Annotated in this window: 54 protein-coding genes and 1 pseudogene (1 of these 55 cut by a window edge); 27 read left to right on the forward strand and 28 right to left on the reverse strand. The window is 58.1% G+C overall.

Features of this window, described 5'->3' with window-relative positions; translation table 11 throughout:
- Positions 1 to 68 precede the first annotated feature (68 nt).
- From ACA059_RS30770 to dadA, 4 genes are all read right to left on the reverse strand, one after another.
- Positions 69 to 617 (reverse strand): cupin domain-containing protein, encoded by a 549-nt coding sequence (locus tag ACA059_RS30770; RefSeq protein WP_064680419.1) that lies wholly within the window; start codon positions 615 to 617, stop codon positions 69 to 71.
- 127 nt (positions 618 to 744) lie between these two features.
- Positions 745 to 1,818, reverse strand: a complete 1,074-nt coding sequence (gene alr / locus ACA059_RS30775; RefSeq protein WP_497632094.1) for an alanine racemase — start codon at positions 1,816 to 1,818, stop codon at positions 745 to 747.
- 96 nt (positions 1,819 to 1,914) lie between these two features.
- Positions 1,915 to 2,268, reverse strand: a complete 354-nt coding sequence (locus ACA059_RS30780; protein WP_497632095.1) for a RidA family protein — start codon at positions 2,266 to 2,268, stop codon at positions 1,915 to 1,917.
- Complete coding sequence (gene dadA, locus ACA059_RS30785) at positions 2,240 to 3,544, reverse strand: D-amino acid dehydrogenase (protein WP_497632096.1); 1,305 nt, start codon at positions 3,542 to 3,544, stop codon at positions 2,240 to 2,242. The genes ACA059_RS30780 and dadA overlap by 29 nt, the downstream gene beginning before the upstream one ends.
- Before the next feature lie 157 nt (positions 3,545 to 3,701).
- Between dadA and ACA059_RS30790 the strand changes: the two genes are divergently transcribed.
- On the forward strand, positions 3,702 to 4,190 hold the full coding sequence (locus ACA059_RS30790; RefSeq protein ID WP_003206849.1) for an Lrp/AsnC ligand binding domain-containing protein: 489 nt from the start codon (positions 3,702 to 3,704) through the stop codon (positions 4,188 to 4,190).
- Positions 4,191 to 4,283: 93 nt separating this feature from the next.
- Here ACA059_RS30790 and ACA059_RS30795 read toward each other — a convergent pair whose 3' ends face one another.
- Positions 4,284 to 4,637, reverse strand: a complete 354-nt coding sequence (locus ACA059_RS30795; RefSeq protein WP_007947437.1) for a YkgJ family cysteine cluster protein — start codon at positions 4,635 to 4,637, stop codon at positions 4,284 to 4,286.
- 147 nt (positions 4,638 to 4,784) lie between these two features.
- On the opposite strand from ACA059_RS30795, the gene ACA059_RS30800 reads away from it, so the two are divergent.
- The gene (locus ACA059_RS30800) at positions 4,785 to 6,098 is read left to right on the forward strand and encodes an NAD(P)/FAD-dependent oxidoreductase (protein WP_497632097.1); all 1,314 of its coding nucleotides are present in this window, start codon (positions 4,785 to 4,787) and stop codon (positions 6,096 to 6,098) included.
- Between the two features lie 159 nt (positions 6,099 to 6,257).
- Here ACA059_RS30800 and ACA059_RS30805 read toward each other — a convergent pair whose 3' ends face one another.
- Positions 6,258 to 6,503, reverse strand: a complete 246-nt coding sequence (locus tag ACA059_RS30805) for a DUF1127 domain-containing protein (RefSeq protein WP_008150185.1) — start codon at positions 6,501 to 6,503, stop codon at positions 6,258 to 6,260.
- 179 nt (positions 6,504 to 6,682) lie between these two features.
- Between ACA059_RS30805 and ACA059_RS30810 the strand changes: the two genes are divergently transcribed.
- Together ACA059_RS30810 and ACA059_RS30815 are read left to right on the forward strand one after the other, a co-directional pair.
- Positions 6,683 to 8,116 (forward strand): aminotransferase-like domain-containing protein, encoded by a 1,434-nt coding sequence (locus ACA059_RS30810; protein ID WP_497632098.1) that lies wholly within the window; start codon positions 6,683 to 6,685, stop codon positions 8,114 to 8,116.
- A 60-nt stretch (positions 8,117 to 8,176) separates the two neighbouring features.
- Complete coding sequence (locus ACA059_RS30815) at positions 8,177 to 9,745, forward strand: phospholipase D family protein (protein WP_497632099.1); 1,569 nt, start codon at positions 8,177 to 8,179, stop codon at positions 9,743 to 9,745.
- Positions 9,746 to 9,857: 112 nt separating this feature from the next.
- Here the strand turns inward: ACA059_RS30815 and ACA059_RS30820 are convergent, their stop codons facing one another.
- A complete protein-coding gene (locus ACA059_RS30820) occupies positions 9,858 to 11,003 on the reverse strand; it encodes an MFS transporter (protein WP_497632100.1) in 1,146 nt (381 codons plus the stop codon).
- Between the two features lie 262 nt (positions 11,004 to 11,265).
- The gene (locus ACA059_RS30825) at positions 11,266 to 12,759 is read right to left on the reverse strand and encodes an aldehyde dehydrogenase (protein WP_497632101.1); all 1,494 of its coding nucleotides are present in this window, start codon (positions 12,757 to 12,759) and stop codon (positions 11,266 to 11,268) included.
- A gap of 237 nt (positions 12,760 to 12,996) precedes the next feature.
- On the opposite strand from ACA059_RS30825, the gene ACA059_RS30830 reads away from it, so the two are divergent.
- Positions 12,997 to 13,359, forward strand: a complete 363-nt coding sequence (locus ACA059_RS30830) for a cupin domain-containing protein (protein ID WP_497632102.1) — start codon at positions 12,997 to 12,999, stop codon at positions 13,357 to 13,359.
- A 191-nt stretch (positions 13,360 to 13,550) separates the two neighbouring features.
- Here the strand turns inward: ACA059_RS30830 and rpmG are convergent, their stop codons facing one another.
- Together rpmG and rpmB are read right to left on the reverse strand one after the other, a co-directional pair.
- Entirely contained in the window at positions 13,551 to 13,706 is a 156-nt protein-coding gene (gene rpmG / locus ACA059_RS30835) for a 50S ribosomal protein L33 (protein WP_007894709.1), read from the reverse strand.
- Positions 13,707 to 13,717: 11 nt separating this feature from the next.
- Positions 13,718 to 13,951, reverse strand: coding sequence for a 50S ribosomal protein L28 (rpmB, locus tag ACA059_RS30840; RefSeq protein ID WP_007894701.1), 234 nt, complete (start codon positions 13,949 to 13,951; stop codon positions 13,718 to 13,720).
- Between the two features lie 445 nt (positions 13,952 to 14,396).
- Here rpmB and ACA059_RS30845 point away from each other — a divergent pair, with 445 nt between their 5' ends.
- Positions 14,397 to 15,983: an ABC transporter substrate-binding protein gene (locus ACA059_RS30845; protein ID WP_497632103.1), complete on the forward strand. Its 1,587-nt coding sequence runs from the start codon at positions 14,397 to 14,399 to the stop codon at positions 15,981 to 15,983.
- Between the two features lie 137 nt (positions 15,984 to 16,120).
- Here ACA059_RS30845 and radC read toward each other — a convergent pair whose 3' ends face one another.
- Entirely contained in the window at positions 16,121 to 16,795 is a 675-nt protein-coding gene (radC, locus tag ACA059_RS30850) for a RadC family protein (RefSeq protein WP_347802599.1), read from the reverse strand.
- Positions 16,796 to 16,931: 136 nt separating this feature from the next.
- On the opposite strand from radC, the gene coaBC reads away from it, so the two are divergent.
- The 7 genes and pseudogenes from coaBC (at position 16,932) to ACA059_RS30885 (ending at position 22,536) form a co-directional block, all read left to right on the forward strand.
- Positions 16,932 to 18,140, forward strand: a complete 1,209-nt coding sequence (gene coaBC, locus ACA059_RS30855) for a bifunctional phosphopantothenoylcysteine decarboxylase/phosphopantothenate--cysteine ligase CoaBC (RefSeq protein ID WP_497634751.1) — start codon at positions 16,932 to 16,934, stop codon at positions 18,138 to 18,140.
- Positions 18,141 to 18,145: 5 nt separating this feature from the next.
- The gene (dut, locus tag ACA059_RS30860; RefSeq protein ID WP_150657681.1) at positions 18,146 to 18,601 is read left to right on the forward strand and encodes a dUTP diphosphatase; all 456 of its coding nucleotides are present in this window, start codon (positions 18,146 to 18,148) and stop codon (positions 18,599 to 18,601) included.
- Positions 18,602 to 18,841: 240 nt separating this feature from the next.
- Positions 18,842 to 20,245: pseudogene (locus ACA059_RS30865) on the forward strand (phosphomannomutase/phosphoglucomutase); the annotation flags it as partial.
- Between the two features lie 25 nt (positions 20,246 to 20,270).
- Positions 20,271 to 21,176, forward strand: coding sequence for an acetylglutamate kinase (gene argB, locus ACA059_RS30870; RefSeq protein WP_008007602.1), 906 nt, complete (start codon positions 20,271 to 20,273; stop codon positions 21,174 to 21,176).
- 190 nt (positions 21,177 to 21,366) lie between these two features.
- Positions 21,367 to 21,576: a hypothetical protein gene (locus ACA059_RS30875; protein WP_497632104.1), complete on the forward strand. Its 210-nt coding sequence runs from the start codon at positions 21,367 to 21,369 to the stop codon at positions 21,574 to 21,576.
- A 17-nt stretch (positions 21,577 to 21,593) separates the two neighbouring features.
- Complete coding sequence (locus ACA059_RS30880) at positions 21,594 to 22,166, forward strand: hypothetical protein (RefSeq protein ID WP_497632106.1); 573 nt, start codon at positions 21,594 to 21,596, stop codon at positions 22,164 to 22,166.
- Positions 22,153 to 22,536 carry a hypothetical protein gene (locus ACA059_RS30885; RefSeq protein ID WP_497632107.1) on the forward strand — a complete coding sequence of 128 codons (384 nt, stop codon included), beginning with the start codon at positions 22,153 to 22,155 and terminating at the stop codon, positions 22,534 to 22,536. The genes ACA059_RS30880 and ACA059_RS30885 overlap by 14 nt, the downstream gene beginning before the upstream one ends.
- 61 nt (positions 22,537 to 22,597) lie before the next feature.
- On the opposite strand, the gene pyrE is transcribed toward ACA059_RS30885, so the two are convergent.
- Entirely contained in the window at positions 22,598 to 23,242 is a 645-nt protein-coding gene (gene pyrE, locus ACA059_RS30890; protein WP_123367160.1) for an orotate phosphoribosyltransferase, read from the reverse strand.
- 82 nt (positions 23,243 to 23,324) lie between these two features.
- Here pyrE and crc point away from each other — a divergent pair, with 82 nt between their 5' ends.
- Positions 23,325 to 24,104 (forward strand): catabolite repression control protein Crc, encoded by a 780-nt coding sequence (crc, locus tag ACA059_RS30895; RefSeq protein WP_007934608.1) that lies wholly within the window; start codon positions 23,325 to 23,327, stop codon positions 24,102 to 24,104.
- An 80-nt stretch (positions 24,105 to 24,184) separates the two neighbouring features.
- On the opposite strand, the gene gltS is transcribed toward crc, so the two are convergent.
- From gltS to rph, 3 genes are all read right to left on the reverse strand, one after another.
- The gene (gltS, locus tag ACA059_RS30900; protein ID WP_497632108.1) at positions 24,185 to 25,390 is read right to left on the reverse strand and encodes a sodium/glutamate symporter; all 1,206 of its coding nucleotides are present in this window, start codon (positions 25,388 to 25,390) and stop codon (positions 24,185 to 24,187) included.
- A gap of 378 nt (positions 25,391 to 25,768) precedes the next feature.
- Positions 25,769 to 26,137 carry a DUF4870 domain-containing protein gene (locus ACA059_RS30905; RefSeq protein WP_497632109.1) on the reverse strand — a complete coding sequence of 123 codons (369 nt, stop codon included), beginning with the start codon at positions 26,135 to 26,137 and terminating at the stop codon, positions 25,769 to 25,771.
- Positions 26,138 to 26,165: 28 nt separating this feature from the next.
- Entirely contained in the window at positions 26,166 to 26,888 is a 723-nt protein-coding gene (gene rph, locus ACA059_RS30910) for a ribonuclease PH (RefSeq protein WP_010465211.1), read from the reverse strand.
- A gap of 270 nt (positions 26,889 to 27,158) precedes the next feature.
- Here rph and ACA059_RS30915 point away from each other — a divergent pair, with 270 nt between their 5' ends.
- The 6 genes from ACA059_RS30915 (at position 27,159) to ACA059_RS30940 (ending at position 32,453) form a co-directional block, all read left to right on the forward strand.
- On the forward strand, positions 27,159 to 28,022 hold the full coding sequence (locus ACA059_RS30915) for a YicC/YloC family endoribonuclease (RefSeq protein WP_497632110.1): 864 nt from the start codon (positions 27,159 to 27,161) through the stop codon (positions 28,020 to 28,022).
- A 12-nt stretch (positions 28,023 to 28,034) separates the two neighbouring features.
- Positions 28,035 to 28,655: a guanylate kinase gene (gene gmk, locus ACA059_RS30920; protein ID WP_050681654.1), complete on the forward strand. Its 621-nt coding sequence runs from the start codon at positions 28,035 to 28,037 to the stop codon at positions 28,653 to 28,655.
- A 167-nt stretch (positions 28,656 to 28,822) separates the two neighbouring features.
- Positions 28,823 to 29,086, forward strand: a complete 264-nt coding sequence (gene rpoZ / locus ACA059_RS30925) for a DNA-directed RNA polymerase subunit omega (protein WP_007894670.1) — start codon at positions 28,823 to 28,825, stop codon at positions 29,084 to 29,086.
- Positions 29,087 to 29,142: 56 nt separating this feature from the next.
- Positions 29,143 to 31,248, forward strand: a complete 2,106-nt coding sequence (spoT, locus tag ACA059_RS30930; RefSeq protein WP_033059343.1) for a bifunctional GTP diphosphokinase/guanosine-3',5'-bis pyrophosphate 3'-pyrophosphohydrolase — start codon at positions 29,143 to 29,145, stop codon at positions 31,246 to 31,248.
- Between the two features lie 24 nt (positions 31,249 to 31,272).
- The gene (locus tag ACA059_RS30935; RefSeq protein WP_314641480.1) at positions 31,273 to 31,653 is read left to right on the forward strand and encodes a Rid family detoxifying hydrolase; all 381 of its coding nucleotides are present in this window, start codon (positions 31,273 to 31,275) and stop codon (positions 31,651 to 31,653) included.
- Positions 31,654 to 31,712: 59 nt separating this feature from the next.
- A complete protein-coding gene (locus ACA059_RS30940) occupies positions 31,713 to 32,453 on the forward strand; it encodes a hypothetical protein (protein WP_497632112.1) in 741 nt (246 codons plus the stop codon).
- Between the two features lie 139 nt (positions 32,454 to 32,592).
- On the opposite strand, the gene ACA059_RS30945 is transcribed toward ACA059_RS30940, so the two are convergent.
- Positions 32,593 to 33,450 carry an SDR family oxidoreductase gene (locus ACA059_RS30945; RefSeq protein ID WP_497632113.1) on the reverse strand — a complete coding sequence of 286 codons (858 nt, stop codon included), beginning with the start codon at positions 33,448 to 33,450 and terminating at the stop codon, positions 32,593 to 32,595.
- Between the two features lie 188 nt (positions 33,451 to 33,638).
- Here ACA059_RS30945 and exbB point away from each other — a divergent pair, with 188 nt between their 5' ends.
- From exbB to ACA059_RS30975, 6 genes are all read left to right on the forward strand, one after another.
- Entirely contained in the window at positions 33,639 to 34,613 is a 975-nt protein-coding gene (exbB, locus tag ACA059_RS30950) for a tonB-system energizer ExbB (protein ID WP_497632114.1), read from the forward strand.
- A 6-nt stretch (positions 34,614 to 34,619) separates the two neighbouring features.
- On the forward strand, positions 34,620 to 35,048 hold the full coding sequence (gene exbD / locus ACA059_RS30955) for a TonB system transport protein ExbD (protein WP_008150131.1): 429 nt from the start codon (positions 34,620 to 34,622) through the stop codon (positions 35,046 to 35,048).
- The gene (locus ACA059_RS30960) at positions 35,045 to 35,794 is read left to right on the forward strand and encodes a TonB family protein (protein ID WP_095126904.1); all 750 of its coding nucleotides are present in this window, start codon (positions 35,045 to 35,047) and stop codon (positions 35,792 to 35,794) included. Before exbD ends, ACA059_RS30960 begins: the two co-directional genes overlap by 4 nt.
- Before the next feature lie 265 nt (positions 35,795 to 36,059).
- Entirely contained in the window at positions 36,060 to 36,989 is a 930-nt protein-coding gene (locus ACA059_RS30965) for a hydrogen peroxide-inducible genes activator (protein ID WP_008150125.1), read from the forward strand.
- Between the two features lie 9 nt (positions 36,990 to 36,998).
- Entirely contained in the window at positions 36,999 to 39,074 is a 2,076-nt protein-coding gene (gene recG, locus ACA059_RS30970; protein WP_497632115.1) for an ATP-dependent DNA helicase RecG, read from the forward strand.
- 78 nt (positions 39,075 to 39,152) lie between these two features.
- A complete protein-coding gene (locus tag ACA059_RS30975) occupies positions 39,153 to 40,553 on the forward strand; it encodes an aminoacyl-tRNA deacylase and HDOD domain-containing protein (protein WP_497632116.1) in 1,401 nt (466 codons plus the stop codon).
- Positions 40,554 to 40,806: 253 nt separating this feature from the next.
- Here the strand turns inward: ACA059_RS30975 and ACA059_RS30980 are convergent, their stop codons facing one another.
- Positions 40,807 to 41,190: a hypothetical protein gene (locus ACA059_RS30980; protein WP_038980709.1), complete on the reverse strand. Its 384-nt coding sequence runs from the start codon at positions 41,188 to 41,190 to the stop codon at positions 40,807 to 40,809.
- A gap of 599 nt (positions 41,191 to 41,789) precedes the next feature.
- On the opposite strand from ACA059_RS30980, the gene ACA059_RS30985 reads away from it, so the two are divergent.
- Positions 41,790 to 42,173, forward strand: a complete 384-nt coding sequence (locus ACA059_RS30985; protein ID WP_282479488.1) for a DUF6124 family protein — start codon at positions 41,790 to 41,792, stop codon at positions 42,171 to 42,173.
- Positions 42,174 to 42,232: 59 nt separating this feature from the next.
- On the opposite strand, the gene ACA059_RS30990 is transcribed toward ACA059_RS30985, so the two are convergent.
- The 11 genes from ACA059_RS30990 to icmH all read right to left on the reverse strand — a co-directional run.
- A complete protein-coding gene (locus tag ACA059_RS30990) occupies positions 42,233 to 43,594 on the reverse strand; it encodes a lysozyme inhibitor LprI family protein (protein WP_497632117.1) in 1,362 nt (453 codons plus the stop codon).
- A gap of 43 nt (positions 43,595 to 43,637) precedes the next feature.
- Positions 43,638 to 44,177: a hypothetical protein gene (locus ACA059_RS30995; RefSeq protein WP_497632118.1), complete on the reverse strand. Its 540-nt coding sequence runs from the start codon at positions 44,175 to 44,177 to the stop codon at positions 43,638 to 43,640.
- 72 nt (positions 44,178 to 44,249) lie between these two features.
- Positions 44,250 to 44,711: an XAC2610-related protein gene (locus tag ACA059_RS31000; RefSeq protein ID WP_497632119.1), complete on the reverse strand. Its 462-nt coding sequence runs from the start codon at positions 44,709 to 44,711 to the stop codon at positions 44,250 to 44,252.
- Positions 44,712 to 44,804: 93 nt separating this feature from the next.
- Positions 44,805 to 45,311 carry a hypothetical protein gene (locus tag ACA059_RS31005; protein WP_497632120.1) on the reverse strand — a complete coding sequence of 169 codons (507 nt, stop codon included), beginning with the start codon at positions 45,309 to 45,311 and terminating at the stop codon, positions 44,805 to 44,807.
- Positions 45,312 to 45,436: 125 nt separating this feature from the next.
- Positions 45,437 to 46,282 (reverse strand): tetratricopeptide repeat protein, encoded by an 846-nt coding sequence (locus ACA059_RS31010; protein ID WP_497632121.1) that lies wholly within the window; start codon positions 46,280 to 46,282, stop codon positions 45,437 to 45,439.
- A complete protein-coding gene (locus ACA059_RS31015; RefSeq protein ID WP_497632122.1) occupies positions 46,266 to 48,935 on the reverse strand; it encodes a VgrG-related protein in 2,670 nt (889 codons plus the stop codon). The genes ACA059_RS31010 and ACA059_RS31015 overlap by 17 nt, the downstream gene beginning before the upstream one ends.
- Positions 48,936 to 48,987: 52 nt before the next feature.
- Entirely contained in the window at positions 48,988 to 51,030 is a 2,043-nt protein-coding gene (locus tag ACA059_RS31020) for a type VI secretion system Vgr family protein (protein ID WP_497632123.1), read from the reverse strand.
- Between the two features lie 28 nt (positions 51,031 to 51,058).
- A complete protein-coding gene (locus ACA059_RS31025; protein ID WP_497632124.1) occupies positions 51,059 to 52,075 on the reverse strand; it encodes a serine/threonine-protein kinase in 1,017 nt (338 codons plus the stop codon).
- Positions 52,072 to 52,800: a PP2C family protein-serine/threonine phosphatase gene (locus tag ACA059_RS31030; protein ID WP_008150095.1), complete on the reverse strand. Its 729-nt coding sequence runs from the start codon at positions 52,798 to 52,800 to the stop codon at positions 52,072 to 52,074. Before ACA059_RS31030 ends, ACA059_RS31025 begins: the two co-directional genes overlap by 4 nt.
- Complete coding sequence (tssM, locus tag ACA059_RS31035) at positions 52,800 to 56,339, reverse strand: type VI secretion system membrane subunit TssM (RefSeq protein ID WP_497632125.1); 3,540 nt, start codon at positions 56,337 to 56,339, stop codon at positions 52,800 to 52,802. The genes ACA059_RS31030 and tssM overlap by 1 nt, the downstream gene beginning before the upstream one ends.
- A gap of 13 nt (positions 56,340 to 56,352) precedes the next feature.
- On the reverse strand, positions 56,353 to 56,593 hold the 3' end of the coding sequence (gene icmH, locus ACA059_RS31040) for a type IVB secretion system protein IcmH/DotU (RefSeq protein WP_497632127.1). The gene runs 635 nt beyond the window's last position; 241 of the gene's 876 nt are visible here — the last part of the coding sequence; the start codon falls outside the window, past its right edge — the gene reads right to left on this strand; it ends in the stop codon at positions 56,353 to 56,355.

Genomic DNA, 56,593 nt, shown 5'->3' on the forward strand with positions numbered 1-56,593 from the left:
AAGGGGTCTTATGCGTGGCGGAAAAACAACTCGGGCACCTCCGCAATGCTCGCGGGACGCCTCTTTTCTTAGAAATTCGCTGGAGTAGCTGCGCTGATTAGTCGCGCTGGCGCATCGAACGGATTACGGAAGCGGTGCGGTTTAGTACTTTCAAAGTAGTAGCTGTCGCCGGCTTCGAGCACAAAAGTTTCAAGCCCCACCACCAGTTCAAGTCGACCTTCGAGCAAAATCCCGGTTTCCTCGCCCTCATGGGTGAGCATCTCCTCACCGGTGTCGGCGCCTGGCGGGTAGATTTCGTTGAGGAACGCGATGGCCCGGCTCGGATGAGCCCTGCCGACCAGCTTCATGGTCACTGCACCATCGGAAATATCGATCAGCTCGTTGGCTTTGTAGACGATCTGAGTCGGTTTTTCCTGCAGGATCTCTTCGGAAAAGAACTCGACCATGGACATGGGAATCCCGCCCAGTACCTTCCTCAGCGAACTGATCGAGGGGCTGACGCTGTTTTTCTCGATCATCGAAATGGTGCTGTTGGTGACGCCCGCGCGTTTGGCGAGTTCACGCTGGGAAAGTCCTTTGAGCTTACGGATGGATTGCAGTCGTTCACCGACGTCCAATGCTGGAGCCTCCAGGGATTCAGGTTGTTGGAATATTGAGCGTTATCATGGCGACAGCGTTCAGTATTTACAACACTTGGACCTGAATCCTGTTCGGTGAAGCGACTTTCGGTCGGAGCGCGTTGACCTAAGCCCCGGAATAGAGCATTGGCACCCGGCGCAGGTTGCAGAAGATCTGGTAAGGAATCGTGCCCGCGGCCGTGGCCACGTCACTGGCGAGGATATTTTTGCCCCACAACTCGACGGTCGAACCGAGGCCGGCTTGCGGCACATCGGTCAGGTCGATGCAGAGCATGTCCATCGAAACCCGGCCAATCAACTGGCTGCGCTGCCCGGCAACCATCACGGGCGTACCGGTCGGTGCCTGACGTGGGTAGCCGTCGGCGTAACCCATGGCCACCACGCCCACGCGCATCGGTTTCTGGGTGATGAATTTGGCGCCGTAACCGATCGGCTCGCCGGCCGGCAGTTCACGCACGCAAATCACTTTCGATTCGAGGTTCATCACCGGTTGCAGGCGGGACGCCACGGCATTGGCTTCTTCAAAGGGTGTTGCGCCGTAGAGCATGATGCCCGGGCGAACCCAATCACTCGGAATCTGCGGCCAACCGAGTACTGCCGGCGAATTGCGCAGACTAACCTCGGCCGACAAACCCTGACGCGCCGCTTCGAACACCGCAACCTGTTCGGCACTGGCCTGACTGTGCAGCTCATCGGCCCGGGCGAAGTGGCTCATCAGTACAATCTTCGCGACCTTGCCGCTGGCCAGCAGCCGTTGATAGCCCGCCTGATAATCCTTTGGATGCAAGCCCACCCGATGCATGCCCGAATCGAGTTTGAGCCAGACCGTGATCGGCTTGCTCAGTGCAGCGTTCTCGATGGCTTCGAGCTGCCACAGCGAATGCACCACGCACCAGAAATCATGCTCGACGATCAGCGACAGCTCATCGGCCTCGAAAAAACCTTCCAGCAGCAACACCGGCGCACGAATGCCCGCGGCTCGCAGCTCCAACGCTTCTTCGATACAGGCCACGGCAAACCCGTCTGCTTCGGCTTCCAGCGCCTGGGCGCAACGGACCGCGCCATGACCGTAGGCATCGGCCTTGATCACCGCGAGGGCCTTGGCCCCCGTGACTTCACGGGCGATTCGGTAGTTGTGACGCAGGGCTTGAAGGTCGATCAGGGCACGGGCTGGACGCATGGCGGCAGACTTCTAGGCGGTCATGGGAAGAAAAACCGGCGCTGGCTGACGGCGTGAACCGCCAGTAGCACCGGGAGAGGGATCTTTCTGACGGGTTTATGGCAGAGCGGCGATAACCGACAGCTCAACCAGGATTTCCGGTTCGCACAACTTCGATTCAACGGTGGCACGGGCCGGTGCGACGCCTTTTGGCAGCCACTTGTCCCAGACCGCGTTCATGCCTTCAAAGTGTGCATCAATGTCTTTCAAGTAAATCGTCACCGACAGCAAACGGCTCTTGTCGGTCCCGGCCAGATCCAGCAAACGCTCGATGTTGGCAAGCGTTTCACGGGTCTGCTGTTCAATCCCGGCGTTCATATCGTCGCCGACCTGCCCTGCCAGATACACGGTACCGCTGTGGACTACGATCTGGCTCATGCGCTCATTGGTGAGCTGGCGCTGGATTGACATGTTTTGCAGACTCCTGAATTTTTTTTCCATAACGGGAAATATCGAGGCCTTCGGCGCTGATTTGCGGCGTTTTCTTCGCCATCAGATCGGCCAGCAAGCGACCGGAACCGCACGCCATGGTCCAACCAAGCGTACCGTGACCCGTGTTCAAAAACAGATTGCTGAACGGTGTAGCACCCACGATCGGCGTTCCGTCCGGGGTGGTCGGACGCAGACCGGTCCAGAAACTCGCCTGGGCCAGATCGCCACCCTGAGGATAGAGGTCGTTGACGATCATCTCCAGGGTTTCACGCCGACGCGGGTTCAGCGACAGGTCAAAACCGGCTATTTCAGCCATGCCACCGACGCGGATGCGGTTGTCGAAACGGGTAATCGCGACCTTGTAGGTCTCGTCGAGAATAGTCGAAGTCGGGGCCATCGCCGGGTTAGTGATCGGCACGGTCAGGGAGTAACCCTTGAGCGGATACACCGGCGCCTTGATGCCCAGCGGCTTGAGCAGTTGCGGTGAGTAGCTGCCCAGGGCCAGCACGTAGCGGTCAGCGGTTTCCAGCTTGCCGTCGATCCATACGCCGTTGATGCGATCACCGGCGTAGTCGAGGCGCTGAATGTCCTGGTCGAAGCGGAATTCCACACCCAGTTTGGTCGCCATTTCGACCAGGCGGGTGGTGAACATCTGGCAGTCGCCGGTCTGGTCGTTCGGCAGGCGCAGGGCACCGGCGAGGATATCGGTGACGCTGGCCAACGCTGGCTCAACGCGGGCAATGCCGGCGCGGTCGAGCAGTTCGAACGGCACGCCGGACTCTTTCAGCACGGCGATGTCTTTCCAGGCGCCGTCGAGTTGAGCCTGGGTGCGGAACAGTTGGGTAGTACCGAGGCTACGGCCTTCGTAGGCAATGCCGGTTTCGGCGCGCAATTCGTCGAGGCAGTCACGGCTGTACTCGGACAGACGGACCATGCGCTCCTTGTTCACCGCATAACGGCTGGCGGTGCAGTTGCGCAGCATCTGCGCCATCCACAGGTATTGACCGATGTCTGCGGTGGCCTTGATCGCCAGCGGTGCGTGGCGCTGCAACAGCCACTTGATGGCCTTGAGCGGCACGCCCGGTGCGGCCCACGGCGAGGCATAACCCGGCGAAACCTGCCCGGCGTTGGCGAAACTGGTCTCCATGGCAGCAGCCGGCTGCCGGTCGACGACCACCACTTCAAACCCGGCACGCGCCAGGTAGTAAGCACTGGTGGTACCGATGACGCCGCTACCCAAGACCATAACGCGCATTTTCATATCCCTCATCGCGGCTTGCCGCTGACGTTCGTAGTTGTCGAGCATTGATGTGCGCAGTGTAAAAAAGATTAGGCAGTGCTTTTCACTATATAAGTGCCTATATTTGGCGAGAATTCTCGGCAAAAACGCTTTTCACGGAGGCGCATCCCCTATGCGTACCAACACTCAGACCAAACGTGAGCTGGACAAGATCGACCGCAACATCCTGCGGATCCTGCAAGCAGACGGACGCATCTCCTTCACCGAGCTGGGGGAAAAGGTCGGGCTCTCGACCACGCCGTGTACCGAGCGGGTCCGGCGGCTGGAGCGCGAAGGGATCATCATGGGCTACAACGCCCGGCTCAATCCGCAGCACCTCAAGGGTAGTCTTCTGGTGTTCGTCGAGATCAGTCTCGACTACAAATCCGGCGATACTTTCGAAGAGTTCCGACGCGCGGTCCTGAAACTCCCCCACGTGCTGGAGTGCCATTTGGTGTCAGGGGATTTCGATTATCTGGTGAAGGCGCGGATTTCCGAGATGGCCTCGTACCGCAAACTGCTGGGCGACATCCTGCTCAAGCTGCCGCATGTGCGCGAATCCAAGAGCTACATCGTGATGGAAGAGGTGAAAGAGAGCTTGAACCTGCCGATTCCGGATTGAAGATCAAAAGATCGCAGCCTGCGGCAGCTCCTACAGAGGAACGCGTACACCCGTAGGAGCTGCCGAAGGCTGCGATCTTTTATCTGGCAACGCCTAAACCAAGACCTGTCGAGTTGAAGCCATGTACTCATGAATCTGCTTTTCAACCCGCGGATGAATCAGCTCCACCGGTCCCCGCCCATTCGGGCACGGCAAGGTCTTTGTGGTGCCGAACAACCGGCAAATCAGCGGCCGCTCGTCATACACGGTGCAGCCGTTCGGTCCGAGGTGCACACAGTTGAGCTCATCCATCGCAGCATCCTGCTCGGCGCGGGTCTTGCGCGGCAGGCGGGACATTTCTTCCGGTGAGGTGGTCACCGGCCCACAGCAGTCATGGCAGCCGGGCACGCACTCGAACGAGGGAATCTGCTGCCGTAGCGTGCGAATTTTCTGACTGTTGCAGCTCATCGAAGCGGTAACCAAAAGCGGAATAGAGCGGGATTCTGACGTAAAAGCCCCGATCCAGACAGCACCAACCGACCAGTGTTGCCCCTGTCCGAAGGTCCGGCTTATGCTCCGTCAAATTTTCTAAACACAAGAATCAGGAACACGCACATGAATGCCCGTGCTCAGCAACCTGCCCCGAACCACCAGCACCCTGCTTCTTACTATGCCGCCAGCAGCCTGCCGCAGCCCGATCATCCGGTGCTTACAGGAGACCTGGTGGCTGACGTGTGCGTGGTCGGTGGCGGGTTCTCCGGGTTGAACACGGCGCTCGAACTGGCCGAACGCGGCTTGAGTGTGATCCTGCTCGAAGCCCACAAAATCGGTTGGGGCGCCAGCGGTCGCAATGGCGGACAGTTGATTCGTGGCGTCGGCCATGGCCTCGATCAGTTCGCTAACGTGATCGGTGCGGACGGCGTGCGTCAGATGAAACTCATGGGCCTGGAAGCGGTGGAAATCGTCCGACAGCGCGTCGAGCGTTTTCAGATCCCTTGCGACCTCACGTGGGGCTATTGCGATCTGGCCAACAAACCCCGAGACCTCGAAGGTTTTGCCGAGGACGCCGAAGAGCTGCGCAGTCTCGGTTACCGTTACGAAACCCGTCTGCTGCAAGCCAGTGAAATGCATTCCGTAGTGGGTTCCGACCGTTACGTCGGCGGTTTGATCGACATGGGCTCGGGGCATCTGCATCCGCTGAACCTGGCACTGGGCGAAGCGGCGGCCGCCCAGCAGTTGGGGGCGAAGCTGTTCGAACAATCGGCGGTCACCCGCATTGATTATGGCCCCGAGGTCAAGGTCCATACCGCCCAGGGCTCGGTCCGCGCCAAGACGCTGGTGCTGGGCTGCAACGCCTACCTCAATGAACTCAATCCCGAACTCAGCGGCAAGGTGCTGCCCGCCGGCAGCTACATCATCGCCACCGAACCGTTGAGTGAAGCGCTGGCACACTCGCTACTGCCGCAGAATATGGCGGTCTGCGATCAACGGGTGGCACTGGATTACTATCGGCTCTCAGCGGACCGCCGCTTGCTGTTTGGCGGCGCCTGCCATTATTCAGGTCGCGACCCGCATGACATCGCGGCCTATATGCGGCCGAAGATGCTGGAGGTTTTTCCGCAACTGGCCGGAGTGAAGATCGACTATCAATGGGGCGGGATGATCGGCATCGGCGCCAACCGTCTGCCGCAGATCGGGCGACTCAAGGATCAGCCGAATGTGTATTACGCCCAGGCTTACTCCGGTCATGGCGTGAATGCCACGCACCTCGCGGGGAAGTTGTTGGCTGAAGCTATCAGTGGCCAGCAGAGTGGAGGGTTCGATCTGTTTGCCAAGGTGCCGCATATCACGTTCCCTGGCGGCAAGCACTTGCGCTCGCCGTTGTTGGCGCTGGGGATGTTGTGGCATCGGATGAAAGAGTTGGTTTGAAAGTTCAGTGGCGTTCTTTCGGACGCCTTCGCGAGCAAGCCCGCTCCTACATTTGATCGTTGCCGAACACAAAATCTGTGTGCACTGAGAATCTAATGTGGGAGCGGCGGTGCGACGATTCGACTTGCTCGCGAATCGGTTCAAAGAAAACCGCAAGACTCAGATCCGCCAAAAGGGCTTGAGCCCCTCCTCCCGCGCCTGCTCCCGACTCAACCCGACATCCTTAAGCTGCTCGGGCGTGAGCTCCAGCAACGCCTTGCGCGTGTGCAGACGATGCCAGAACAGACCCCAGCGACTCAGGCCGGACGGTGCGTTGCGCATGACCGCCTCGCGTGCGCCGTTGTTTTGCCCTGCCGCCAGTTCCTGACTGTGTAACGTCAGCCGCACATCGCTCAAGCCGTTCATGTTGATTGCTCCTGTTTACTTGGGTAGCCAGAGCTTTCATGATGCGTCGACGGCAAAAAGCATTACAGATTCAACGAGACTGTATTAACTCCATACAGATTTTGCATTTCAGCGTCTGAATCCCCTATTTTCAACACATCTGTACTGGTTAACCGAACCACCCACACCGAGACTGCGCCATGACCCTTTACGTCAACCTCGCCGAACTACTCGGCACGCGGATCGAACAGGGCTTCTATCGCCCCGGTGACCGGCTGCCGTCGGTGCGGGCGTTGAGTGTTGAACACGGCGTCAGCCTGAGCACGGTGCAGCAGGCGTATCGCGTGCTGGAAGACAGCGGCCTGGCGACCCCCAAACCCAAGTCGGGCTATTTCGTACCGGTGGGTCGCGAACTGCCGGAGCTTCCAGCCATTGGCCGCCCGGCGCAGCGGCCGGTGGATATTTCCCAGTGGGATCAGGTGCTGGAACTCATACGCGCCGTCCCGCGCAAAGATGTGGTGCAACTGGGTCGCGGCATGCCGGACATCACCACGCCGACCATGAAACCGCTGCTGCGCAACCTGGCGCGAATCAGCCGGCGGCAGGACATGCCCGGTCTGTATTACGACAACATCTACGGCACCCTCGAACTGCGCGAACAGATTGCCCGCCTGCTGCTCGATTCCGGCTGCCAGTTGAGCGCCAACGACCTGGTGATCACCACCGGTTGTCACGAAGCGCTGTCCACCAGCATTCGCGCTATCTGCGAGCCGGGCGACATTGTGGCCGTGGACTCGCCGAGCTTTCACGGCGCCATGCAGACCCTCAAGGGCCTGGGCATGAAAGCCCTGGAAATCCCCACCGACCCGCTCACCGGGATCAGTCTCGATGCCCTCGAACTGGCCTTGGAACAATGGCCGATCAAGGCCATACAGTTGACCCCCAACTGCAACAACCCGCTGGGCTACATCATGCCGGAGTCACGTAAACGCGCGTTGTTGACCCTCGCACAGCGCTTTGACGTGGCGATCATTGAGGACGATGTGTATGGCGAACTGGCCTACACCTACCCGCGCCCGCGCACGATCAAATCCTTCGACGAAGACGGCCGCGTCCTGCTTTGCAGTTCCTTTTCCAAGACCCTGGCGCCGGGGCTGCGGATCGGTTGGGTGGCGCCGGGACGGTATTTGGAACGAGTGCTGCACATGAAATACATCAGCACCGGTTCTACGGCGCCGCAACCGCAGATCGCGATTGCCGAATTTCTCAAAGCCGGGCACTTCGAACCGCATTTGCGGCGGATGCGCACCCAATACCAGCGCAATCGGGATGTGATGATCGATTGGGTCAGCCGCTATTTTCCGGCCGGTACCCGCGCCAGTCGTCCTCAGGGCAGCTTCATGCTCTGGGTCGAACTACCGGAGGGTTTCGACACCCTGAAACTGAATCGCGCACTGCACGACCAAGGCGTACAGATTGCCGTCGGCAGCATCTTTTCCGCCTCGGGCAAATACCGCAATTGCCTGCGGATGAACTACGCTGCCAAGCCAACGCCGCAGATCGAGGATGCTGTACGCAAGGTCGGCGCCGCGGCAATAAAACTGCTCGCGGAAACCGACTGCATCGCCGACTGACCTTTCTCGGGAATCCAGCGTCCATATGCCGACACCTGCCGCCAATCGGAACGATCCCACGTGAGAGTCAGACAGCCCCTGCTCGCTCTTCTGTTACTCGCCTCGTTCCTCGGCGGCTGTGCGACGTTCAACGTTCCGCGCGAACCGAGCCAGGCGCTGCCCGCCAGTGACTCGGCGTTCGGTCGCTCGATTCAGGCTCAGGCTGCCCCCCACGAAGGGAAATCCGGCTTCCGCCTGCTGTCCGACAGCACCGAAGCCTTCACAGCCCGCGCCGAGCTGATCCGCAACGCCCAAAGCAGCCTGGATTTGCAGTACTACATCGTTCACGACGGCATCAGCACACGGATGCTGGTGGACGAACTGCTCAAGGCCGCCGACCGCGGTGTGCGCGTGCGCATTCTGCTCGACGACACCACCAGCGATGGCCTGGACCGGATTATTGCCACGCTGGCGGCGCATCCGCAGATCCAGATCCGTGTGTTCAACCCATTGCACCTGGGCCGCAGCACCGGCGTGACACGAACAGCGGGACGATTGCTCAACCTGTCGCAGCAACACCGGCGCATGCACAACAAGCTGTGGCTGGCTGACAACAGCATGGCCATCGTCGGTGGACGCAATCTGGGGGATGAGTACTTCGATGCCGAACCCAACCTGAATTTCACTGACATCGACATGCTCGGTGTCGGCCCGGTCGCCGAACAGCTGGGGCACAGTTTCGACCAATACTGGAACAGTGCCCTGAGTAAGCCGATCGACGAGTTCCTCTCGAGCAAACCGACAGCCAGGGACCTGGAAAACACCCGGACCCGACTGGAAGAATCGCTTGAGGAAACGCGCAAACAGAATCACGCGCTCTACCAGCAGTTGATGACCTACACCACCCACCCGCGCCTGGCAATCTGGCGTCGGGAGTTGATCTGGGCCTGGAACCAGGCACTGTGGGACGCGCCGAGCAAGGTGCTGGCCGACGGCGAGCCCGACCCGCAGTTGCTGCTGACCACGCAGTTGGCGCCCGAGCTCAATGGCGTCAGCAAAGAGCTGATCATGGTTTCGGCCTACTTCGTACCCGGCCAGCCGGGGCTGGTGTACCTGACCGAACGCGCCGATGCCGGAGTATCGGTGAAGATGCTGACCAACTCGCTGGAAGCCACTGACGTCCCGGCGGTGCATGGCGGTTACGCGCCGTATCGCAAGGCACTGCTGGAGCATGGCGTGCAGCTGTTCGAATTGCGTCGCCAGCCCGGCGAAGGTGGCGGTAGCGGCCCGCATGTCTTTTACAGCAAGTCTTACCGCGGCTCCGATTCCAGCCTGCACAGCAAGGCAATCATTTTCGACCAGCAGAAGTCTTTCATCGGCTCGTTCAATTTCGACCCACGCTCAGTGCTGTGGAACACCGAAGTCGGGGTGCTGGTGGACAGCCCGGAACTCGCCGCGCGCGTGCGTGAACTGGCGTTTCAAGGCATGGCGCCGGCCCTGAGTTATCAGGCCAAGCTGGAAAATGGCCAGATTGTCTGGGTCACCGAAGATGACGGCAAACTGCACACCCTGACCAAGGAACCCGGGAGCTGGTGGCGACGCTTCAATGCCTGGTTCAGCACCACGGTCGGCCTGGAGCGGATGTTGTAACGCCAGACGAAACGCGATCCCTGTGGGAGCGAGCTTGCTCGCGATTGCGTCATCACATTCAACATCCCTGTGACTGATCAACCGCATCGCGAGCAAGCTCGCTCCCACAGGTTTAAGCCGGCTCCGCCACCGTGCCGAACGCGCCCTGGCGCATTAGCAGAATCACCAACCCCAGCGCACCGGCCGCCATCAGCAGCGGCAACGCATGCCCGCTGATCCACTGACTGCCGGCACCGGCCGCCAGCGGTCCGACCAGGCAACCGATACCCCACAGCTGCGCGATATGCGCATTGGCGCGCACCAGCGCATCGTCGCGATAGCGCTCGCCGATCAGGATCAGTGACAAGGTGAACAAGCCACCGGCACTGGCACCGAACAACACCCACAACGGCCAAATCAGCAACGTGTCGATCAGGAACGGGATGGCCAGGCTCGATATCAGCAGGACCACCGCACACCCGGTGAACAACGTACGTCGCGACAAGCGATCAGCCAGTGCGCCAATCGGCAATTGCAGCAAGGCATCACCCACCACCACCGTGCTGACCATCGCCAACGCAATTTCCGTCGTAAAGCCCTGACGCAGGCAATACACCGGCAACAAGGTCAGGATCATCGCTTCGAACGCTGCGAACAACGACACCGCCCAGGCAATCGCCGGCAGGCCACGGCAGAAACCCAGCAAGTCGCTGAAGGTCACGCTGCAGGCTTCACTGGTCGGCGCGCCGCTGCGGCCCAGCAACAGGAACGGTGCCGCCATCAGCAAACCGACGCCGACCCAGAATCCGTAATCGTGTTCGGTGCCCACGACGCCAAGCAGCAACGGCCCGGCCAGCTGACTCAGTGCGTAGCTGCTGCCATACAGCGCCACCAATCGCCCGCGCCATTGTTCGACCACCAGCTGGTTGATCCAGCTTTCGCCGAGAATGAAGACGAGGGTCAGGATCACCCCGATCATCAGCCGCAATACCAACCAAATCGGATAGCTCGGCAACAGCGCCAGCAAACCGATGGACAAAGCCCCGGCCCACAGGCACAAACGCATCAGATTGGCCGTGCCCAGACGCGCGGCCAGATGGCTGGAGATCTTTGCCCCCAGCAATACGCCAATCGCGGGCATCGCGGCCATCACGCCGATGGCGAACGAGCCGTAACCCCAGCCTTCCAGGCGAAACGACACCAACGGCATGCTGACGCCCAGGGCCAGGCCGACACTCAAGACAGACGCCAACACGGCGAAATAAGTCGCCCAACGCATTTCCCACGCTCCTGTGGATTGTTATTTTTTAACCGCCGCACAAAGCAATGTGGGAGCGAGCCTTGTGGTGAGGGGATTTATCCCCGCTGGGCCGCGCAGCGGCCCCAAAACCTGCAATAACGGAGTATCAGATACACCGCGTGCATGGGTTCTGCGACTGCTTCGCAGCCGAACGGGGATAAATCCCCTCACCACAAAGGCTTGCTCCCACAGGGATTTCTGTACATTCGGGAGCCTGATTTGGCAGGCTCCCTTTAACGACTTACAACTTGATCCAGGTCGCCTTCAGCTCGGTGTACTTGTCGAACGCATGCAGCGACTTGTCGCGACCGTTGCCGGACTGCTTGAAGCCACCGAACGGGGCCGTCATGTCGCCGCCGTCATACTGGTTGACCCACACGCTACCAGCGCGCAGTGCCTTGGCAGTCAGGTGGGCCTTGGAAATATCCTTCGTCCACACCGCTGCGGCCAAGCCGTAAGGGGTGTCGTTGGCAATCGCAATGGCTTCTTCGGCGGTATCGAAAGTGATCACCGACAGCACTGGGCCGAAGATTTCTTCCTGAGCGATTTTCATCGCGTTGCTGACGCCGTCGAAAATCGTCGGCTCAACGTAGGTGCCACCGGTTTCCTGAAGAATGCGTTTGCCGCCCGCCACCAGTTTGGCGCCGTCGGTGTGGCCGGATTCAATGTAGGAAAGCACGGTGTTCATCTGCTGGGTATCCACCAGCGCGCCGACGTTGGTTGCCGGGTCCAGCGGGTTGCCCGGCTTCCAGGTTTTCAGCGCCTCGATCACCAGCGGCAGGAATTTATCCTTGATCGAACGCTCCACCAGCAGGCGCGAGCCGGCGGTGCAGACTTCGCCCTGGTTGAAGGCGATGGCGCCGGCAGCCGATTCAGCGGCAGCTTGCAGGTCCGGTGCATCGGCGAACACGATGTTCGGGCTCTTGCCGCCGGCTTCGAGCCAGACGCGTTTCATGTTCGATTCGCCGGAGTAGATCAGCAATTGCTTGGCGATCTTGGTCGAACCAGTGAACACCAGGGTGTCCACATCATTGTGCAGGGCCAGGGCCTTGCCGACGGTGTGACCGTAACCTGGCAGGACGTTCAGCACGCCTTTCGGAATACCGGCTTCGACGGCCAGCGCAGCGATGCGGATGGCGGTCAACGGGGATTTTTCGGATGGCTTGAGAATCACTGAGTTACCGGTGGACAGCGCCGGGCCGAGTTTCCAGCACGCCATCATCAACGGGAAGTTCCACGGCACGATCGCGCCGACTACGCCGACCGGTTCGCGGGTCACCAGACCCAGCTGGTCATGGGGAGTCGCGGCCACTTCGTCGTAGATCTTGTCGATGGCTTCACCGCTCCAGCTCAGGGCTTGCGCCGCGCCTGGAACGTCGATGTACAGGGAATCGCTGATTGGCTTGCCCATGTCCAGGGTTTCAAGCAGGGCCAGCTCTTCGGCGTGCTGTTTCAGCAGGCCGGCGAAACGAATCATGGTGGCTTTGCGTTTGGTCGGCGCCAGGCGCGACCAAACGCCGGAATTGAAGGTGGTGCGAGCGTTTTCAACAGCGCGCTGGGCGTCGGCGGCGTCACAGCTGGCAATCTTGCCCAGCAGACGGCCATCGACCGGGCTGATGCACTCGAAGGTCTCGGCGGAGACAGCATCGGTGTATTCGCCATTGATGTAGGCGCGGCCTTCGATCTTCAGATCGCGAGCCCGTTGTTCCCAATCGGCACGAGTCAGGGTGGTCATACGAGTGTCCTCCTCTTGTTGAATACGAACGCTCCACGGTCTTCGCGGGCGCTGTCAGGAATTCTGCCCGGCCAGCCTGCTTATCGGCCCAAGGCACCTGCCACCCTAAACCAGTGGCCGGGGTTGTTTCAATATATTTGACACAAGGTCGGCAAACGGCCTTGCAGTGTTCATTTTAATAAACATAGACTTTGGGCTTTCCAACCACTCGCGCCGCAATCACGGGGGATTACAACAATGAGCATCCAGGACATCGTCGACTTCAGCCAAGCCAGCACCCAGCCCGATCGCTATCGCCCAGACCCGGCGAAAGTCCTCAAGGGCGACCCTGAACAAGCAGTGTACAACCACTACAACAGTCCTTGCGGCCAGATGAGCGCAGGCGTGTGGGAAGGCGAAGTCGGCCAGTGGCACGTGAACTACACCGAGCATGAATACTGCGAAATCGTTCAGGGCGTTTCAGTGCTGCGCGACAACGAAGGCAACGGCAAGACCCTGCGCGTGGGCGATCGCTTCGTGATCCCGGCCGGGTTCAGAGGCACGTGGGAGGTGCTGGAGCCGTGCCGCAAGATCTATGTGGTGTTTGAACAGAAAGCTTGAAGATTTGTGCTGTCTGGGCCGGCCCCTTCGCGAGCAAGCCCGCTCCCACATTTGATCTGTGTCGTTCACAAATCCAATGTGGGAGCGGGCTTGCTCGCGAAGGGGCCCTGACAGGCAACGCATAACCATCAGGCAACAAAAAAGGCCCGTATCTCGCGATACGGGCCTTTTTCGTAAGAGGGAAAAATCAATTACTTGATTTTGCCTTCTTTGTAGATCACGTGCTTACGAACAACCGGATCAAATTTCTTGATCTCGATTTTGTCCGGAGTAGTGCGCTTGTTCTTGTCGGTAGTGTAGAAGTGACCAGTACCGGCGCTCGAAATCAAACGAATCAATTCACGCATGATTAGCTCCCTTAGATCTTGCCAGCTTTGCGGATTTCGGCCAGCACGACAGTGATGCCACGCTTGTCGATGATACGCATGCCTTTGGCAGATACGCGCAGACGCACGAAACGTTTCTCTTCTTCAACCCAGAAGCGGTGATGCTGCAGGTTCGGCAGGAAACGACGACGGGTTTTGTTGTTTGCGTGGGAAATGTTATTCCCAGTCACCGGACCCTTACCGGTAACTTGACATACTCTCGACATGCCTCAGCCCTCTAAAACCACATGCCCAACCCGGCATGGGTTGGCCGCTTAATCTCTCAGTCATTTGGCGCCAGGCGCCGCGTTTCTTTAGAGGTCTTACCGGCTACACCTACAGTGAAGGAACCGGGCCCCTAGAAAAGAGCGCTGCTTTATACCAGAAAGACTGAAGAGCAACAACATTCCGTGTGCGCGGACTTGATAAATCCCCCACTTTTCCGGCGCCGAGCGCCTTGGATAAAGGCTATCGTCGAATAAGACCGCTCGTCGCAGAGAATCGGCCAATCGACCGATTCCGGGTTTTCCTCGGCCCGCATCACCGAAAACAAGCGCACATAGTCCCCTTAAAATGAAAAAGGGGATAGTCATTTACAAAAGAGCCCACTAGGGTAAGCCTTTTCCAGACTGCACTTGCAGATGGGCCTTCGATCTGTAAAGGAATCCGACCATGCGCCTCGCTGCCCTACCGCTGTTGCTCGCCCCTCTTCTGCTGAGCCCATTGGCCCATGCCGCCGCTCTGAGCGTTTGCACTGAGGCAAGCCCGGAAGGGTTCGACGTGGTGCAATACAACTCGCTGACCACCACCAATGCCTCGGCCGACGTGCTGATGAACAGTCTGGTGGACTTCGATACCGCCAGCGGCAAAGTGGTCGCCGGCCTCGCAGACAGCTGGGAAGTCACGCCAGACGGTCTGACCTACGTCTTCAAATTGCACCCGCAGGTGAAGTTTCACCGTACCGAGTACTTCAGCCCAACGCGCGACCTGAGCGCCGAAGACGTGAAGTTCAGCTTCGATCGCATGCTCGACCCGGCAAACCCATGGCACAAAATCGCCCAAAGCGGCTTCCCGCACGCCCAGTCGATGCAGTTGCCCGCATTGATCAAGAAAATCGACGCCCTGGACCCGCTGACCGTGCGCTTCACCCTCGATCACCCGGACTCGACCTTCCTCGCGACCCTGACCATGGGCTTCGCCTCGATCTATTCCGCTGAATATGCGGATAAATTGATAAAGGCCGGCACCCCGGAGAAGCTCAACAGCCAGCCGATCGGCAGCGGTCCGTTCATCTTCACGCGCTTCCAGAAAGATGCCTCGATCCGCTACAAGGCCAACCCGGACTACTTCCGCGGCAAGCCGTCGGTGGACCCGTTGATCTTCGCCATCACCCCGGACGCCAACGTGCGGTTGCAGAAATTGCGCCGCAACGAATGCCAGATTGCCCTGTCGCCCAAGCCTCTGGACGTACAGGCAGCGCTGAAAGAACCGACCCTGAAAGTGGAAAAGACTGACGCCTTCATGACCGCGTTCGTCGGCATCAACAGCCAGCATCCGCCGCTGGACAAGCCTGAAGTGCGCCAGGCGATCAACCTCGCGTTCGACAAGGCCAACTACGTCAAAGCCGTGTTCGAAGACACCGCCGAACCTGCCAACGGCCCATACCCGCCGAACACCTGGAGCTATGCCAAAGGCCTGCCGGGTTATCCGCATGACGTCGAAAAAGCCAAAGCACTCATGGCGAAGGCCGGGCTCAAGGACGGTTTCCAGACCACCATCTGGACCCGACCTTCCGGCAGTCTACTCAACCCGAACCCGAGCCTCAGCGCTCAAATGCTGCAATCGGACCTCGCGGAAATCGGCATCCAGGCCGAGATTCGGGTGATCGAATGGGGCGAACTGATTCGCCGCGCCAAGGCCGGTGAACACGACCTGTTGTTCATGGGCTGGGCCGGCGACAACGGAGACCCGGACAACTTCCTCACGCCGCAGTTTTCCTGCGCCGCGGTCAAATCCGGCACCAACTTCGCACGCTACTGCAACCAGGACCTGGACAAGCTGATCAGCGCCGGCAAGACCACCGGCGAGCAAGGTGTGCGTACCAAACTCTACGAACAGGCCCAGGCACAGATCCAGCAGCAGGCGCTGTGGCTGCCGCTGGCCCACCCGACCGCCTTCGCGCTGACTCGCAAGGACGTTGAGGGCTATCAGGTCAGCCCTTTTGGTCGTCAGGATTACTCGAAGGTCAACCTCAAGTAGTCCGACCCGACACAAAACCTGTGGGAGCGAGCCTGCTCGCGAAAGCGTCCATTCAGTCACTGAAAATGTTGACTGACACGACGCCTTCGCGAGCAGGCTCGCTCCCACATGGACTCACTTAGCTCCGTATCCCTCGCTCACATCCACCCGTACTCGGCCATGGACAGCGGATCGCCGTCACCGATGATGAAATGGTCGAGCACCCGCACATCGATCAGGTCCAGCGCCTCTTGCAGGCGCTTGGTCAGCACTCGGTCGGCTTGACTGGGGTTGGTATTACCCGACGGATGGTTATGGCAAAGGATCAACGCTGCGGCGTTGTGGGCCAACGCGCGTTTAACCACTTGTCTCGGATAGACACTAGTGCTGTCGATGGATCCGCGAAACAGCACTTCAAAGGTCAGCACTTGATGCCTGGAATCCAAAAAAAGACAGCCAAACACCTCGTGAGGCTCATGGCGCAGCATTGACTTCAGGTAATCACGAACCGCCTGCGGATTTTCCAGCGCCGATTTTTGGCGCGCACGTTCGGCCAAATGCCGCCGGCTCATTTCCTGGACCGCTTGCAACTGAGCGAATTTCGCCGGCCCGAGCCCCAACTGCCTGCTGAATGCTGCTTGATCGGCCTCGAGCAGTGAGCGCAGGCTGCCAAACTGATTCAACAGGTGGCGCGCCAGATCTACCGCGCTTTTACCCGACACGCCCGTTCGTAAAAAAATCGCCAGCAGTTCGGCGTCTGAAAGGCTCCCCGAGCCCAACTCAAGCAACCTCTCCCGCGGCCGTTCCGCCGCTGGCCAATCGCGAATACTCATAGCACCTCCCTGGTCTGTGGGCGCCGCTGTTCCGTAGCGGTCGCTGTGATATCGTAGCCCATCTTTTTTGCGGGCGATTTCATCCCTGGGGAGGGGGTATCGCCATGCAGTCATCAACGAAATGAAAGGCAGACCTATGCAGCGGCTGTATCGGAAACGCATCGTTCTGGGCGTCGGCGGCGGCATCGCTGCCTACAAGAGCGCCGACCTGGTTCGCCGCCTGATCGACCAGGGCGCCGAAGTGCGCGTGGTCATGACCCGCGGCGGCAGCGAGTTCATCACACCGTTGACCATGCAGGCCTTGTCCGGGCACCCGGTTCACCTCGACCTGCTGGACCCGGCGGCCGAAGCCGCCATGGGCCACATCGAGCTGGCCAAATGGGCCGACCTGGTGCTGATCGCCCCCGCCACCGCGGATCTCATTGCCCGCCTGGCCCAAGGCATTGCCGACGACCTGCTGACCACGCTGGTGCTGGCCACCGACGCTGTGGTCGCCGTTGCCCCGGCGATGAACCAGGCCATGTGGCGCGATCCGGCGACCCAGGCCAACCTGCAAACCCTCGAAAGCCGTGGCCTGAAAGCCTTCGGCCCAGCCTCCGGCAGCCAGGCCTGTGGCGACGTCGGCATGGGTCGCATGCTCGAAGCCACCGACCTCGCGCAGTGCGCGGCGGACTGCTTCCAGCGTCAGGCACTGACCGGCAAACACGTGCTGATCACCGCCGGCCCGACCCAGGAAAACATCGACCCGGTGCGCTACATCACCAATCACAGCTCCGGGAAAATGGGCTTTGCCCTGGCCGAAGCCGCAGTGGAAGCCGGTGCCCGCGTAACGCTGATCACCGGCCCGGTGCACCTGCCGACCCCGGATCGCGTCACCCGCATCGACGTGGTCAGCGCCCGCGACATGCTCGCCGCTTGTGAAGCCGCGATCCCTTGCGACCTGTTCATCGCCTCGGCAGCGGTCGCGGACTACCGTCCGGAAGTCGTCGCCCCACAGAAACTCAAGAAAGACCCTACGAACGGCGACGGCTTGTTGCTACAGATGGTGCGTAACCCGGACATCCTGGCCACCATCGCCACGCGCCCCGACCGTCCGTTCAGTGTCGGGTTCGCCGCCGAAACCGAACACCTGCTCGACTACGCTGCCCGCAAGTTGAAAGACAAGAACCTCGATTTGATCGTCGCCAACGACGTCGCCAACCCGAGCATTGGCTTCAACAGTGAAGAAAACGCCTGCAGCGTTATCGACCGCCAGCTACACGCCACACTTTTCGCCCAGACCAGCAAGAGCAAGATTGCCCGCCAGCTGATCACCTTTATCGCCGAACGTCTGAACCAGGTTTAATTTACATGCACACTTTGCAAGCCAAGATCCTCGACCCTCGCATCGGTACCGATTTCCCGCTGCCGCAGTACGCCACGCCAGGCTCCGCCGGTCTCGACCTGCGCGCCATGCTGGAAAAAGACACCGTCATCAAGCCGGGCGAAACCCTGCTGATTCCTACCGGCCTGTCCGTCTACATTGGCGATCCGGGTTTGGCAGCACTGATTCTGCCGCGCTCCGGCCTGGGCCATAAGCACGGCATCGTGCTGGGCAACCTGGTCGGCCTGATCGACTCTGATTATCAAGGCCCGCTGATGGTGTCGTGCTGGAACCGTGGCCAGACCGAATTCACCATGGTCGTAGGCGAACGTTTGGCCCAGTTGGTGCTGGTACCGGTGGTTCAAGCGCATTTTGAAATGGTCGAAGAGTTCGTCGAAACCCAGCGCGGTACGGGCGGTTTCGGACATTCCGGCAGCCATTGATGACTTTGTGGGAGCGTCGACCGGCTGCTCCCACAGGTTTTGCACTGAATTGCACAGACGTCATCTGAAAGGTTTATCACTGAAAATCAAGGCATTGGCCGTTCCATAACACGCTGATGTCGGGGTCATGGCCTTTACACACCACGAACTCTCAGTGGAAAACGCCGTCTTACCCTTCAGTTTGAACCTGCCGACGAGTTCTTCGCAGCAGGTCCTGCCACCCTTCGAGATGGAGCATTTCCAGTAATGAGCACCCCAGCCCAAGTCGCACCCAAGTTCCCCGACAGCATCTTCCGCGCCTACGATATTCGCGGCACCGTCCCGGAATTCTTGAACGCTGAAACCGCTTATTGGCTCGGTCGCGCCATCGGCTCCCAGAGCCTGGCCCAGGACGAACCGAACGTTTCCGTCGGCCGTGACGGTCGCCTGTCCGGTCCGGAACTGGTCGAACAACTGATCAAAGGCCTCGCCGACAGCGGTTGCCACGTCAGCGACGTCGGCCTGGTGCCAACGCCGGCGCTGTACTACGCCGCCAACGTACTGGCCGGCAAATCCGGTGTGATGCTCACCGGTAGCCACAACCCGTCGAACTACAACGGCTTCAAGATCGTCATCGCTGGCGATACCTTGGCCAACGAACAGATCCAGGCCCTGCACGAACGCCTCAAGACCAACAACCTGAGCAGCGGCAAGGGCAGCATCACCCAGGTCGAAATCCTCGACCGCTACAACACCGAAATCGTCCAAGACATCAAACTCGCCCGCCGCCTGAAGGTGGTGGTCGACTGCGGTAACGGCGCCGCCGGCGTGATCGCTCCGCAACTGATCGAAGCGCTGAACTGCGAAGTTATCCCGCTGTTCTGCGACGTCGACGGCAACTTCCCGAACCACCATCCGGATCCGGGCAAGCCTGAAAACCTCGTGGACCTGATCGCCAAGGTCAAGGAAACCAACGCTGACCTCGGCCTGGCCTTCGACGGCGATGGCGACCGCGTCGGCGTGGTGACCAACACCGGCAGCATCGTTTACCCGGACCGCCTGCTGATGCTGTTCGCCCGTGACGTGCTGGCGCGCAACGCTAACGCGGAGATCATCTTCGACGTCAAATGCACCCGTCGCCTGACGCCGCTGATCAAGGAATACGGCGGCCGTCCGCTAATGTGGAAGACCGGTCACTCGTTGATCAAAAAGAAAATGAAACAAACCGGCGCCCTGTTGGCCGGCGAAATGAGTGGGCACATCTTCTTCAAGGAACGCTGGTTCGGTTTCGACGACGGCATTTACAGCGCCGCGCGCCTGCTGGAGATCCTCAGCAAAGAAAAAGCCACCGCGGAAGAGCTGTTTGCGACCTTCCCGAACGATATTTCTACGCCGGAAATCAATATCCATGTGACCGAAGAGAGCAAATTCAGCATCATTGATGCTCTGCACGACGCGAAGTGGGGCGAAGGCGCCGACCTGACCACCATTGACGGCGTGCGAGTCGACTACGCCAAAGGCTGGGGCCTGGTTCGCGCGTCCAACACCACACCGGTGCTGGTGCTGCGCTTCGAGGCCGATGACGAGGCGGAACTGCAGCGCATCAAGGACGTATTCAAAGTCCAGTTGAAGCGTGTTGCACCTGATCTCCAATTACCGTTTTGATCTTCTGAAGCACCCGGAGCCCTGAATGACCCTCGAACGCGAAGCCGCCGCCAACACCGCCAAGGTCCTGTCCGAAGCGCTGCCTTACATTCGCCGCTATGTCGGCAAGACGCTGGTGATCAAATACGGCGGCAACGCGATGGAAAGCGAGGAGCTGAAAACCGGCTTCGCCCGCGACATCGTGCTGATGAAAGCCGTTGGCATTAACCCGGTGGTGGTTCACGGCGGCGGCCCGCAAATCGGCGACCTGCTCAAGCGGCTGTCGATCGAGAGCCACTTCATCGATGGCATGCGCGTGACTGACGCGCAAACCATGGATGTGGTGGAAATGGTCCTCGGCGGCCAGGTGAACAAGGACATCGTCAACCTGATCAACCGTCATGGCGGCAGCGCCATTGGCCTGACCGGTAAAGATGCCGAGCTGATTCGTGCGAAAAAGCTCACCGTGACCCGCCAAACGCCGGAGATGACCCAACCGGAAATCATCGACATCGGCCAGGTCGGTGAAGTGGTCGGCATCAACACCGACCTGCTGAACTTGCTGGTCAAAGGCGACTTCATTCCGGTGATCGCGCCAATCGGTGTCGGCGCCAACGGCGAGTCGTACAACATCAACGCCGACCTGGTGGCCGGTAAAGTCGCCGAAGCGCTGAAAGCTGAAAAGCTGATGTTGCTGACCAACATCGCCGGCCTGATGGACAAGTCGGGGACGGTCCTGACCGGCCTGACCACCCAACAGGTCGACGATTTGATCGCCGACGGCACCATCTACGGCGGCATGCTGCCGAAGATCCGTTGCGCGCTGGAAGCCGTGCAAGGCGGCGTAGGCAGCTCGCTGATCATCGATGGTCGGGTGCCGAATGCGATTCTGCTGGAGATCTTCACCGATACCGGTGTAGGCACCTTGATCAGCAATCGCAAGCGCCACTGATTCAAGAACGTCAAAAGATCGCAGCCTTCAGCAGCACCTATGGATGTACGAATATTCCGTAGGAGCTGACGAAGTCTGCGATCTTTTTTATGCACGCAGGAAATGTCTGACCTGACTAAGCGAAACGTCCGACATCCCGTCAGCATTAGTCCGCATAGGATCTTCCCTGTATCCACAGGAGAACGACCCCATGCAAAAAGATTACGCACCTAACGGCAGCGACGTTTCCGCAGGCACCTACGAATGCGCCGACTGCGGCTACGAATATTCCAACCAATCGAAAAAATCCTTGCCGCCCTGCCCGCAACGGCTGGATTCATTGCACGTACAAAACGGCTGGAAAATCCTCAGCGGCCAAGGAGACGCAACGGACGATCCTTATCCGAAATCCGGTAAATGATCACGGGAGATTCAGCCATGCAGATCTCGTTCACGATCGACGCCCAGGCTTTCGAGCAGGAGCAGAAGGAGCCGGTCAAAAAGACCCTGAAGTTATCCGACAGCGAAATCGCTCATGCCTTACAACGTATTGCCAAGGCGAGCCTGACCGAATACTTGAAAATGCTGGTTGAAGGCGGCATGCCAAGTCGGGCCGATGAAGCGAAACAGGACCGCTTGCTGTATCTGATTCAAAGCTACTTCGGGCAGACATTGCCGACCGAATCTCAGATATCGACGATTTTTCAGCTGACCCAGAGCCAAAGCAAAACCCTGCTGAAAAATACGGTTTCACGCTTTCGCAATCAGCTGGACGATATTCTGCAGCACAGCATGCGAGCCGTGATCGAGTCTGCGGAACATGCGCAGACGGTGTATCTGGTGGTGATCAGTTCGGACGTCATTCGTGATGAGCTGAACATGCTGATCACACAGAACGAACCGACCTTCAAACCCATCACAAAACGTAAAGGCAGCGCCGGGCAGTTCGAAATCAGCGAAGACTCTCACGACTTGCTGTGCAGAACGCTTGGTCTGAATGCCGTTCAGTGACATTGTCGCGGTCAGCGGTTTGCTGCTGACCCTGACCACTTTCATGTTCAATCTGGCTTGGCCCAGGCTGCATGAAGCGTTGGAACTGGATGAAAAACAATCAGGTCCGCAGGCGAGAAAACGCAGCCGGGAACAGGTGATAAATGTTTTCTTCAGTTGTGCATTGCCGCTGGCTTGCACCTTCGTGGCGCTGTTTTACGTCAATCTGCCGGCCGCCGTGCGGATCACACGCAGCAGCACGCTGGATCTGTGGGATTTCGATGTGGATCGCACGCTTTACGTGTTAGTTGTCCTGGCACTACTGGTGTTTGCTCTGTTTAACCTGGGATTGATACTCAAACTGATAGGAAAATGGCGAAGACTGCACTGACAAAAAAAGACCCCGCTCAGCCTGGCTGAGCGGGGTCTTTTTTTGCCCGCATTCCGTGTGGTCAGACGCCGAACTGTGCGCGGTAAGCTTCAACCGCTGGCAGGTGTTGCTTGAGCTGCGGATCGTCAGCCAGGAATTCGAGCACCTGGTTCAGCGAAACAATGCTGATCACCGGAATGCCGAAGTCGCGCTCCACTTCCTGAATGGCCGACAACTCGCCGTTGCCACGCTCCTGACGGTTCAAGGCGATGAGCACACCCGCCGCCTTGGCGCCGTCCTGGGAAGCGATGATCTGCATCACCTCGCGGATGGCGGTGCCTGCGGTGATCACGTCGTCGATGATCAACACGTCACCGGTCAATGGCGCGCCGACCAGGCTGCCGCCTTCGCCGTGAGCCTTGGCTTCCTTGCGGTTGAAGCACCATGGCAAATCACGGTCATGATGCTCGGCCAAGGCCACTGCGGTGGTCGCCGCCAAAGGGATGCCTTTGTACGCCGGGCCAAACAATACATCGAACGAAATACCGCTCTCGATGATGGCTGCCGCGTAGAAACGACCCAGCTGCGCAAGGGCCGAACCCGAGTTGAACAGGCCGGCATTGAAGAAGTAAGGACTGGTACGCCCGGACTTCAGGGTGAACTCGCCGAAGCGCAAAACGCCGCGATCGATGGCAAAACGAATGAAATCGCGCTGATACGCTTGCATGAAAAAAACCCCAAATACCACGGATTTAGCTAATTAGGTTGACGCCGTGTATCATACACGCACGCGATTTTTGGGGCCATTTATGCGGATCATCAGTGTGAACGTCAATGGTATTCAGGCTGCAGTGGAGCGAGGATTGCTCAGTTGGCTGCAAGCACAGAATGCCGACGTCATCTGCCTGCAGGACACCCGCGCCTCCGCCTTTGAACTGGACGATCCAGCCTTCCAACTGGATGGCTACTTCCTTTATGCCTGCGAAGCCGAAGTTCCCGCCCAAGGTGGCGTGGCTTTGTATTCGCGGCTGCAACCGAAGGCAGTCATCAGCGGTCTCGGCTTCGAGACGGCCGACCGCTACGGGCGCTACCTGCAAGCCGATTTCGATAAGGTCAGCATCGCGACCTTACTGCTCCCTTCGGGGCAGAACGGCGATGAAGACTTGAACCAGAAGTTCAAGCTAATGGACGATTTCGCCCGTTATCTGGATAAACAGCGACGCAAACGTCGCGAGTACATTTACTGTGGCTCGCTGTATGTGGCGCAACAGAAGCTGGATATCAAAAACTGGCGTGACAGCCAGCAATCCCCGGGCTTCCTGGCACCTGAACGTGCCTGGATGGACGAGATTGTCGGCAACATGGGCTATGTCGATGCCCTGCGTGAAGTCAGCCGTGAAGGTGACCAGTACAGCTGGTGGCCGGATAACGAACAGGCTGAAATGCTCAACCTCGGTTGGCGTTTCGACTATCAGTTGCTGACGCCGGGTCTGCGCCGTTTCGTACGTAGCGCGCGCTTGCCTCGTCAGCCACGGTTCTCGCAGCACGCACCGCTGATCGTGGACTACGACTGGACGCTGACCATTTAATTTGTGCTGGTCGGTTAAAGAAAATGCCCGTATCGCAAGATACGGGCATTTTTTATGGATCTTTAGCAGTGATCAGAACTTCAAACAGCGGCGAAGAACGGCAGCGCCAGATACAACTTGATCACGATGACATTAATGATGTCGATGAAGAAAGCACCCACCATTGGCACCACTAGAAACGCTATCTGCGAAGGTCCGTAACGCTGTGTCACCGCTTGCATGTTAGCGATGGCAGTTGGCGTTGCTCCTAGTCCGAAACCGCAGTGCCCCGCCGCCAGAACTGCTGCATCGTAGTTGCTGCCCATCATTCTGAATGTCACGAAAATCGCAAACAGTGCCATGACCAACGCTTGCGCAGCCAGGATGATAAAGATCGGCAAAGCCAGTGCTGCCAGATCCCACAGTTTGAGCGACATCAGAGCGATCGCCAGAAACAGCGACAGGCTGACATTCCCCAACACGGAAACTTCACGCTCAAACACCTGATACAAGCCAAGTGCTGAAAGCCCGTTCCGTAAAATCACACCCACGAACAAGACACATACGAACGTCGGCAACTCAAATGCAGTTCCTTGGAGCAGACCATTCAGGAGAGAACCAACCAGCAAGCTGACCGCGATCAGAGCGAGTGTCTCGATAAACGAAAATGGCGTGATCGAGCGCTCTTTTTTCGGTTGCTCAAAGCCCTTTGGCAGCCGTGGCTTTTCTTGCTTAAGGCCGGGCACCTGGACACGTTTGATGAGCAGGCGAGCGACCGGACCACCAATCAAGCCGCCCAACACCAGGCCAAACGTCGCAGAGGCTATCGCGAACTCAGAGGCAGAAGCCAGACCGTACTTCTCACTGAACACCGTTCCCCACGCAGCGCCTGTACCGTGACCACCCGCCAAGGTAATCGAGCCTGTCAGCAGGCCCATCAAAGGATCGAGTCCCAACGTTTTTGCAAGCGCGATGCCCATGGCATTCTGGACCACCAAAAGCGTGGTGACCGCCAGTAGAAAGATCCCCACTACGCGCCCGCCTTTCTTCAGGCTGGCGAAGTCTGCGCTCAAGCCGATGGTGGCAAAAAAAGCCAACATCAAGGGAGTTTGCAGTGAGGTGTCAAATCGGACGTCAATATCAAGTCCCCGCAAAGCCAGGAGAAGCAGAGCGACCACCAGGCCGCCTGCTACAGGTTCAGGGATATTGTAGTTGCGTAAAAAACCGATTCGTGTGACTAGTCCGCGCCCCAATAACAGTACTAAAGAGGCGGCCACAAGTGTTCCATAAAAATCGAGCTGAACCATTTGGGTTATTCTTTTATATATATTCAGGGGCGAACTTTTTACCTGGACACGCCTCTTGAACAGGTTGATATTCTCAACACTGATTTGCTTTAAATTCAAGGACCTTCAATGGTCTGAATATATCGAAATATTTCTGAATGAATATTACTTGGGGCAACTTTATCAACCACGAAGTCTCATTGCCAAGCACATAGGCGGTGCTGAGGCGAAGCAGTTGTGACTAGAAGTGTAAGTGCGATATTGCTAACAGCAACGTTTGGGAAGTTAATCCAATTTAAAAAAACAAATGCCCCGACAAGTCAGGGCATTTGCTTTAAAGCGTGGCGAACTGCATTTTCACACAGCTGTCGCTCCCACATGGGAATCTAGCGCTGATCGTTATTTGATCAACCGCCAAGTGAACGGATACCGGTAAGGCACCCCTTCATTGGCCTTCACGCCGCCGATGATCGTCAGCACCAGCGCACCGATCGCCAACAGACCGAACAGGAAGAACCCGACGATCACCACCATCAGCAGCAAGCAGATGGCGGAGGCAATGGCGACGGTGATCTGGAAGTTCAGCGCCTCCTTGCCTTGAGCATCAACAAACGGGTCCATCTCGCGCTTCATCTGCCAGAGAATCAGCGGGCCGATCAGCGTACCGAACGGAACCCAGATCCCCAACAAGGCGGACAGGTGACAAAACATTGCCCACTGCCGAACCTCTTTGCTCGGGGTGGGAAGCAGCTGTTGCTCGTCACTCATAACGCCCTCCTTGTCTGGAGCAGTCCGATCAGTCGGCCAGTGCAGCCTTTTGCAGCTCGAAGATTTCGGTCATGCCTTTCTTCGCCAACTCAAGCATAGCGTTCAGTTCTTCCGGCTGGAACGGAGCGCCTTCGGCAGTGCCCTGGACTTCGATGAAGCCGCCAGTGCTGGTCATCACCACGTTCAGGTCGGTCTCGGCGGCCGAGTCTTCCAGGTAGTCGAGGTCGAGTACCGGCTCACCCTGGTACATGCCCACCGATACGGCAGCAATCATTTGCTTCAGCGGGTCGCCGCCTTTCAGGCCGCCACGCTTCTTGATCACTTTCAAGGCATCGACCAGTGCAACCATGGCGCCGGTGATGGACGCGGTGCGGGTGCCGCCGTCAGCCTGGATCACGTCGCAATCGACGTACAGGGTGACGTCGCCCAGCTTGGACATGTCCAGCGAAGCGCGCAGGGAACGACCGATCAGACGCTGGATTTCCAGGGTGCGGCCGCCTTGTTTGCCGCGGCTCGCTTCACGCTGGTTACGCTCGCCAGTGGCGCGCGGCAGCATGCCGTATTCAGCGGTCAACCAGCCTTGGCCCTGACCTTTGAGGAAACGCGGCACGCCGTTCTCGACGCTGACGGTGCAGATGACTTTGGTATCGCCGAACTCGACCAGTACAGATCCCTCGGCGTGTTTGGTGTAGTTGCGGGTAATGCGGATCGAGCGGAGCTGATCGGCAGCGCGACCACTTGGACGTTTCATAGGGAATACCTGTACGGGGGACGGAAAACTGCGGAGCATTATAGAGCCGCAGGGCCACGAGTGGGCACTTCTAAAAAAATCCGCCGACGACTGAAGGCCCTGAACAGCGCTTTGCCGACGGCCTGCAGGTCTTTGTCACACCGTGTGTTTGGGCGCATTCGCCCCACTGCGCTACAATCCTGCGCCTTTGCTGCCTCTGGGCTTAAATTCATATAGATCAGGCCTGCGAAACCTTTGGTAACGCATGAACCTGCATTGCGAGGTACCTCCATGGTGCACAGCATGACCGCCTTCGCCCGCGTCGAAAAAGCCGGCGCCCAAGGCACCCTGAGCTGGGAACTGCGCTCGGTCAACAGCCGCTACCTGGAGCCGCATTTGCGTCTACCTGAGTCCTTTCGCGACCTCGAAGGCGCGGTCCGCGAAGCGCTGCGTCAGGGAATCTCCCGGGGCAAGCTCGAATGCACCCTGCGCTTCACCGAAGAAAATACCGACAAACCACTGCAAGTGGACCGCGAACGCGCCGCGCAATTGGTCGCCGCCGCCGAGACCATCGCCGCCCTGATCAAAAATCCGGCCGCGCTGAACCCATTGGAAGTCCTGGCCTGGCCCGGCGTGCTGGTGGGCGACGCGACCGACCCGCAAGCCTTGAATGCCGAAGCATTGGCGCTGTTCAACGAAGGCCTGAAAGAACTCAAGGCGGGCCGCGAGCGCGAAGGCGCGGAGCTGGCACGGTTGATCAATGATCGCCTGACCTCTATTGAAGAAGATGTGGTGACCCTGCGTGAACTGGTCCCGCAGATGCTCGCCACCCAGCGCCAGAAAGTGCTCGACCGCTTTGCCGACATGAAGGCCGAGATGGATCCGCAGCGGCTGGAGCAGGAAATGGTCATGCTCGCGCAAAAGAGCGACGTCGCCGAAGAACTGGATCGCCTGAGCACTCACATCATCGAAGTTCGCCGAGTGCTCAAATCCGGCGGCGCTGCCGGTCGGCGCCTGGACTTCCTGATGCAGGAGCTCAACCGCGAAGCGAACACACTGGGCTCCAAAGCCTTCGACCCGCGCAGCACCCAGGCGGCGGTCAACCTCAAAGTGTTGATCGAGCAGATGCGCGAACAAGTGCAGAATATTGAGTAAGGCAACCCTGACATGACCCACAGCACCGGCACCCTGTACATCATTTCCGCCCCTTCGGGCGCGGGCAAGAGCAGCCTGGTCAAGGCCCTGACCGACGCTGATCAGGAGATACGCGTCTCCGTCTCCCACACCACCCGCGCCATGCGCCCCGGTGAAGTGAACGGCGTGAACTATCACTTCGTCGAACGCAGCGAGTTCGTGAAGATGATCGAGCATGGGGATTTCCTCGAGCGCGCCGAAGTGTTCGGCAATCTCTACGGCACTTCGCAAAGCCATTTGCAGCAGACCCTGGATGAAGGTCACGACCTGATTCTGGAAATTGACTGGCAAGGCGCCGAACAAGTGCGCAAGTTGATGCCCCAGGCCCGTTCGATCTTCATTCTGCCGCCGTCCCTGCAAGCCTTGCACCAGCGCCTGACCAATCGCGGCCAGGACAGCGACGAGATCATTGAAGGCCGGATGCGCGAAGCCGTCAGCGAAATGAGCCACTACGTCGACTACGATTACCTGATCATCAACGACGATTTCGCCCACGCACTGCGCGATTTGCAGGCGATTTTCCGCGCCAATCAGCTGCATCAGAAGCGCCAGCAGCAGCGTCACGGAAAACTTTTGGCCGAATTGCTCGGCTAAACAGCTCTTCCCAAAACCGTTGCAAGGGCTTTACATTGGCACTTGCAGCGCGTTGAAGGGCTTGGTCAAAAAATCAGCGCTTCCCTAATCGCTGGTGATTTTTTAAACTGTCGAGTCCGCTCGCCCAACCGGGCAGCGCGCATATTGCATTCGCTCCGAGGAATACCATGGCCCGCGTAACCGTTGAAGATTGCCTAAACCACGTGGAAAACCGCTTTGAGCTGGTCATGCTGTCTACCAAGCGTGCCCGTCAACTGGCCACCGGCGGCAAAGAGCCACTGGTTCAGTGGGAAAACGACAAGCCTACCGTTGTAGCCTTGCGTGAAATCGCTGAAGGCCTGATGAGCTACGAGTTCATCGCCAACGCTGAAATCGTCGAAGACGAACCGCTGTTCGCAGCGTTCGAGGACGAGTCCAACGAGGCAGTCTAAGCCATGCCTGGTCGACGTAGCACGGCGCGGGGTCACAGCGAACGGCAGGTTTCATCATGCCGAGCATAGACGCCCTCGCCGATCGCTTATCGACCTACCTCGGCAAGGACCAGGTCAACCTGGTCCGCCGAGCGTACTTCTACGCCGAACAAGCCCACGACGGCCAACGCCGCCGTAGCGGTGAGGCGTACGTCACGCACCCACTCGCGGTTGCGAATATTCTTGCCGACATGCACATGGACCATCAGAGCCTGATGGCTGCGATGCTGCATGACGTGATCGAAGACACCGGTATTGCCAAGGAAGCGCTGCAAGCGCAATTCGGCGAAACCGTGGCCGAACTGGTCGACGGGGTCAGCAAACTGACCCAGATGAACTTCGAGACCAAAGCCGAAGCCCAGGCTGAAAACTTCCAGAAAATGGCAATGGCCATGGCCCGCGACATTCGCGTGATCCTGGTCAAACTGGCCGACCGCCTGCACAACATGCGGACCCTGGAAGTCCTGTCCGGCGAAAAACGCCGACGGATCGCCAAGGAAACCCTGGAAATCTATGCGCCCATCGCCAATCGGCTGGGCATGCACGCCATCCGCATAGAATTCGAAGACCTCGGCTTCAAGGCGATGCACCCGATGCGTTCCGCGCGGATCAACCAGGCGGTCAAACGCGCCCGGGGCAACCGCAAGGAAATCGTCAACAAGATCGAAGAATCACTCAGCCACTGCCTGGCCATCGATGGCATTCAGGGCGAGGTCAGCGGTCGTCAGAAACACCTCTACGGCATCTACAAGAAAATGCGCGGCAAGCGTCGGGCCTTCAACGAGATCATGGACGTCTATGCGTTCCGGATCATCGTCGACAAGGTCGATACCTGCTACCGCGTGCTGGGTGCTGTGCATAATTTGTACAAACCGTTGCCGGGGCGCTTCAAGGATTACATTGCGATCCCCAAGGCGAACGGCTACCAGTCGCTGCACACCACGCTGTTCGGCATGCACGGTGTACCGATCGAGATTCAGATCCGCACCCGTGAAATGGAAGAGATGGCCAACAACGGCATCGCCGCCCATTGGCTGTACAAATCCAGTGGCGACGAGCAGCCAAAAGGCACTCACGCCCGCGCCCGCCAGTGGGTCAAAGGCGTGCTGGAAATGCAGCAACGGGCCGGCAACTCGCTGGAATTCATCGAGAGCGTGAAGATCGACCTGTTCCCGGACGAGGTCTACGTGTTCACGCCCAAAGGCCGGATCATGGAGCTGCCAAAAGGCTCCACGGCGGTCGACTTCGCTTACGCGGTGCACACCGACGTGGGCAACAGCTGCATTGCCTGTCGAATCAATCGACGTCTCGCACCGCTGTCCGAACCGCTGCAAAGCGGCTCCACGGTCGAGATCGTCAGCGCCCCCGGGGCACGGCCGAACCCGGCGTGGCTCAACTTCGTGGTCACCGGCAAGGCGCGGACTCACATCCGCCATGCGCTGAAACTGCAACGCCGCTCCGAATCCATCAGCCTCGGCGAACGCCTGCTGAACAAGGTCCTCAACGGTTTCGACAGCTCGCTGGAGAAAGTCGCAGCCGAGCGCGTCAAGGCGATGCTCACCGAGTACCGCCTGGAACTGATCGAAGACCTGCTCGAAGACATCGGCCTCGGCAATCGCATGGCTTACGTGGTCGCTCGCCGACTGCTTGGCGAAGGCGAACAGCTGCCAAGCGCGGAAGGCCCGCTGGCAATTCGTGGCACCGAAGGCTTGGTACTCAGTTACGCCAAGTGCTGCACGCCGATCCCGGGCGACCCGATTGTCGGCCACCTGTCCGCGGGCAAAGGCATGGTCGTGCACCTGGACAACTGCCGCAACATCAGCGAAATCCGCCACAACCCGGAAAAATGCATCCAGCTCTCGTGGGCCAAGGATGTCACCGGCGAATTCAATGTCGAGCTGCGCGTCGAGCTGGAACACCAGCGCGGCCTGATCGCTCTGCTGGCCAGCAGCGTCAACGCGGCCGACGGCAATATCGAAAAAATCAGCATGGACGAACGCGATGGTCGCATCAGCGTGGTCCAACTGGTGGTCAGCGTGCACGACCGCGTGCACCTGGCTCGCGTGATCAAGAAACTGCGCGCCCTGACCGGGGTGATTCGCATCACCCGCATGCGTGCCTAAGCCCACTATTACAAGGAGTCATTCATGACCAAGACTGTTATCACCAGCGACAAGGCCCCGGCCGCCATCGGCACTTACTCCCAGGCGATCAAGACCGGCAACACCGTTTACATGTCGGGGCAAATTCCTCTGGACCCAAAAACCATGGAACTGGTAGAAGGCTTCGAAGCCCAGACCGTCCAGGTGTTCGAGAACCTCAAAGCCGTGGCTGAAGCCGCTGGCGGTTCATTCAAGGACATCGTCAAACTGAACATCTTCCTCACCGACCTGAGCCACTTCGCCAAGGTCAACGAGATCATGGGCAAGTACTTTGACCAGCCTTACCCTGCCCGCGCCGCCATCGGCGTAGCGGCCCTGCCAAAGGGTTCGCAGGTTGAGATGGATGCCATTCTGGTCATCGAGTAAATGCGTACGGCGCAGTCCTCAACAGGACTGCGCTGACTTCGTTCTGAAAGGATTCCACCATGCGCCAAGCGCTAGCTCTCTCGCTGGTCGCCCTACTCTTGGGCGGTTGTGCCAGCAACCCTGCCGACCGTGACATCAGCGGCACCTGGATCAATCAGGCGGCGATCGATGCTGCAGCCAAAGGCGGCCCCCTGCGCGAAGCGCTCCAGGCCTATGGCCCGAACCTGGAATGGGACGTCAACACCAAGGCCGGCCAGGCCCGCTACACCAACGGTTTTGAAAATGTCGACGGCAAGCTGCTGGGCGAAGCGTCCGGCGCCTGGAAGGTCGATTTTTATGGCAGCTCCGCCAGTGAGCTGAAGCGTGACGGCAAGCAACTGAGCCAAGTCGCCAGCGACAATGAGCCGGAGCAAGTCTTCGACCGCGCGCAGGTTACGGTGCCGGACGGCGCACCGATGGGTGCCAGTTTTGAACGCGCACTGTATTCGGCCTACATGGGCGGCAGCTGGAAAGTCGTCAGCGGTCCCGGTGAAGGCAATACCGTGCAATTCCAGGCTGATGGCCAGGTTGCCGGCCTGCCGGGAGCGGATCGCTATGCCCTATGTCTGGCGGGCGATTGCGCATCGATGAGCGGCGGCAACGACAACATGTGGCTGCAAGCGAATGGCCAGGGCAATACCTGGATCTTTGCGCGCAAAGGCAAAGAGCTGGAGATTCTCCAGGCCGTAAACACCGCTCAGGCGGACGAGATGCCATCGTTCACGCCGGGTGATCGCAAGTGGTTGCTGGAAAAGCAGTAATCCGGCCCTAAAGCCAATGCAAAACAATGTGGGAGCGAGCTTGCTCGCGATGAGGCCATAACATTCAACATCATCGTTGACTGTTATGCCGCCATCGCGAGCAAGCTCGCTCCCACAGTTGTTTTAGGGCGTTTGGAAGTCAGCAGTGGCCTTCGAGAATGGCGGCGTAGCCTTCGCGATAGCTTGGGTACTTCGGTGTCCAGCCCAAGGCTTTCGCCCGAGCATTGCTGCATTGCTTACTGCCAGTGCGACGCACGCTCGCGTCTTCGGCCCATTCGGTCACGCCCAGATACTCACGCAACCAGCCCACCACTTCGGCCAGCGGCGCAGGCGCATCGTCCACACCGATGTAGACGTCATCCAGCGCCACACCGCGTCGATCAGCCTCAAGCAGAAACGCCATCAGCCCCGCCGCATCGTCGGCGTGAATGCGGTTGCCGTACAACGGTGGATCGATGGCCACGCGATAACCCCCACGAACCTGCGTCAGCAGCCGTTCGCGCCCCGGGCCGTAAATGCCGGTCAAGCGCACGATGCTCGCCGGGATGCCGCTTTGGAGTGCCACTTGCTCCGCCTCCAACATCAATCGACCCGAATAGCCTGTTGCAATGGTCGGCGAAGTCTCATCGACCCACTCGCCATCCTGCTGGCCATACACACTGCTGCTGGAAACAAACAGCAGGCGATTGGGCACCTGCCCGTAGTCGTCCAGCCACTCCAGCACATGCTGCAAACCCTCGACATAGGCGGAGCGGTAACCGGCTTCGTTGTGATCGGTTGCGGCCGCGCAATACACGAGGTAATCCACCGCACCGATGGGCCAAGTCTGCGGACAGTCCTTATTGAACAAGTCACCGGCAACGCCAATTACCCCTTTGGGCAGGCGTGAGACGTCACGCCTCAGGCCATGAACCTCCCACCCGGAGGCCAGCAATTGCGTGGCCAGACGACTGCCGACATCACCGCAGCCGGCGATCAAAACAGAAGGCGCGGACATCAGAAAACTCCCTCAAGAAAGGTACAGACTAGCGCCCGAAATGGATGAGCGGCTAGTAATGGAGGAAAAAAGAGACGCTATTACTTTTGTTAACAAGAATTAATTGCAATAATGCCAGCCACTTTTGTTCTCGGCCTTACGAGGCCTGGAAGAGCATCTACCGTTTTTCTTTCTCAGGTCCGGCCAGCATGACACCCAATCAATTCCCCGCTTCGCCAACCAAACGACCTCGCGCCTGGAGCGCAGTGGCCGCCTTGCTGTTCAGCCTGATGCTGGCGCCGACCGCCGCTTTCGCTGACGCACAAGCGCCAGCCGCTCCGGCAGCCACTGTTGCTCCAGCTCCTGCCGATCACGCCGCACCGGCCGTTACCCCGGCTGCGACCGACCCGGCCCAAGCCGTAGACACCACCGCCGAAGACGTTCCTGAAGTCCTCGAAGCCGACAACTCCCTGGGCATGGCCCACGACCTGTCGCCGTGGGGCATGTACCAGAACGCCGACATCATCGTGAAAATCGTGATGATCGGTCTGGCCATCGCGTCGATCATCACCTGGACCATCTGGATCGCCAAGGGTTTCGAGCTGATGGGCGCCAAGCGTCGTCTGCGCACCGAAATCGTCCATCTGAAAAAAGCCACCACGCTTAAAGAAGCCAGTGCGACAGCCACCAAGCAAGGCACCCTCGCCAACCTGCTGGTGCATGACGCCCTGGAAGAGATGCGTTTGTCGGTCAACAGCCGCGAGAAAGAAGGCATCAAGGAACGTGTCGCCTTCCGTCTCGAGCGTCTGGTTGCAGCCTGCGGTCGTAACATGAGCAGCGGCACCGGCGTGCTCGCCACCATCGGTTCCACCGCGCCCTTCGTCGGCCTGTTCGGTACCGTGTGGGGCATCATGAACAGCTTTATCGGCATCGCCAAAACCCAGACCACCAACCTCGCCGTCGTGGCTCCCGGCATCGCCGAAGCCCTGCTGGCAACCGCGCTGGGTCTGGTTGCAGCGATTCCTGCCGTCGTGATCTACAACGTTTTTGCCCGCTCCATTGCCGGTTACAAGGCACAAGTATCCGATGCCTCGGCTGAAGTCCTGCTGCTGGTTAGCCGTGACCTCGATCACCTACCGACCGCCGAGCGCTCCGCGCACCCCCACGTGGTCAAAGTAGGGTAATCAGCCATGGGCTTGCATTTGAAAGAAGGCGCAGACGACGACCTGGCCGAGAACCACGAAATCAACGTCACACCGTTCATCGACGTGATGCTGGTGCTGTTGATCATCTTCATGGTGGCGGCCCCGCTCGCCACCGTGGACATCAAGGTCGACCTGCCCGCTTCCAGCGCCAAACCGGCGCCACGGCCAGAAAAACCGGTGTTCCTCAGCGTCAAGGCTGACCAACGCCTGTTCCTCGGCGAAGACGAAGTGAAGGCCGAAGCACTCGGCGCCACCCTCGACGCCAGGACCAAAGGCAAGAAAGACACGACGATCTTCTTCCAGGCCGATAAAGGCGTGGATTACGGCGACCTGATGAGCGTGATGGACAACCTGCGCTCTGCCGGTTACCTGAAGGTGGGTCTGGTCGGACTCGAGACGGCAGTCAAGAAATGATCACGACGCGCCAAAAGCTGACGCGTTATAGCGGGAGCCTGGCCGTGGTGCTGGGCGTCCATGCGCTGGCCATTGCGCTGGCGCTGAACTGGACGTCGCGCCCACCGATCGAGCTGCCGCCACAGGCGATGATGGTCGAGTTGGCGCCGGTTCCGGCCCCGCCACCGCCGGCACCGCCTAAGGTCATAACGCCGCCACAGCCACCCGCCCCGGTGGAAGAACTGCCGATACCGAAACTGGCTGAAGTGCCGAAGGCCGAGATCGCCGTGCCGAAACCGGTCAAACCCAAGCCCAAGCCTCAACCGCCCAAGCCTGTGGAGAAAAAGCCGGAACCGCCTAAAGAGAAGCCGTCCGAGGAAAAACCGAGCGACGCGCAACCGACTCGGGCGCCAACGGAAAAATCCGCTCAGCCGGCACCAGGCCCATCACCGGCGCAGCAAGCGGCCAAGGCCAGCTGGCAAGGCACCCTGCTCGCTCACTTGGCCAAGTACAAAAAGTACCCGGCCAGTGCACAGGCGCGGGGCAAGGAAGGCATGAACCGTCTGCGCTTCGTGGTGGATGCTGAAGGTAATGTGTTGTCGTTCGAACTGGTGGGCGGTTCCGGCACTGCCGATCTGGACCGGGCCACCCTGGAAATGATCCGCCGCGCCCAACCGCTGCCCAAGCCACCGGCTGACATGTTGACCAATGGCGCCATCGAAATCGTTGCACCGTTTGTTTACTCGCTGGAAAAACGCCGGCGCTAAAACAACGCAGATCCCTGTAGGAGCCGAGCTTGCTCGCGATAGCGGTATAACTGTCAACGATGATGCTGAATGTTATGGCCTCATCGCGAGCAAACTCGGCTCCTACAGGTTATGCCGCAGCCAAAAAGGCACCGAAAGGTGCCTTTTGCATATCCGCCAGCGGCAAACCTGCTTTGCCCTGTGTCACTCAACGCACTCAGTCTGATAACGTGCGTCTATCGATTGCAGCCGGTATGCTTGGCTCGCAACTTCATGGACGCTTGCTATGACTCTTACAGAATTACGCTACATCGTTACCCTCGCCCAAGAGCAGCACTTCGGCCACGCGGCCGAGCGTTGCCACGTCAGCCAGCCGACCCTGTCGGTGGGCGTGAAAAAGCTTGAAGACGAACTCGGTGTGCTGATTTTCGAGCGCAGCAAGAGTGCCGTGCGCCTGACTCCGGTCGGTGAAGGCATTGTCGCCCAGGCGCAGAAAGTCCTGGAACAGGCCCAAGGTATCCGCGAACTGGCCCAGGCCGGCAAAAACCAGCTGACCGCGCCGCTGAAAGTCGGCGCGATCTACACCGTCGGCCCGTATCTGTTTCCGCACCTGATTCCACAACTGCACCGGGTCGCCCCGCAGATGCCGTTGTACATCGAAGAAAACTTCACCCACGTGCTGCGCGACAAACTGCGCAACGGCGAGCTCGACGCGATCATCATCGCCCTGCCGTTCAACGAAGCCGACGTGCTGACCCTGCAACTCTACGACGAGCCGTTCTACGTCCTGATGCCGGCCCAGCACCCGTGGACCCAAAAAGAATCCATCGACGCCGCCCTGCTCAACGACAAGAGCTTGCTGCTACTCGGCGAAGGCCACTGCTTCCGCGATCAAGTGCTGGAAGCCTGCCCGACCCTGGCCAAAGGCAACGACGGCGCCAAGCACACCACGGTGGAGTCCAGTTCCCTGGAAACCATCCGCCACATGGTTGCGTCCGGCCTCGGCATCTCGATCCTGCCGCTGTCAGCGGTCGACAGCCATCACTACGCTCCCGGCGTGATCGAAGTGCGTCCACTGACGCCTCCCGTGCCGTTCCGCACCGTGGCCATCGCCTGGCGCGCGAGCTTCCCGCGGCCGAAGGCGATTGAAATTCTCGCTGACTCCATTCGCCTGTGCTCGGTGGCCAAGCCGCAAGCACCGGTGGTTGCGGCCTAAGTCGCTGCCATGACCGAGTTGTCGCAAGTGTCGGTGACCGCACTCAAGGGTGTCGGCGAAGCCATGGCCGAGAAATTGGCCAAGGTTGGCCTGGAGAATCTCCAGGACGTGCTTTTTCACCTGCCGCTGCGTTATCAGGACCGCACTCGCGTGGTCCCGATCGGCCATTTGCGACCTGGGCAAGACGCCGTGATCGAAGGCACCGTCAGCGGCGCCGATGTGGTCATGGGCCGCCGCCGCAGCCTGGTCGTCCGCCTGCAGGACGGCACCGGTGGGCTCAGCCTGCGTTTCTACCATTTCAGCAACGCCCAGAAAGAAGGCCTCAAACGCGGCACGCGCATTCGCTGCTACGGCGAAGCGCGGCCCGGTGCGTCGGGGCTGGAAATCTACCACCCGGAATACCGCGCCATCACCGGCGACGAGCCGCCGCCCGTGGACGAAACCCTGACCCCGGTTTACCCGCTCACCGAAGGCCTGACCCAACAACGCTTGCGCCAACTGTGCATGCAGACCCTGACGATGCTCGGCCCCACCAGCCTGCCCGACTGGCTGCCGACCGAACTGGCGCGGGACTATCAACTGGCGCCGCTGGCCGATGCGATCCGTTACCTGCATCACCCGCCCGCCGATGCCGACGTCGACGAACTCGCCCTCGGTCATCACTGGGCGCAGCACCGTCTGGCCTTTGAAGAACTGCTGACCCATCAACTGTCCCAGCAGCGTCTGCGCGAAAGCATGCGCTCCCTGCGCGCGCCAGCGATGCCGAAAGCCACCAGGCTGCCTGCTCAATATCTGGCCAATCTCGGCTTTACGCCGACCGGCGCTCAGCAACGGGTCGGCAACGAAATCGCCTACGACCTCAGTCAGCACGAGCCCATGTTGCGGCTGATTCAGGGCGATGTCGGCGCGGGTAAAACCGTGGTCGCCGCCCTCGCTGCACTTCAGGCTTTGGAGGCCGGATATCAAGTGGCGCTGATGGCGCCCACCGAAATCCTCGCCGAGCAGCACTTCATCACTTTCAAGCGCTGGCTCGAACCGCTGGGCATCGAAGTCGCATGGCTGGCCGGCAAGCTCAAAGGCAAGAACCGCGTGGCCGCACTGGAGCAGATTGCCAACGGCACACCAATGGTGGTCGGCACCCACGCGCTGTTCCAGGACGAAGTGCAGTTCAAAAACCTCGCGCTGGCGATCATCGACGAACAACACCGCTTCGGCGTGCAGCAACGGCTGGCGTTGCGGCAGAAAGGTGTCGGCGGGCGGATGTGTCCGCACCAGCTGATCATGACCGCGACACCGATTCCCCGGACGCTGGCCATGAGCGCCTACGCCGACCTCGACACCTCGATCCTCGACGAACTGCCGCCCGGCCGGACCCCGGTGAACACCGTGCTGATCACCGATACCCGGCGCGTCGAAGTCATCGAGCGGGTGCGCGGCGCCTGTGCCGAAGGGCGTCAGGCCTATTGGGTCTGCACGCTGATTGAAGAGTCGGAAGAGCTGACTTGCCAGGCTGCCGAAACCACCTACGAAGACCTCACCGCCGCCCTCGGCGAGCTGAAGGTCGGGCTGATCCACGGTCGCATGAAGCCCGTCGAGAAAGCCGCGGTCATGGCCGAATTCAAAGCCGGCAACCTGCAACTGCTGGTCGCGACCACGGTGATTGAAGTCGGCGTCGACGTGCCCAACGCCAGCCTGATGATCATCGAAAACCCCGAACGCCTCGGCCTCGCGCAGCTACACCAATTGCGCGGTCGTGTGGGCCGGGGCAGCGCCGCCAGCCATTGCGTGCTGCTCTACCATCCACCGCTGTCACAGATCGGTCGTCAGCGCCTGGGCATCATGCGCGAAACCAACGACGGTTTTATCATCGCCGAAAAAGACCTTGAGCTGCGCGGCCCCGGCGAAATGCTCGGTACGCGTCAGACCGGCCTGCTGCAATTCAAGGTCGCTGACCTGATGCGCGACGCCGATCTGCTGCCCGCCGTGCGCGACGCCGCCCAGGCGCTGCTGGAGCGCTGGCCGGATCATGTCAGCCCGCTGCTCGACCGCTGGCTACGTCATGGGCAGCAATACGGCCAAGTGTGAGCACCGTCGCAGTTTCTGAGCCACCGTTCTGAGCAAGCTGGTTATACTCCTGCCATTGTTTTAAAACGGATACAGACCATGACCGAAGTTGCCCTCGCACCCGCCACCCCGCACGCTCCGTCGGTTATTCGGCTGATGCTGGGCAAACTGGGTATCGCCTACGAAGAAGTCCTCGACCATCACGGCCTGAACGCCGCACGCAAAGTGCAGGCTGTTCTGCTTGATGACGCCGTGGGCACGCTCATGGTGCTGTTCCCGCAGAGCCAATTGCTGGACCTCAATAGCCTCGCCGAACTGACCGGCCGCCGCCTCACCGCCGTGTCGACCGAACGCCTGGTAAAAATGCTCGGCAAACACAACCTGAGCCTGCTGCCCGGTATGCCGGCGCTCAGCAGTTCACCGTGCCTGTATGAAGAAAGCCTGCTGCGCGAGCCGAAGTTGCTGATCAACTCGGGCGAGCCGGGCGTGTTGCTGGAGATTACCAGCGAAGACTTCAAGACCATGCTGACCAAGGCCAGCGCCGCCAACTTCGGCGAAGCGCTGACCAGCATTCGCCCGAACCTCGACCGCCCCCACGATGACCGCGAGGAAATCACCCTGGCCGTTCAAGCGTTCACCGCGCGGCGCATCCAGCAACGCCTGGAAGAGACCATCGAAATTCCGCCGCTGGCCGAGACCGCGCAGAAAATCATCAAACTGCGCGTCGATCCCAACGCCACCATCGACGACATCACCGGCGTCGTCGAAACCGACCCGGCCCTGGCCGCACAGGTTGTGAGCTGGGCAGCGTCGCCGTACTACGCGTCGCCGGGCAAGATTCGTTCAGTGGAAGACGCCATCGTGCGGGTGCTGGGTTTCGACCTGGTGATCAACCTCGCGCTGGGCCTGGCCCTGGGCAAAACCCTGAGCCTGCCAAAAGACCATCCGCAACACACCACGCCGTACTGGCAGCAATCGATCTACACCGCTGCCGTCATCGAAGGCCTGACCCGCGCCATGCCGCGTGCCCAGCGCCCGGAAGCCGGCCTGACCTACCTCGCCGGCCTGCTGCACAACTTCGGCTACTTACTGCTGGCCCACGTGTTCCCGCCGCACTTCTCGCTGATCTGCCGCCACCTGGAGGTCAACCCGCACCTGTGCCACAGCTACGTCGAGCAACACTTGCTGGGCATCAGCCGCGAACAGATCGGCTCATGGCTGATGCGCTACTGGGACATGCCCGAAGAACTGGCCACCGCGCTGCGCTTCCAGCACGACCCGGGCTACGACGGCGATTACGCCGAGTACCCAAACCTCGTTTGTCTGGCTGTGCGCTTGCTGCGCAGTCGTGGGATTGGCTCCGGGCCGGATGAAGACATCCCGGATGCGTTGCTGGAGCGTGTGGGGCTGACGCGCGACAAGGCTAACGACGTCGTCAGCAAAGTGCTTGAAGCTGAAGTGCTGCTCCGTGAACTGGCTTCGCAATTCACCCAAGCCTAAAGCACTACGGGCAAGCCCACTCCCACAGGATTTACGCGATCCCTGTGGGAGCGGGCTTGCCCGCGATGAATCCCCCGCCGATCTACCTGAATCACCACAACCCTGTGGCGAGGGGATTTATCCCCGTTCGACTGCGCAGCAGTCGCAAACCCATTCAAAGAGGTGTGCTAGATAAAACCGGGATCTTAGGTTTCAGGGCCGCTTCGCAGCCCAACGGGGATAAATCCCCTCGCCACAGGGTTTACCATCGACCTCAAGCCTTGGCTTTAGCCTTCCTAGGCTTCAAATACTTGGTCAACCCCTGAAACCAGATCACCAACGCCGGGTTGCCCTTGATCTGAATCGACTTGTCCTGAATCCCCGTCATAAACGCCAACTGCTTGTTCTTCGCCTGCATTGTTGCAAAGCCATACGCCGCGTCTTTAAAGGCAATCGCAAACGCCGGCTCGGCATACACGCCGGACTTGCTGGTGATGCGCTGATCCTTCACAAAGAAATGCCGCGCCACTTTCCCGTCCAGGGTCTGTAATTGGAATACAAGCTCCTTGTCACCCAACTGCTGCTGAAACGCAGGATTAGTCCGACTGGCCTTACCCATCAACAAACCCAGCATCCACAGAAGAAAACGAAATTTCATGCGCACAGCCTCAAAAGGAAAATGAACGGCCGGCGCAGTGTAGCGGCTTCATACAAGAACGCCACTATCTGGCTTCTTTAGAAGAAGATGAACTGCTTTTCCCGCATGATGACCGCCAAGTCACACTTTCCACCCACCTGAACCACGCCTCCCTGATCGTTCCCACGCTCCCGCGTGGGAATGCATCCCGTGACGCTCCGCGTCACACCCAACACCCGCCCTACACCTGAAGAAACACAATCCTGTAGGAGCTGCCGAAGGCTGCGATCTTTTGATCTTGATCCCCTCAAACCTCTCGGACATTTCCTTCAACACGCCGGGCTGTCCATGAACTAGGCAGTCTTCGGTATCACCGATAGTCTCTGGTGGTCGCCGCAAATCGGTGACACGGACGTGCAAGTCCGAATCCAGGTGCGCAATTGCTTATGGCTATTCGTCGAGCGTTTTCCTATGCTCGCGGATCGTTATGGCGGCTGTGCGTCGGAGGCCTTCGGGTCTGCCGGTTCCTGGATCGGTCTTGCACACCAACGCACAGCTGCCACCTCTTTCGAAGTGCAAAGCGAAACGGTGTCGGTCTCTTAATTCCAGGAGCTACATCAATGATCAAGCCAACACCGAATCCCCCCGAACACGAAGACACATCCCCCTACGAATCCTTCGATTCAAAAAAGCTCCACGAAGCCGCCGAACGCGCCCTCGATCTTCACCTCGGCACACCTCCGGATAAAAAATCCAAACGTCGCAACGGCGACCTCTTCATCGTTGCTCCCGACCTCCACACCGAAACCGTCCTGGCCAACGCCTCGGAAGACCTGCTGTCCATCAGCGCCATCGCCGCCGACCTGGCCGACAGCGTAGAAGGCTCACGCCGCTCCGTCGCACTGGCACTCAGCAGAATGGCGGTCGGTGTGCATCTGTTAGTGGAGCGAGCGCTGGACCATATTGATTCGCCGGATCCGGCGGAGCATCGGGCGAAGGTGTAGCAACTTCGCGAATAGAGAACGGGGGGCTTTGCGCCCCCCTTCTTGCTGAACAGCGAAATTCACAGACAGTGACTGGCCTTTATGTCTGAGCCTTGCGAAACCAAGCGCTTCACGCTGTCGCTACCCTGCGGGCTACCTTTGTCAGCTGACAACTGATAACAGGCCAACGCCCGGGACATATCCTTAGTTCCCAACTGGCCACTCTCAAAAGAAGAACCCAGATAGTTGCTCGCCTCTGTGGATCCCATGGATACCGCGCGAAAAACTTCCCTTTCTGCCTGCTCAGGGTGCAGGCAAGGGCCGTTATAGTCGGTGGAGTTACCGTTACAAAAATAAGTGGCATAACCCAACGCGCCGCTCGGTGTCGTCGATGCCGCTTTGAACAAAGCCTCAAGCTTGCTGGTTTCCAATTGAGGCGCCATCTGCGAAAGACTCAAACTTGCCGCCGACAGACTCGCCTGTGGATCACCCGACTCCGCAGCACAGACATAGTTTTCCAGGGACGCTTCAATCAACTCCGTAGTCAGACGGTATCGCTCAAGAAACCCTAGCCCGCCCAAACCTTCAGCACGTTGATAACAAAGGTTCTCGGCGCGGCTCATTCCGGGTCTAGCGGGTGCGACAAGCTCCGTCTCACTGAGCGACCAATCCTCAATCCCCACCAGCGCCCAGCATGACGTTTTAGAAAAGTTAAAAATCTTGATATTGCTGTTACCGGCCCGTTTATCCACAACGTTCATGTGAGTGTCGTCGACCGTTTCGATCTCAACCCCTTCAGTCTTGCCTTCCATCGCAGCCAACAACGGAAACGCTAAACTGGCGCCTGGCTCAGCAGTAATTTGCGGCTCAAATCGACCAGGATCCGAGGTCCGTTTCAACACCAATATTTTCACTGCCAGTGCGGTTAGGCGCTTCTGGGACTCGGCATTGGCGGAAAACGCTGGCAGAAACTGCGCAAAGTTCTGGGATGGACACGAGACATCTGGCCCACGCCCAACAGATGAACCACTCTCGATGTCGGGCGCTATATTGTCCAAAAAGACTGAACGTTCGCGGCTCACTCTTGCGATGCAATTGTTCACCGTCGCCACATAGGCGGACGTACCAGGCTTAATCTCAAACGCTTCGAGCGGACAATTCACATCGCGCAATTTTATCCACACACGCTGTGCTTCTTTGACCTTTGCCGTATACGCCGTCCCTGTGTCGGGTTCAGCTCGATACTGCGTTTCGAGTCGAGCCATCAGCTGGTGGTAACTCGTATTCAACTGTGAATCGGCAGCGTTCTTCGCGACATCAGAACATCTATCAATTTGCTCGCTTACGGTGATCTCGTTGCAATCATCCTGCGCAAACGCAGTGGGCAAACCTAGCAGGCCACTAAACATTGCTCCAACAATGAGCCTGATAAACTGATTCAATCCCAATCACCCTTGTAGTTTTTTACCCACCCTTCGTAAGGGGTTATGGCGTATTAAGGTGCTTCTTTACATATGCCTTTATTGAGGCCGCATCTTTATAAACAAACGTTTGTGGCACACCATCACTAAAGCCATCGATCCCGCTCAAGTACCTATTAGCCTGAATCAACTGATTGGGGATCAACCTACCATTGCTACTTTGTGCATAAGCATAAATCTGATACAGAGTACCGTAGGTACCAATGCCTCTATGGTTAATTTCCCAGGAAACCAAAACAAAGACATTCTTTACATCCTGAACCGGGTAAAAAAATATCGATTCAACCTTGGGTGGCGAACCAGCAACATCATATTTATCAACTAACTGTCTAGCCAATACCCCATCGCTGTTTTTCACGTCGAGGACTAAAGACACGGGATACTCTGCACCTCCCGTTTCCAAAACCGATAACTCCGCATTTTCGACGACAGTTGTTTTATAGGGTCCATCTATTACCGCCCCTCGCAGATAGAGGCTATCATCCTGAGCCACAGAAACCCTACAGAGCATAAACATCAATAATAAAAAACAAAATTTACGCATCGTAACAACCTGCTTAAACAAAAAATGGACGAGCAACAAACAATGAAAACCAAACACTCGGTTTTGATTTATTCAGGTTCTGCGCTTCGGAAACCGGGTTACGCATTGCTTCGGCAAGTTCATTTCCCAGTAAGTACTGATCAGCGCTTTTCGCTTACTCTCAATACGGAGATTGACGAAACCATCGCCGCAATCTGGCCGTAACTCCTGGAAGGTTCCTGTTGTGGGTTGGTAAACAAAAATCCTGTGAAAATCGTAAGTGCCCATGCCGTCATCGATCTGCCAGACTGCGAAGTCCTTCGCACCGTCAAAATTGAAATCGTCGATCTGCACATGTAGTTCGTTTTCTGATTGAAAATCGATTGTCCGGGATTCGCTATGAGCATTGCGTTTAACAGCGACCGTTAGCGTCGAACCGTCCAGCACGATCGTCGCTTCGACGTTTTCGGTTGGGCTGAACGTCGTTACCTCAGCCAACACCGGAATCGTCCACAGCAACCCGAGCAGTGATACGGCTAGATTGTTGAAGCGCATGTGATCTTCCTACTCCCACTTAATAAGGAAAGGGGACGGATCAATTTATGTTAAATAAATCCCGTCCACCTTTTTCTCCACCCCGCCCAGCCCCTACTCAGATTCCCCTTCATATTTTTTCGTTTCTGAGTTAAAGCTCCACTTGTGAGGTGTAGTTAATGCATCCTTTCCTTTATAACGGACGTTCCCATCACCATCTCTCTGATAGGAGTAAACTTGAATATCTTTGAAACCGCTAATAGCCCCAGGAGCCGTGTCTAAAACTTCAACTTTAGCAAAATAGTCGCCACCAACAAATTTCAAATAACCTTTGCACTGAATTAAAAAACCGTAAGTTTTATCTTTGCTAGACCCTTCACTACCATAGGAGGTGAAGATAAAGTCTTTAATGCCATCGCCGTTAAGGTCGCCGTTATAAACTACTTTCCCTTCTTGAACAGAAAACTTCTCGCCGCTAACCCTTGACAACGTGTCGATCTGATCCCCGTCTTCAGACCACTGTGAAATAAAGTGCTTCGCGCCCCCAGACGCATCACAAACATCTACAGTGGCGGCGCTAACCATAGGGGAAAAAACTAGAAAAGCAAAAATGTATTTCATAGTTAAAATTCCAAGACAAAGGTATTTCTACCAGTTCTTATAAAGGTGATAGATTTATTTATCGACGACCGCACCACAAAGTGTCGAGCTCAATTAAACAAATCCGTCCCCTCTTCCATTTTTCGTTAAAGACTAGAAGAAGCTCCAGAGCGCTCAAATACTCGCGACGGAATTTTTGACTTTTTGTTTACCGACAGCATGAGCTTTTTGTATTCAGAATATTGTTTTACGGCGTCATTTTTGTTGCCAACCGCCCAGTTCGAATCCGCCAAATTCAACCAAGCGACCGCTCTATTTGGCTGAACAATTACGATATCTTTTAGAAACGGGATAGATTCCGCTGCTTGATTATTCTCCTGTAGAAAATAGGCATAATCATTTATCGCTGAAACAACTACACCAGCTAATTCTTTATCAGCCAGCCAAGCAGAATTATAATTCTCCGCATAAGGAGAAAGCCCGATGATCGCTTCCTCTTTTTTTCCTTTTTTAAATAACGAAAGAGCATTGGCGTGAGCGAGATCAATCATTTCTGCATAAACAATTTTATGCTTCTTGTCATTGGTCAAAACTTTCCCGTAGCGATTAACCAAACTATTATCTAATGCACAAATACCCACATCATCCACATCAGTTATAACTATCGCCGTGGAATCACTCTCAACGTTTATTTTTTTCCCCTGCGCTTGTTCTTCGCTATAGCTGTTTATGCCCGTGCTGACTGGAAATAGGTTACCTTTAAAGCCGCCTTCTACAGCTGTTAAGCTTGCTGCGATTACGCAACTACCCGACGTAGCCTGCCCATTATCGTTCCCCCCAGCAAGAACTAGCAGCGAGGTGTTTCCTTGCACCTCAGTTATAGCTGCACTTCCTGAATTGGAAACGTAAAGCGCCAGACTGTTTTGAGCCATTGAAATACTGGCAAAAAGCACTGCAACAGCAAACACCAAAATATTAGTAGCCGCTTTCATCTTTCAAACGCCCCTGTGCTTTCGCCTTTTCTGAAACAAATCTGTCTGCTACGCCCTGCTGCACTGCAATGGAATTTTTCGAAAAATAGTACAACTGACCATCTGACGTACCTCCTACAATCTTTCTGCCTCGCTCATTATAGATCGCATCAATTAATTTTTCGTCGTAAGCCTTGGTTTCTTCGTGCGGTATTCCCAAGCCATCTATCGCTTTTACAATGATTGAAGCGCCTGGTCCTTGCTGAACTGCTGTCGACCAAACCACATCATTTATAGTGTGTGAGTGATATCTCAAATCGATCCCAGCATCAGTAATAATTTTTTGAATCTGAATATCAAAGTGAGAAACCTTGATGAATTCGTGCTCCACATCGACAAATTCCTGTCCTTTTGTTTCCACCAGCTCTTTCCACTTACTGGTGAATGCTGCTGAGCCAGGTGTCAACCCAGAAAATTCGCTTGTCCATGGCATGCCGTTCCAATTCACAAAGTTTTTAACCGTTCCGCCGTTAATCACAGTAAAAGAACCGTCAGGATTCTTAATCTTGCGTTGGCTGGTCATTTGATAAGCACCGTAAGATACGCCACCCGCATCCCCAGCTCCGCCAGACACAGTAATTGAACCACGCCCTCCGGTTTCGTAATGGCTAGACAGACTACCTAAATCATAGTCTCTTTTCATGCGGGAAATATAAAAGTTTCCTAATAGTCCAACCGGATGAAAATGCCAAACATTACCGTCGCCCGCTATGGCTTGTTTGCTTGCCAACTGAGCCCACCATGATAATTTTTCGATCCGCTTCTTCTCCACTATCCAGTCGGGATTAACAATACCCGAAGAATCTTTCATAAGTGGATCAAGCTCTGACCATTTACCTTCATTCCAAAGCCATTCACTTTCATACTTACTAATCAATTGTGAAATTGATTGAGCAAACCAGAATTTCGCAAGAGCCGATTTTATTTCTTCAACGGACAGTTTTGTGTCGGAGTCAGTATCGATAGTTTTATAAAGCCACTCGCGTATCGGACCTCCATCAGCAATGTTCAACTGGGCGCTATAATTTGGAAGTTCTTCCTCAGTCAAAGCACCCTGGGCGTCTAAATGACCAGCTAGGTTTTCTACGTTACTTACCGTCTCGGTTAGGTACTGAAAGCCAATCCATTCCCAACCACTATGCCTGGTGGTGATCAACGTCTGCTCGTGAAGCCAGCCATCTAGAGGCAGACCTGCTTCATCGGCAAATTTTTTATCAACCCGCCACCAGAAACTTTCAGCGCCTGCTGTACCGCCTCCTACTTTTATTTTTCGATCTGCCGACATTCGGCTAAGAACATCAACCGGAATAATCGTATTAAAGCCTACTTTAGGTGAAGAGGGCGAAGCTATTGGAGGATGCGCATTGTTAATGCCGTCAGCATGGGAGACTATTTGACTAGCTTCTTTATGGATCATAATTAGTTTTTTCTGATCCTCTGGAAATGCTGCTCCTATAGGCTTACAACTTTCAATAAATGCTGGTACGTCATCACTACTGAACACCTCAAGATGTAAGACGCTCTTACTTGTGGCATCTCCATTATTCTGATACTTGCCAGCGTGCCCTATTCTCTCCCCGGCCTTAATTTTTACTGGTACAGGAAGGACATAAACCTCACCCCAAGGTTTCTGAGGCTCATTTAACTCTTCTAAAGACGCTGCAAAAATTTTCCCAAGTCCCGCAGGATTTATATTACTCGCAAGTTTTGGGAAAGCTTCGCCAGCTACAATTTCCACCAACTTTTTATACTGCCCCGGCCCACTAACTACTTTTACCTGTGTGCCAGCGGGGAGGAACGAAATAATCTGCCCCGTAACCAAGTCACGAATATTGGCACCGTTGTTATACTCTGGGACTGGGTCCTTCGCCTCTTTATCAATGAGGTATTGATCCCCGGAAACATGGTGCATTTCCTTCTTGAAAACCCATCCCATATTTTGCTCTAACCCTGAAACAGGTGGGGACACACTTACAATTTCCAACCATTTTTGGGTTGCCGGAGCAGCCTTGGTCGTTACCGCGGTTCCTCTGGGCAGCACGGCCAATTCCGCGGACTGAGACGATTTATCGGCGCGTACACGAAGCCCCAGCAACGCGTCAGGTGCATTGGCTTTGACTGAAGACAGACCTCCTCCCCAGTAAGCCGGCCGCTTAAGTGAAGGATTTTCTTGATATGTCTTCCAGTCCAGCAGGTGCATATAAAGGCTGTAGAAAGTAAGTCTTGGACCCGAAGCCGCATTTCCCGCTGGGGACGGCGTAGTAGCCGCATTCACGGCTGGCGGCGTCAGAACGTGTTTCACCAGAACAAAACCAGTAGAAAAAGGAGATGCCGGGCTTCCTGAATAATCTGAAGTTGGATAGCTCTCATCAATACGGTATGCAACGACTTCACCATCAGCTATGCACCTGACTTCGGTTAGATCAGTTACTAAACCAGTACCTTCGTCGAAATGAATCCCACCATGCCAAAGGCCGTTGCTTCCTACAGGATAAAAACCCGCCTTAGCTTTGGCTAAAGCGTCGTAATACTGCTGCGGATCGGTCGCTTCTGCGGCACCAATTTTCAGCGGATACGCCCATTTCTCTACTTTGCTTGTCGTTGTCTCAGTCATTACCAATTACCTGAATTCTGTTCCCTGATGGCTTGGATTGCCGTCGGCGTTTTTAGCCGGAAAAATTAAGCATTCGTTTTGGCTTACGCTTGATCTGTTCCTCAGGCGCATTCAGCAACGCCTGATCCATCAAACTCCCCGCCTTATCCTTATCCGCAGCCCCCGGCAGCACTGGTGGCTTAATCCCAATCCCAGTCCCACTCCCCGCCGCCCCGCCAGCATTAATCTTCACTACCGGCCCAACCACGGTAATCCCGCCGGCATCGAGCTTGATGAAGCTGCCACATGCTTTGACTGTCAGCTCCATCCCGGCTTCGATGACAATCTTGTCCCCAGCCTTCAGATGAATCTCTTTCCCAACGCTAGTCAGTTGCGCACTCCCCAACTTCACATGCTGGTTCTGCCCAATCGTCAGGTGGTCATCCAGCCGCGCTTCAGTCTTGCGATCCGCAATCGTGGTCCGATGCTCTTCAGCCTTCAGCTCGGTGTAGGTGTTCTTCTCCACCGTATCGTGGCGTTCATTGCCGACCCGAATCTTCTGATCATGCTCGATGTTTTCATCCCAATCCCGCTGGGCATGGATGAAGATCTGTTCCGCCCCTTTCTTGTCCTCAATGCGCAGTTCATTAAACCCACCGCCTCCCGGGGAGCTGAGGGTTTTGAACACGGTGCGGGTTTTGTTTGCCGGCAGGTCGTAAGGGACCTGGTTTTCCTTGTGATACAGGCAACCAGTCACCAGCGGCTGGTCGGGGTCGCCTTCGAGGAAGGTGACGAGGACTTCCATGCCGATACGCGGGATGGCGATGGCGCCATAGCGGTCGCCAGCCCAACTCGAAGAGACGCGCATCCAGCAACTGGTTTTGTCGTCAGCCAAACCTTCACGGTCCCAGTGGAATTGCACCTTGATGCGGCCGTACTGGTCGCAGTGGATTTCTTCACCTTTGGGGCCGGTGACCATGGCAGTCTGGCTGCCGAGCACGCGAGGTTTCGGGTGTTCCAGCGCCGGGCGGTAGAACACGTCCCACGGCGTGGCGAGGAAGCGGTTGCGGTAGCCCTGGTGGAAGTCGTCTTTGTTGTCGGTGGTGTCGCTGGTCACGGACTCTTCGAGGACTTGCGGCTGTTTACCTTCGTGGACGATTTCGGTGAGCAACCAGAGGTCGTTCCACTCGGTGCGCGGGTGGTCGGACATTTCCAGGAAGTGGCCGCTGACCAGGGTGGTCTGATCGCTTTTGCCTTCGGCCTGGCGGTAGTCGGCGCGGTGGCGTTCGAGGGCGCGTTGGCTGAGGAATTTGCCGCGTGCGCGGTCGATGAAGCGGCCGGGGTAGTCGTAGTCTTCGAGGTCCGGCGCATCGCTTTGCGCCTCGGGTTTGTAGGCGGACTCGAGTTGCAGGCGTGGTTTTTCGAAGTCGTAGTCGCGGCGGGTGACGCGGCCGGTGCGGGTTTCCAGGCGGAGCTTGAAGCCTTTGATCACCGGTTCGTCGGCGACCATGCCGCTGCCTTGTACATACGCCGTTGGCTGGCCGAGTTTCGGGAACACGGTCTGATCATCGCCGAATACCAAAAGATGACCTTTGGAACTGTGCTGGAAGTGGTAGTGAATGCCTTCCTCTTCGCACAGGCGCTGGACGAAATGCAAGTCGGTTTCGTCGTACTGCACGCAGTAGTCGCGGTCCGGGCAGGGTTGGCTCAGCTGGAATTTGTAGGCGTTGCCCTTGATCCCGTGTTCGTCGAGGATCAGCGCGATGATTTTCGGCGCGGACATCTGCTGGTAGATGCGCTGGTTGGTGCGGTGGTGCAGGTATTGCAGCTGCGGCACCAGGGAGATTTTGTAGCGGGTCAGGCGCTTGCCGGCATCGCCTTGGGCGACGCGGTAAATCTGGCCGTGGATGCCGGAGCCCTGTGGATCGAACGCCAGGAATGCCTGTTTGTGCAGGAGTTTTTCCAGGTCCAGATCGGGGTTTTCGCTGACCAGCTCCAGGTCGAAACGATACGGCTGGCTGATGCCTTCGGTGCCGGTGAACGACAGCACTTGCAGGTCGCCCACGTAGTCTTCGACAGTCAGGCTGAAGTGGGTTTCGTTAGCGAGGTTGAACATTGCTTGCTCCCTGTTCGGTAGTCATCCGTTACGCCCGCAGTCGCAGGCGTTGCAGCAAAGACGAAGTGGCGCCCAAGGCGTCACGCAATTGGGCGGCGGTGATGGTGCGCTTGGCCGCATCGAAAGCCAGCGCGGTTCGCAGGGCTGGCCAGCAGTGTTTCGGTAGATTCCTGGGTGCGTGCAGCTCGCGTTCGAGGTGGCCATCGCGGGCCTCGGTTGAGGGCAAGCGGCGGAACGGGTGTTTGCCGCCCGCCAGCTCGTAGAGCACGCAGGCCACGCCATAGACATCCGCACTGGCCGACAGCGATTGGCCTTCGAGCAGTTCGGGGGCGGCGTAGCCGGGGGTCCAGGCGTTGAAGCGGTTGCGGCTCAGGTGTGGCAGGCCGGGCAGGATGCCCTCCTCGGCCTGGCCCAGACCGAAGTCGAACAGGCGCACGCCTTCTTCGCTGAGCATCACGTTGCTCGGTTTCATATCACCGTGCAGCACGCCGCGAGCGTGGGCGAAGGCCAGCGCGTCGAGCAGCGGCAGCGCGATGTCGCGCAGTTCTTTCCACGGCAGGCCCAGGGGCCGCTCGCAGAGTAATTTGTCCAGGGTCAGCCCACGCATGAGTTCCATGGTGATGAAGGCGCGCTGGCAGTCGGTGTCCACTTCAAAGCTGTGCAAACGCAGCACGTTGTCGTGGCGCAAGCGTCGGGTCAGGGCGAACTCGCTGTAGAGCAAGGCACTGGCGTCCGGCGATTCGGCAAATTCTTCGCTGAGGATTTTCAGCGCAATGTAAGGGTCGGGATCGCCGAACTGCTCGCTCAGCAGATCCCGTGCGCGGTAAACCGCGCCCATGCCGCCTGCACCGAGCAGGCGCTCGATGCGGTAACGGCCTGCCAGCACGTCGGGCATTTCGCCGATGCTAGCCTTGGTTGGCGCCAGCGCGGGCTCAGCTTTATGCGGCTTTCCGTTCAGAGGCGTGGCAAACGCAAAGTAAGTCAGGTTATTGGCTTCCTCGTCGGTCACCGGCAGGTCGTCGAGCGGCGGCATGAGTTGAGTCATTTTCGGATCACCACAGCAGTCAAGTTGTCCCGGGCCGAGCCACGCAAAGCGCCGTCGAACAGACGCTCCAGCGCAACGTGCGGCGCGGTCAGGCTCAGGGCGTTGCCCAACGCATCGGTGCTCAGCCCCTGGTACAAACCATCGCTGCACAACAGAAACGCATCGCCGGGGTAAACCTCGAGTTCGAGCACGTCCAGCGTCAGCTGCTCGGCAGCGCCGACCGCTCGGGTCAGCGCGTGAGCGGAAGGATGCGCACGGGCGTCTTCGACGCTCATGTTTTGCTCGTCGATGAGTTGTTGTTGCAGCGAATGGTCCTTGGACAGCTGATACAAACGCTGGCCACGCCACATATAGCAACGGCTGTCGCCGGCCCAGATGCAGGCCGCGCGATTACCTTCCACCAGCAGCGCCACCACGGTGCTGCCCATGATGCTGTCGTGGCGCCCGGCCGTGACGGTCAACTCCTGACCCAAACGACGGTTAAGCCAATGCAGGCACTGGCGTATGCCTTTGAGTCGTTCGTCGAAGTCGTCCTGCACCGGCAATTCCGCCAGGCTGGCGACGATCAACTGGCTGGCAATGTCGCCACCCTGATGACCGCCCATGCCATCCGCGACCACCCACAGCCCCTGCTGTGGGCAGTCGAGGAAAGCATCTTCGTTGCGCGCCCGAACCTTGCCCGGATCGGTACGCGCAGCGCTGCGCCAGGGACTGGCAACCAGCATCAGAGCTGCACCGGCATACGGAAGGTGCGCAGCACGCCCATGTCGAACGGGTTCGGTGTGCGCTGGCTCGACAGCAAGTAGTTGGCGCGCAGGCCGCCTACATCAGCTTTCAGTACCAGCACATCGCGACCGCTCAGGTACTCGGTCTGCATCAGGTCGAACAGACGGAACAGCGACCAAGGGCCGGTGTTCTTTTCGATACCGATCGGGCGGCCGGCCATTTTATCGAGGACCAGGCTGGTGCGACCGTCTTCAGCATCGGTCGGCCATTTGAACGACACCGGCACGATCGGGCCGTGGCGGTATTCGATGGTCTTGTCGCCAAACTTGAACTCGGAACGGCTGACGGCCGGGTCGAGGGTGTACGGCTCCAGTTTGAACTGCACTTGTGGCTCGGCCGGATTGATCGAGAAGAAGCTCTGGCGAATCACTTGGGCCGCGGCCATCTGGTCGAGGTAGACCTTGGAGATCGGCATGCTGTGACCGTCAATGCTGCGCAGACGGTAGTTGCCTGGATCGCCACTCACGAACGGACGCATGTAGGTCTCGAAGAAGCGATCGTTGATGCCCTGCGCCTTGAAGAACTCGCGAAAATCGCTGATCGCAACATCGCTGGTGCTGTGGGCGCTGAACGGGTAACGCTTGTTGATCGCCTTGCCATAGAAGCTGTACAGCTCGCTCTGATAACGCTGGTTCAGGTACTGGTAGGAATCGTTCAGCACCAGACGCCAAGTGTCTTCAGCCAGTACGTTGAACCACACGCTGACCGGACGCGGCAGACGGTTCGAAGCATTGCGCAAGTTGCTCAACGCATCACGCTGGCCGCTCATGCGGGTCTTGGCCATTTCGAACGCAGCCTGTTCCGGCGCACTGGCACGAGCGAGGCTCGCCAGTTGCAGTTGCAGGTCGTTGAGCGCCGTCAGGGCCGGGGTCAAATCAGCGGCCGGGCCGTTGTTGTCATCCAGCAAACGGTGCAGCGGTTCGAAGCGACGTTGCAGGGATTTCTTCGCGGTGTCTGGCAGGTTTTTGATCGCAGCCATGTCCGAGGCTTGGTCCGCTGCGGCAGACGCCAGTTTGCCCAGCTTGCCCAATTTGCCTTTCTGATCGGCCAGTGCTCCAGCGGCATCAGCCGCTTGATCAACCGGCTCAGCTTCCGCCGGGAACCGGGTGTTCTCACGCACTTCCACCAGCAGTTGTAGCACTGGCGAGTTGGCGGACGTCAGGCCCGCCAGTTGCTCGGCGCCCTCGCCCGCATCGTTGATCGGTGGCAGGGCAACCTGGCCGACCGCCTCACTCCAGAAGTTGGCGTAGTCGCGGAAGTACAGTTGCTCCAGTTCGACCATCAGGCGACGCAAGTCCATGCCGCTGATGCCCGAGCCTTCGCCCAGCACCCAGTTGTCACGCAGGATATCGGTGACCAGCGCACTGCCCTGAACCGAGAAATACTGCTGATAACCCTGTTGAGTGTAGAAACCCGGGATCACGTATTCGGTGCCGACAAACAGTGAAGCCTGTGGCCCCATGTGTTGGCTCAAACGGTATTCCGGCAGGTTACGGGCCTGCTCGCGCAGCATCCGGTAAACCACGTTGGCCAGCGACTCGCTGCGCAACACCTGACGCGCCTGGGCCACCAGTTGATCGTTCAGCGGGTAGATAAACGGCTGCTTCAGCAAACGCTCGAAGTGCGTGTTCAAACCGTTCTGTACCGACGTGTTGCCGGCGTAACGCAGGGACCAGTCAGTGGCGACCCAATCCTTGAGCCATGCGGCATCGCGGCGATCTTTTATGTTCAACATCAGGTACGCACGCAGGCTGTTGAGCAGGCGTTCGCGGTCCTTCATGTTGGCGCGGATCTGCCCTTCCAGCAGCGTCGCGACCCGTGGCAGCAGTTGCGCTTCAAGCTCACGCTCGTAGGCCTCCTTGACCACCGGATTGACCTCTTCGCCCTGGTACAGACCGCCGCGCTCGTGGTAACTCACGTCACCCTTTTTTGGGAAGACCTGAGTCGCCGCGTATCTGGTGTCGAGGGTCTTGAGCACCGCCATGGAATCATCACGCGCGGTCAATGCCGAGCGCTGTTGCGTCCAGCTGGTCGCCAGGTTACGCAGGTTTTCCAGACGCTCGTAGTTGGCCGAGAATCCGCCCGCCCACAGCATGCCGAACAGCGCCAGTGCCGCCAAAGCGCCCACGTACAGGGCACGTTGGCCCCAATGGATACGGCTGCGTTCGCGCTTGTCCAGGCCGGCCAAATCCGCTTCCGGGAAAATAACGCGGCTGAGCAAATGATGAATAAACCGTGAGCGGCCGCTGCGCAGGGTTGGCAGCGTGCCGGCGTTAATGCCCAGATTGGCGCCGATGTTGGCGGTGGTCTGGTCCATTTCTTCGACCAGGTGCGGCGCGCTGGTCAGGTAGAAACCACGCAACTGGCTGGAACGCTGGTAGCGGTTGCCGGTGAACGCCATGTCGACGAACAGGCACAGGCGCTCACCGATCAGCCCCAGTTGATGCGGGAAGTCGAGGATGCGGCCACGGCGCTGGGTGTCGCGCTCCTGGTGCATGCGCATGATCACCTGGCTGTTCAGGCGACGCAGCAGCTCTTCGAACTCGGCGCGCAGCACGGCGACGTCGGTGCCGCTCTGCTCTTTGCGGAAGCTGGTGCCGAGTACCTGATCGCTTTCTTCGCGGGTCAGTTGATCGAAGAACTCGTCAAAACCGAGCAGCTTGTCAGCCTTGCTCAGCACCAGATAAATCGGCACATCGACGTGCAGCTTTTGATGCACATCTTGCAGACGGGCACGCACCTGGCGAGCCAGGGTGTCGAGGTCTTGCTCGCTGCCGCCCAGCAGTGTTTCCACCGGAATGGTCACCAGCACGCCGTTCAACGGACGGTTGCGGCGACGCTTGCGCAGCAGGTCGAGCAAGGTGCTCCAGGCGCTGCCATCGACTTCGGCATCCGGCTGGGTCAGGTAACGCCCGGCGGTGTCGATCAGCACACCGTGGTCGGCGAAATACCAGTCGCAATGACGGGTGCCAAGGGTGTCGCGGGTCAGTTTGCGGTCGATCTTGTTGATCGGAAACTCAAGGCCCGAGAAGTCCAGCAGGCTGGTCTTGCCGCCGCCCTGTGGACCGATCAGCAAGTACCAAGGCAAATCGCTGCGCCAGCGTTCGCTGCGGCCGCGATAGAGGCTCGAGGTCTTCAGGATTTTCAACGCATCCTTGAAGCGTACGCGAAGCTCTTTTTGCTCTTCATCGATCAACTCTTCACGGCGGATACGATCCTGGCCGTCTTCGGTGTCTTCGATGGCTTTCTTGCGTACGCCAGCACGCCAGCTGACGAAGACCATGGTCAGGCCCCAGATCAGGAACAGCACACTGATGGTCAGCAGGCGGGAGGTCGAACCTTCCCAGAACTTGTAGTCATCGACCGCCAGCAGCGGCCCGACGAACCATACCAGCAGCGCGACGAACAGCACCAGCAGCAAGGTCCAGACCCAGGTCTGGCGCAAGAATGCGCCGACTTTCTTGAAAAACTTTTTCATCACACGTCCCTGTTTACGGCTGCGACTGCGGCTGGACCGCGGCCGGATCTAGCTGCTGATAAGGTTGCAGAACGGTTTCGCGTTGCTCGCCCAATACCCAGGCGAAGCCCGAATACATCACCACCAGGCAAACCACGGTGAACAGCACCACCATCCACGCCGGCACGATGCGCACCAGGCTGCGGCGCTGATCGTTTAAGCCTTCCCAATGGGGCGACAATTCGCGAGGCACGTCGCCGCGCAACTGACGAATC

It is taken from the genome of Pseudomonas sp. LBUM1647 (assembly GCF_059716175.1).

Excerpts from the sequence above, each read along its gene's own strand:
- ACA059_RS30880 (WP_497632106.1), top strand. The coding sequence starts at position 21,594 with ATGCAGATCTCGTTCACGATCGACGCCCAGGCTTTCGAGCAGGAGCAG.
- ACA059_RS30805 (WP_008150185.1), bottom strand. The coding sequence starts at position 6,503 with ATGAACGGCTTGAGCGATGTGCGGCTGACGTTACACAGTCAGGAACTG.
- dadA (WP_497632096.1), bottom strand. The coding sequence starts at position 3,544 with ATGCGCGTTATGGTCTTGGGTAGCGGCGTCATCGGTACCACCAGTGCT.
- ACA059_RS30985 (WP_282479488.1), top strand. The coding sequence starts at position 41,790 with ATGATCAAGCCAACACCGAATCCCCCCGAACACGAAGACACATCCCCC.
- ACA059_RS30935 (WP_314641480.1), top strand. The coding sequence starts at position 31,273 with ATGACCAAGACTGTTATCACCAGCGACAAGGCCCCGGCCGCCATCGGC.
- ACA059_RS30980 (WP_038980709.1), bottom strand. The coding sequence starts at position 41,190 with ATGAAATTTCGTTTTCTTCTGTGGATGCTGGGTTTGTTGATGGGTAAG.
- ACA059_RS30845 (WP_497632103.1), top strand. The coding sequence starts at position 14,397 with ATGCGCCTCGCTGCCCTACCGCTGTTGCTCGCCCCTCTTCTGCTGAGC.
- ACA059_RS30960 (WP_095126904.1), top strand. The coding sequence starts at position 35,045 with ATGATCACGACGCGCCAAAAGCTGACGCGTTATAGCGGGAGCCTGGCC.
- gltS (WP_497632108.1), bottom strand. The coding sequence starts at position 25,390 with ATGGTTCAGCTCGATTTTTATGGAACACTTGTGGCCGCCTCTTTAGTA.
- ACA059_RS31010 (WP_497632121.1), bottom strand. The coding sequence starts at position 46,282 with ATGAAAGCGGCTACTAATATTTTGGTGTTTGCTGTTGCAGTGCTTTTT.
- ACA059_RS31005 (WP_497632120.1), bottom strand. The coding sequence starts at position 45,311 with ATGAAATACATTTTTGCTTTTCTAGTTTTTTCCCCTATGGTTAGCGCC.
- ACA059_RS30830 (WP_497632102.1), top strand. The coding sequence starts at position 12,997 with ATGAGCATCCAGGACATCGTCGACTTCAGCCAAGCCAGCACCCAGCCC.
- ACA059_RS31020 (WP_497632123.1), bottom strand. The coding sequence starts at position 51,030 with ATGTTCAACCTCGCTAACGAAACCCACTTCAGCCTGACTGTCGAAGAC.
- pyrE (WP_123367160.1), bottom strand. The coding sequence starts at position 23,242 with ATGCAAGCGTATCAGCGCGATTTCATTCGTTTTGCCATCGATCGCGGC.
- gmk (WP_050681654.1), top strand. The coding sequence starts at position 28,035 with ATGACCCACAGCACCGGCACCCTGTACATCATTTCCGCCCCTTCGGGC.
- ACA059_RS30915 (WP_497632110.1), top strand. The coding sequence starts at position 27,159 with ATGGTGCACAGCATGACCGCCTTCGCCCGCGTCGAAAAAGCCGGCGCC.
- ACA059_RS30995 (WP_497632118.1), bottom strand. The coding sequence starts at position 44,177 with ATGCGTAAATTTTGTTTTTTATTATTGATGTTTATGCTCTGTAGGGTT.
- ACA059_RS30975 (WP_497632116.1), top strand. The coding sequence starts at position 39,153 with ATGACCGAAGTTGCCCTCGCACCCGCCACCCCGCACGCTCCGTCGGTT.
- rpoZ (WP_007894670.1), top strand. The coding sequence starts at position 28,823 with ATGGCCCGCGTAACCGTTGAAGATTGCCTAAACCACGTGGAAAACCGC.
- ACA059_RS30790 (WP_003206849.1), top strand. The coding sequence starts at position 3,702 with ATGCGTACCAACACTCAGACCAAACGTGAGCTGGACAAGATCGACCGC.
- ACA059_RS30825 (WP_497632101.1), bottom strand. The coding sequence starts at position 12,759 with ATGACCACCCTGACTCGTGCCGATTGGGAACAACGGGCTCGCGATCTG.
- ACA059_RS30945 (WP_497632113.1), bottom strand. The coding sequence starts at position 33,450 with ATGTCCGCGCCTTCTGTTTTGATCGCCGGCTGCGGTGATGTCGGCAGT.
- ACA059_RS30810 (WP_497632098.1), top strand. The coding sequence starts at position 6,683 with ATGACCCTTTACGTCAACCTCGCCGAACTACTCGGCACGCGGATCGAA.
- ACA059_RS31000 (WP_497632119.1), bottom strand. The coding sequence starts at position 44,711 with ATGCGCTTCAACAATCTAGCCGTATCACTGCTCGGGTTGCTGTGGACG.
- argB (WP_008007602.1), top strand. The coding sequence starts at position 20,271 with ATGACCCTCGAACGCGAAGCCGCCGCCAACACCGCCAAGGTCCTGTCC.
- crc (WP_007934608.1), top strand. The coding sequence starts at position 23,325 with ATGCGGATCATCAGTGTGAACGTCAATGGTATTCAGGCTGCAGTGGAG.
- rph (WP_010465211.1), bottom strand. The coding sequence starts at position 26,888 with ATGAAACGTCCAAGTGGTCGCGCTGCCGATCAGCTCCGCTCGATCCGC.
- ACA059_RS30905 (WP_497632109.1), bottom strand. The coding sequence starts at position 26,137 with ATGAGTGACGAGCAACAGCTGCTTCCCACCCCGAGCAAAGAGGTTCGG.
- rpmB (WP_007894701.1), bottom strand. The coding sequence starts at position 13,951 with ATGTCGAGAGTATGTCAAGTTACCGGTAAGGGTCCGGTGACTGGGAAT.
- exbD (WP_008150131.1), top strand. The coding sequence starts at position 34,620 with ATGGGCTTGCATTTGAAAGAAGGCGCAGACGACGACCTGGCCGAGAAC.
- dut (WP_150657681.1), top strand. The coding sequence starts at position 18,146 with ATGCACACTTTGCAAGCCAAGATCCTCGACCCTCGCATCGGTACCGAT.
- ACA059_RS30780 (WP_497632095.1), bottom strand. The coding sequence starts at position 2,268 with ATGTCAATCCAGCGCCAGCTCACCAATGAGCGCATGAGCCAGATCGTA.
- ACA059_RS31015 (WP_497632122.1), bottom strand. The coding sequence starts at position 48,935 with ATGACTGAGACAACGACAAGCAAAGTAGAGAAATGGGCGTATCCGCTG.
- ACA059_RS30800 (WP_497632097.1), top strand. The coding sequence starts at position 4,785 with ATGAATGCCCGTGCTCAGCAACCTGCCCCGAACCACCAGCACCCTGCT.
- ACA059_RS31030 (WP_008150095.1), bottom strand. The coding sequence starts at position 52,800 with ATGCTGGTTGCCAGTCCCTGGCGCAGCGCTGCGCGTACCGATCCGGGC.
- ACA059_RS30795 (WP_007947437.1), bottom strand. The coding sequence starts at position 4,637 with ATGAGCTGCAACAGTCAGAAAATTCGCACGCTACGGCAGCAGATTCCC.
- tssM (WP_497632125.1), bottom strand. The coding sequence starts at position 56,339 with ATGAAAAAGTTTTTCAAGAAAGTCGGCGCATTCTTGCGCCAGACCTGG.
- ACA059_RS31025 (WP_497632124.1), bottom strand. The coding sequence starts at position 52,075 with ATGACTCAACTCATGCCGCCGCTCGACGACCTGCCGGTGACCGACGAG.
- recG (WP_497632115.1), top strand. The coding sequence starts at position 36,999 with ATGACCGAGTTGTCGCAAGTGTCGGTGACCGCACTCAAGGGTGTCGGC.
- coaBC (WP_497634751.1), top strand. The coding sequence starts at position 16,932 with ATGCAGCGGCTGTATCGGAAACGCATCGTTCTGGGCGTCGGCGGCGGC.
- spoT (WP_033059343.1), top strand. The coding sequence starts at position 29,143 with ATGCCGAGCATAGACGCCCTCGCCGATCGCTTATCGACCTACCTCGGC.
- radC (WP_347802599.1), bottom strand. The coding sequence starts at position 16,795 with ATGAGTATTCGCGATTGGCCAGCGGCGGAACGGCCGCGGGAGAGGTTG.
- ACA059_RS30965 (WP_008150125.1), top strand. The coding sequence starts at position 36,060 with ATGACTCTTACAGAATTACGCTACATCGTTACCCTCGCCCAAGAGCAG.
- alr (WP_497632094.1), bottom strand. The coding sequence starts at position 1,818 with ATGCGTCCAGCCCGTGCCCTGATCGACCTTCAAGCCCTGCGTCACAAC.
- rpmG (WP_007894709.1), bottom strand. The coding sequence starts at position 13,706 with ATGCGTGAATTGATTCGTTTGATTTCGAGCGCCGGTACTGGTCACTTC.
- ACA059_RS30940 (WP_497632112.1), top strand. The coding sequence starts at position 31,713 with ATGCGCCAAGCGCTAGCTCTCTCGCTGGTCGCCCTACTCTTGGGCGGT.
- exbB (WP_497632114.1), top strand. The coding sequence starts at position 33,639 with ATGACACCCAATCAATTCCCCGCTTCGCCAACCAAACGACCTCGCGCC.
- ACA059_RS30885 (WP_497632107.1), top strand. The coding sequence starts at position 22,153 with ATGCCGTTCAGTGACATTGTCGCGGTCAGCGGTTTGCTGCTGACCCTG.
- ACA059_RS30875 (WP_497632104.1), top strand. The coding sequence starts at position 21,367 with ATGCAAAAAGATTACGCACCTAACGGCAGCGACGTTTCCGCAGGCACC.
- ACA059_RS30820 (WP_497632100.1), bottom strand. The coding sequence starts at position 11,003 with ATGCGTTGGGCGACTTATTTCGCCGTGTTGGCGTCTGTCTTGAGTGTC.